At 45.1% G+C, this 46,996-nt stretch carries 44 protein-coding genes; 15 read left to right on the top strand and 29 right to left on the bottom strand.

What is annotated here, in order from left to right:
- Both GC102_RS28980 and GC102_RS28975 read left to right on the top strand, forming a co-directional pair.
- Window positions 1-1,263 (top strand): NAD-dependent malic enzyme (locus tag GC102_RS28980; RefSeq protein ID WP_281367722.1); only part of this gene is annotated, 1,263 nt, incomplete at its 5' end.
- Between the two features lie 178 nt (window positions 1,264-1,441).
- A complete protein-coding gene (locus GC102_RS28975; protein WP_171692592.1) occupies window positions 1,442-2,245 on the top strand; it encodes a DUF2935 domain-containing protein in 804 nt (267 codons plus the stop codon).
- An 81-nt stretch (window positions 2,246-2,326) separates the two neighbouring features.
- Here GC102_RS28975 and leuB read toward each other — a convergent pair whose 3' ends face one another.
- The 13 genes from leuB to ilvB all read right to left on the bottom strand — a co-directional run bounded on the left by leuB (window position 2,327) and on the right by ilvB (window position 17,666).
- The gene (gene leuB, locus GC102_RS28970) at window positions 2,327-3,406 is read right to left on the bottom strand and encodes a 3-isopropylmalate dehydrogenase (protein WP_056835930.1); all 1,080 of its coding nucleotides are present in this window, start codon (window positions 3,404-3,406) and stop codon (window positions 2,327-2,329) included.
- A 151-nt stretch (window positions 3,407-3,557) separates the two neighbouring features.
- Window positions 3,558-4,676, bottom strand: a complete 1,119-nt coding sequence (locus GC102_RS28965) for a Ger(x)C family spore germination protein (RefSeq protein WP_171692591.1) — start codon at window positions 4,674-4,676, stop codon at window positions 3,558-3,560.
- Window positions 4,673-5,773 (bottom strand): GerAB/ArcD/ProY family transporter, encoded by a 1,101-nt coding sequence (locus tag GC102_RS28960; RefSeq protein ID WP_171692590.1) that lies wholly within the window; start codon window positions 5,771-5,773, stop codon window positions 4,673-4,675. The genes GC102_RS28965 and GC102_RS28960 overlap by 4 nt, the downstream gene beginning before the upstream one ends.
- Window positions 5,770-6,888 (bottom strand): Ger(x)C family spore germination protein, encoded by a 1,119-nt coding sequence (locus tag GC102_RS28955; protein WP_171692589.1) that lies wholly within the window; start codon window positions 6,886-6,888, stop codon window positions 5,770-5,772. The genes GC102_RS28960 and GC102_RS28955 overlap by 4 nt, the downstream gene beginning before the upstream one ends.
- Window positions 6,885-7,985, bottom strand: a complete 1,101-nt coding sequence (locus GC102_RS28950; RefSeq protein ID WP_171692588.1) for a GerAB/ArcD/ProY family transporter — start codon at window positions 7,983-7,985, stop codon at window positions 6,885-6,887. The genes GC102_RS28955 and GC102_RS28950 overlap by 4 nt, the downstream gene beginning before the upstream one ends.
- On the bottom strand, window positions 7,982-9,517 hold the full coding sequence (locus GC102_RS28945; protein WP_171692587.1) for a spore germination protein: 1,536 nt from the start codon (window positions 9,515-9,517) through the stop codon (window positions 7,982-7,984). Before GC102_RS28945 ends, GC102_RS28950 begins: the two co-directional genes overlap by 4 nt.
- A gap of 150 nt (window positions 9,518-9,667) precedes the next feature.
- Window positions 9,668-10,516, bottom strand: coding sequence for a VanW family protein (locus GC102_RS28940; protein ID WP_246321173.1), 849 nt, complete (start codon window positions 10,514-10,516; stop codon window positions 9,668-9,670).
- A 99-nt stretch (window positions 10,517-10,615) separates the two neighbouring features.
- A complete protein-coding gene (locus tag GC102_RS28935) occupies window positions 10,616-11,020 on the bottom strand; it encodes a hypothetical protein (RefSeq protein ID WP_171692585.1) in 405 nt (134 codons plus the stop codon).
- Window positions 11,021-11,082: 62 nt separating this feature from the next.
- The gene (locus GC102_RS28930; protein WP_171692584.1) at window positions 11,083-12,279 is read right to left on the bottom strand and encodes an aminotransferase-like domain-containing protein; all 1,197 of its coding nucleotides are present in this window, start codon (window positions 12,277-12,279) and stop codon (window positions 11,083-11,085) included.
- A 96-nt stretch (window positions 12,280-12,375) separates the two neighbouring features.
- The gene (locus tag GC102_RS28925) at window positions 12,376-13,923 is read right to left on the bottom strand and encodes a 2-isopropylmalate synthase (RefSeq protein ID WP_171692595.1); all 1,548 of its coding nucleotides are present in this window, start codon (window positions 13,921-13,923) and stop codon (window positions 12,376-12,378) included.
- 324 nt (window positions 13,924-14,247) lie between these two features.
- Entirely contained in the window at window positions 14,248-15,240 is a 993-nt protein-coding gene (gene ilvC, locus GC102_RS28920) for a ketol-acid reductoisomerase (RefSeq protein WP_171692583.1), read from the bottom strand.
- A gap of 192 nt (window positions 15,241-15,432) precedes the next feature.
- Window positions 15,433-15,921: an acetolactate synthase small subunit gene (ilvN, locus tag GC102_RS28915; RefSeq protein WP_057305082.1), complete on the bottom strand. Its 489-nt coding sequence runs from the start codon at window positions 15,919-15,921 to the stop codon at window positions 15,433-15,435.
- A complete protein-coding gene (ilvB, locus tag GC102_RS28910) occupies window positions 15,921-17,666 on the bottom strand; it encodes a biosynthetic-type acetolactate synthase large subunit (protein WP_171692582.1) in 1,746 nt (581 codons plus the stop codon). Before ilvB ends, ilvN begins: the two co-directional genes overlap by 1 nt.
- Window positions 17,667-18,182: 516 nt before the next feature.
- On the opposite strand from ilvB, the gene GC102_RS28905 reads away from it, so the two are divergent.
- From GC102_RS28905 to GC102_RS28895, 3 genes are read left to right on the top strand one after another with little or no spacing between them, the layout of a single operon-like run.
- Window positions 18,183-19,709, top strand: a complete 1,527-nt coding sequence (locus tag GC102_RS28905; protein ID WP_171692581.1) for a spore germination protein — start codon at window positions 18,183-18,185, stop codon at window positions 19,707-19,709.
- 26 nt (window positions 19,710-19,735) lie between these two features.
- On the top strand, window positions 19,736-20,971 hold the full coding sequence (locus tag GC102_RS28900; RefSeq protein ID WP_171692580.1) for a Ger(x)C family spore germination protein: 1,236 nt from the start codon (window positions 19,736-19,738) through the stop codon (window positions 20,969-20,971).
- 23 nt (window positions 20,972-20,994) lie between these two features.
- On the top strand, window positions 20,995-22,095 hold the full coding sequence (locus tag GC102_RS28895) for a GerAB/ArcD/ProY family transporter (protein WP_171692579.1): 1,101 nt from the start codon (window positions 20,995-20,997) through the stop codon (window positions 22,093-22,095).
- Window positions 22,096-22,161: 66 nt separating this feature from the next.
- Here the strand turns inward: GC102_RS28895 and rplT are convergent, their stop codons facing one another.
- The 5 genes from rplT to GC102_RS28870 form a co-directional block, all read right to left on the bottom strand.
- Window positions 22,162-22,521 carry a 50S ribosomal protein L20 gene (gene rplT / locus GC102_RS28890; RefSeq protein WP_029199204.1) on the bottom strand — a complete coding sequence of 120 codons (360 nt, stop codon included), beginning with the start codon at window positions 22,519-22,521 and terminating at the stop codon, window positions 22,162-22,164.
- A 40-nt stretch (window positions 22,522-22,561) separates the two neighbouring features.
- Complete coding sequence (gene rpmI / locus GC102_RS28885; RefSeq protein ID WP_171692578.1) at window positions 22,562-22,765, bottom strand: 50S ribosomal protein L35; 204 nt, start codon at window positions 22,763-22,765, stop codon at window positions 22,562-22,564.
- Between the two features lie 32 nt (window positions 22,766-22,797).
- Window positions 22,798-23,298: a translation initiation factor IF-3 gene (gene infC, locus GC102_RS28880; protein ID WP_047681158.1), complete on the bottom strand. Its 501-nt coding sequence runs from the start codon at window positions 23,296-23,298 to the stop codon at window positions 22,798-22,800.
- Between the two features lie 227 nt (window positions 23,299-23,525).
- Window positions 23,526-24,761 carry a glycosyltransferase family 2 protein gene (locus GC102_RS28875; RefSeq protein WP_171692577.1) on the bottom strand — a complete coding sequence of 412 codons (1,236 nt, stop codon included), beginning with the start codon at window positions 24,759-24,761 and terminating at the stop codon, window positions 23,526-23,528.
- A 354-nt stretch (window positions 24,762-25,115) separates the two neighbouring features.
- The gene (locus GC102_RS28870; RefSeq protein ID WP_171692576.1) at window positions 25,116-26,300 is read right to left on the bottom strand and encodes a glycosyltransferase family 4 protein; all 1,185 of its coding nucleotides are present in this window, start codon (window positions 26,298-26,300) and stop codon (window positions 25,116-25,118) included.
- A 190-nt stretch (window positions 26,301-26,490) separates the two neighbouring features.
- Here GC102_RS28870 and GC102_RS28865 point away from each other — a divergent pair, with 190 nt between their 5' ends.
- Entirely contained in the window at window positions 26,491-27,018 is a 528-nt protein-coding gene (locus GC102_RS28865; protein ID WP_171649755.1) for a phosphatase PAP2 family protein, read from the top strand.
- 4 nt (window positions 27,019-27,022) lie between these two features.
- Window positions 27,023-28,153, top strand: coding sequence for an MGDG synthase family glycosyltransferase (locus tag GC102_RS28860; RefSeq protein WP_171692575.1), 1,131 nt, complete (start codon window positions 27,023-27,025; stop codon window positions 28,151-28,153).
- A gap of 75 nt (window positions 28,154-28,228) precedes the next feature.
- Here GC102_RS28860 and trmB read toward each other — a convergent pair whose 3' ends face one another.
- From trmB to GC102_RS28845, 3 genes are all read right to left on the bottom strand, one after another.
- Entirely contained in the window at window positions 28,229-28,960 is a 732-nt protein-coding gene (gene trmB, locus GC102_RS28855; RefSeq protein ID WP_171692574.1) for a tRNA (guanosine(46)-N7)-methyltransferase TrmB, read from the bottom strand.
- A gap of 75 nt (window positions 28,961-29,035) precedes the next feature.
- Window positions 29,036-29,245 (bottom strand): hypothetical protein, encoded by a 210-nt coding sequence (locus tag GC102_RS28850; RefSeq protein ID WP_171649752.1) that lies wholly within the window; start codon window positions 29,243-29,245, stop codon window positions 29,036-29,038.
- 121 nt (window positions 29,246-29,366) lie between these two features.
- Window positions 29,367-29,957 carry a WGxxGxxG-CTERM domain-containing protein gene (locus GC102_RS28845; protein WP_312883397.1) on the bottom strand — a complete coding sequence of 197 codons (591 nt, stop codon included), beginning with the start codon at window positions 29,955-29,957 and terminating at the stop codon, window positions 29,367-29,369.
- A gap of 150 nt (window positions 29,958-30,107) precedes the next feature.
- On the opposite strand from GC102_RS28845, the gene mnmL reads away from it, so the two are divergent.
- The 4 genes from mnmL (at window position 30,108) to GC102_RS28825 (ending at window position 33,435) form a co-directional block, all read left to right on the top strand.
- The gene (gene mnmL / locus GC102_RS28840; protein ID WP_171692573.1) at window positions 30,108-31,073 is read left to right on the top strand and encodes a tRNA modification radical SAM protein MnmL/YtqA; all 966 of its coding nucleotides are present in this window, start codon (window positions 30,108-30,110) and stop codon (window positions 31,071-31,073) included.
- A gap of 120 nt (window positions 31,074-31,193) precedes the next feature.
- Complete coding sequence (locus GC102_RS28835; RefSeq protein ID WP_171692572.1) at window positions 31,194-31,784, top strand: c-type cytochrome; 591 nt, start codon at window positions 31,194-31,196, stop codon at window positions 31,782-31,784.
- Between the two features lie 31 nt (window positions 31,785-31,815).
- Entirely contained in the window at window positions 31,816-32,394 is a 579-nt protein-coding gene (gene mnmM, locus GC102_RS28830; RefSeq protein WP_171692571.1) for a tRNA 5-(aminomethyl)-2-thiouridylate-methyltransferase MnmM, read from the top strand.
- Between the two features lie 75 nt (window positions 32,395-32,469).
- A complete protein-coding gene (locus GC102_RS28825) occupies window positions 32,470-33,435 on the top strand; it encodes a type I phosphomannose isomerase catalytic subunit (protein WP_171692570.1) in 966 nt (321 codons plus the stop codon).
- A 497-nt stretch (window positions 33,436-33,932) separates the two neighbouring features.
- Here the strand turns inward: GC102_RS28825 and GC102_RS28820 are convergent, their stop codons facing one another.
- The 5 genes from GC102_RS28820 to GC102_RS28800 all read right to left on the bottom strand — a co-directional run bounded on the left by GC102_RS28820 (window position 33,933) and on the right by GC102_RS28800 (window position 39,188).
- On the bottom strand, window positions 33,933-35,432 hold the full coding sequence (locus GC102_RS28820; RefSeq protein WP_171692569.1) for an IMP dehydrogenase: 1,500 nt from the start codon (window positions 35,430-35,432) through the stop codon (window positions 33,933-33,935).
- Between the two features lie 226 nt (window positions 35,433-35,658).
- A complete protein-coding gene (locus tag GC102_RS28815) occupies window positions 35,659-35,856 on the bottom strand; it encodes a twin-arginine translocase TatA/TatE family subunit (RefSeq protein ID WP_047681186.1) in 198 nt (65 codons plus the stop codon).
- Between the two features lie 36 nt (window positions 35,857-35,892).
- Window positions 35,893-36,621, bottom strand: a complete 729-nt coding sequence (tatC, locus tag GC102_RS28810; RefSeq protein ID WP_047681189.1) for a twin-arginine translocase subunit TatC — start codon at window positions 36,619-36,621, stop codon at window positions 35,893-35,895.
- 40 nt (window positions 36,622-36,661) lie between these two features.
- Window positions 36,662-38,383, bottom strand: a complete 1,722-nt coding sequence (locus GC102_RS28805) for a GMC family oxidoreductase (RefSeq protein WP_171692568.1) — start codon at window positions 38,381-38,383, stop codon at window positions 36,662-36,664.
- Between the two features lie 37 nt (window positions 38,384-38,420).
- Window positions 38,421-39,188 carry a gluconate 2-dehydrogenase subunit 3 family protein gene (locus GC102_RS28800; protein ID WP_171692567.1) on the bottom strand — a complete coding sequence of 256 codons (768 nt, stop codon included), beginning with the start codon at window positions 39,186-39,188 and terminating at the stop codon, window positions 38,421-38,423.
- A 153-nt stretch (window positions 39,189-39,341) separates the two neighbouring features.
- Here GC102_RS28800 and GC102_RS28795 point away from each other — a divergent pair, with 153 nt between their 5' ends.
- A complete protein-coding gene (locus GC102_RS28795) occupies window positions 39,342-39,722 on the top strand; it encodes a c-type cytochrome (protein ID WP_246321171.1) in 381 nt (126 codons plus the stop codon).
- Window positions 39,723-39,768: 46 nt separating this feature from the next.
- On the opposite strand, the gene GC102_RS28790 is transcribed toward GC102_RS28795, so the two are convergent.
- From GC102_RS28790 to GC102_RS28780, 3 genes are all read right to left on the bottom strand, one after another.
- The gene (locus tag GC102_RS28790) at window positions 39,769-41,532 is read right to left on the bottom strand and encodes a B12-binding domain-containing radical SAM protein (protein ID WP_171692566.1); all 1,764 of its coding nucleotides are present in this window, start codon (window positions 41,530-41,532) and stop codon (window positions 39,769-39,771) included.
- A 92-nt stretch (window positions 41,533-41,624) separates the two neighbouring features.
- A complete protein-coding gene (locus GC102_RS28785) occupies window positions 41,625-41,849 on the bottom strand; it encodes a hypothetical protein (protein ID WP_171692565.1) in 225 nt (74 codons plus the stop codon).
- 438 nt (window positions 41,850-42,287) lie between these two features.
- On the bottom strand, window positions 42,288-43,631 hold the full coding sequence (locus GC102_RS28780; protein ID WP_171692564.1) for an FAD-dependent oxidoreductase: 1,344 nt from the start codon (window positions 43,629-43,631) through the stop codon (window positions 42,288-42,290).
- 142 nt (window positions 43,632-43,773) lie between these two features.
- On the opposite strand from GC102_RS28780, the gene GC102_RS28775 reads away from it, so the two are divergent.
- From GC102_RS28775 to GC102_RS28765, 3 genes are all read left to right on the top strand, one after another.
- Entirely contained in the window at window positions 43,774-44,820 is a 1,047-nt protein-coding gene (locus GC102_RS28775; protein ID WP_171692563.1) for a LacI family DNA-binding transcriptional regulator, read from the top strand.
- A gap of 258 nt (window positions 44,821-45,078) precedes the next feature.
- Window positions 45,079-45,972: an RluA family pseudouridine synthase gene (locus GC102_RS28770; RefSeq protein WP_246321174.1), complete on the top strand. Its 894-nt coding sequence runs from the start codon at window positions 45,079-45,081 to the stop codon at window positions 45,970-45,972.
- Window positions 45,973-45,994: 22 nt separating this feature from the next.
- Window positions 45,995-46,951: a D-2-hydroxyacid dehydrogenase gene (locus GC102_RS28765; RefSeq protein ID WP_171692561.1), complete on the top strand. Its 957-nt coding sequence runs from the start codon at window positions 45,995-45,997 to the stop codon at window positions 46,949-46,951.
- The last annotated feature ends 45 nt before the right edge of the window (window positions 46,952-46,996 follow it).

Below are 46,996 nucleotides of genomic sequence, written 5' to 3'. Positions count from 1 at the left end.
CGGGATATTACTGTCGATCTTTCGGATAAGGATGAAGCGTTAATCGCAGAGGCTCTGAAACAACTCGAGGGCATTAAAGTCATCAACGTCTCTGATCGCACCTTTCTCGTGCATCTAGGTGGCAAAATTACGATTCAGCCGACACTTCCGATCAAGAATCGCGATGATTTATCCAAGGTATATACCCCAGGTGTTGCTCGAGTCTGTACGGCGATAGCTGAAAATCCGAAGAAAGCATATTCACTTACCATTAAGCGAAATACGGTGGCAGTTGTTACTGATGGTACTGCTGTTCTAGGCTTAGGCGACATTGGCCCGCATGCGGCAGCTCCGGTTATGGAAGGTAAAGCTATGCTCTTCAAGCAGCTCGCTGGCGTTGACGCGTTTCCGATCTGTTTGGATACCCAGGATACCGAAGAAATCATTCGCACGATCAAAGCGATTAGTCCGATTTTCGGCGGTATTAACTTGGAGGACATTAGCTCTCCGCGCTGCTTTGAAATTGAGAATAGGCTCGCTGAAGAGCTGGAGATTCCTGTCTTTCATGATGATCAGCATGGAACAGCTGTCGTTGTGATCGCGGGACTGCTCAATGCGCTCAAAGTCGTTGGCAAGCGGATTGAAAATATCCGCATTGTCGTTAATGGGATAGGTGCTGCAGGCGTATCCATTTGCAAAATGCTGCTCCAGGCAGGCGTTACGCGCCTCGTTCCTGTAGATCGGGAAGGCGCTATCGTGCGCGGCGGGACTTACGCCCACCCCATGTGGCAGTGGCTTGCCGAACAGCCTCAAGTGGAATCGACTGAAGGAACTCTGCAAGAAGTGATTCAAGGTGCAGACGTATTTATCGGGGTATCAAGAGGTCGCCTTTTGAAAGCAGAAGACGTGAAGAAGATGGCTCCTCAAAGCATCGTGTTCGCAATGGCTAATCCCGATCCTGAAATTACGCCGGAGGAGGCGCTTCCGCATGTTGCTGTATTTGCTACGGGACGAAGCGATTATCCGAATCAAATTAATAACGTGCTTGTATTCCCTGGATTATTCAGAGGGGCACTCGACTGCCGAGCACGACGAATTAATGAGCCGATGAAGCTTGCCGCGGCGAGAGCAATTGCTTCCGTCGTTTCAGCGGCAGAGCTCAACGAACATTACATTATCCCTAGTATTTTCAATGAGCAAGTCGTGATACAAGTACGCAAAGCTGTGATTGAAGCGGCCATTTTAACGAATGTTGCTCGGAGAACCCCGCCTGAGTTTAGGTAATGGGAATAACCCGACAAGAACAATGAGTAGTTTGCTACGGTGAACTGCTCATTGTTCTTTTTTTACTATTCAATCAATCGCAGTCACTCGTTGTCCTATTTTCACGACATCTGCATAAGCTCCTCCCACGAAGATTATACATAGAGTATCAGACTATTTCTTGAGGAGAGTGTCGGAATTGTCAAATGAGTTCGTTAGCCGTTCATTGGATGAGATACGATTTTGGTCACGTATTATGAAAGAGCATTCCTTATTTCTAAAGCTGGGATTTCGGTGTGAGGATACGCAATTAATTCAAGAAGCAGATCATTTTTATCATACTTTTGAACAAATAGAAGGCAAATCCCATGCATTCACAGAGTTAACTGATCCTGAGCAAATCATACGCTTTAACATGGAAGCTCACTTAGCCGCAACCCACATTTGGGCTTTTAAAAGAAGGGTTTTAGGTCTCATCATCCAATGTAAACTTCCAGGCGGTAACAATTTCCCTTTATTAGTTGATCATACCAGTAGAGAGGCTAATTATTTTAGAAATCGCTTAGAGGAATTGAATGCTGGTCGATTAGAACCGCTGCCCGATGCAATCATTGATGAAAATGTTTTCTTTTTGAGAATAATGGCTGACCATGCGAAGTTCATCGGACATCTCCTTGATCCGTCCGAACGACAACTAGTTGAGCAAGCTCGAAACTTTAGTCAAGATTTCGACCAACTGCTCTTTCAAGCTGTTGATTTAAGTGGAATGCGCCCTCAATCCCAAACGGAGCCCCTTCTTGACCAATTCCTTGATCAGAATAGGGTTTCTGTCGTTTCTCTGCGAGATTTCAAAAAGACTGCAAGGGATTTAATCGATGCTTGTCGTATAAAAAGCATCATTCATCCTTTACTAGCTGACCATGTGTTTCGTGAGGCTGAAAGATTCCTCTACATCATTGATATGTTCGAAGCAAGCTTAACAAGAAAACAAGCTGCCAACTAGACTCTCGCAATGTACAGAGGCCGAGCTGCAAAAAAAGCTCGCCCTCTGAAGCCTCTACGGCCTCGTCGGACAAGCTTTTTATTATTTACGCATAGCGTCTACGATCAGTTGGCCCATTGCAAGGGTACCGATTGCTGTGCTCTTATCAACCGCGATGTCGCCTGTGCGGTGACCCGCATCCAGCACTTCTTTCACTGCACGTTCGATGGAATCCGCAGCTTCGTGGTAACCGAATGTCAAACGGAACATCAATGCTACCGAAAGAATGGTTGCGATTGGGTTGGAGATGCCTTGACCAGCAATATCAGGTGCGGAGCCATGTACCGGCTCGTACAAGCCGAAGCTGCCTTCGCCAAGAGAAGCGGATGCCAACATACCGATGGAACCTGTCAGCATGGCTGCTTCATCACTCAGAATGTCGCCGAACATGTTTTCAGTCACGATGACGTCGAAGCTGGATGGGCGGCGCAGCAATTGCATCGCACAGTTATCAACGAGCACGTGCTCCAGCTCAACATCAGGATAATCAACAGCAATGCGGTTCACGGTTTCGCGCCATAGACGGGAAGTTTCAAGAACGTTCGCTTTGTCTACAGAAGCAAGTTTCTTGCGACGCGTCTGTGCGATTTCAAACGCTTGACGAGCAATACGCTCGATTTCAGTAACATTATAAGCACAAGTATCGACAGCTTCTTGACCATTTGCTGTTTCACGACGGAATTTCTCTCCGAAGTAGATCCCGCCAGTCAATTCACGAACAACGATCAAATCCGTTCCTTCCAGTACTTCAGGCTTCAACGTGGAAGCTTCTTTCAAGCAGTCAAAGATGAAAGCTGGACGAATGTTCGAGAACAATCCAAGCGCTTTACGAATACCGAGCAGGCCCGTTTCAGGACGAAGCTCTTTGGAGTTGTTATCCCATTTCGGCCCGCCAACAGCTCCTAGAAGTACAGCGTCTGCCGATTGGCAAACTTTCAACGTTTCTTCCGGAAGTGGCGTTCCTTTCTCATCAATCGCAATCCCGCCGAATAAGGCGTGCTCTGTTTCAAATTGATAACCGAATAATTCCTCGGTACGTTTCAATACTTTTTCCGCTTCTGCAACGACTTCTGGACCAATTCCGTCTCCAGCGATTACAGCGATTTTCTTCACATCTGCCATGACTGCCATTCACTCCTTAGATTAGTAAACCTGCTATTGAAAGCATTTACTATCGTTATATACTGCTAACATTGTATCATAAGTAGCCCCTCTTCTTTAGATATAAAAGCTATCGCATTTATAGGTATCACCTATCAACAATTCTCAACGTCTATTCAGAAACCCCAATACTTTTAATGATGACTTTCGGTGAAACATTTACTGTTGCTTCAGATAGCGCTTTTCCCCAGTTATCCTCTACCTTCTTCCAGTCTTTATTCTGATATGCACGTACATGGACACCAAACTGAAAAGGATCTACTTGATATTTTTGAGCTTTCTTGATTAATGCCTCGCATTCTTTTTTCAACTCTTTTTCAATGACTTGTTCTAACTGTTTTTTCTTCTCATCTAAGTTGAGGTCAAACGTGCGCTCCGTCAAATCGATCTGAACCTTCATCTTAATATCGATTGTAAGCTCGCCACCTTCGAAATTCGCTTTAATCTTTGGATTTGCCTTTTTTATATTGAAACTCACATAGGACAGCTTTTCATCCGTATGGAACATTTCAGGAGGTAAGTGAAACGTTAACGGTAAAGGGTTACTCACATTGCGCTGTAATAATAGGAGCAGAGAACTTTCTTGATGATTCAAAGAAGTCGCATAGGTGCCGTCTTTATGTAAAAGAACAGTACCTGAAATAACGAGGTCATTTTTCTCTACTTTCATTTCAGTTAAAGTAGGCGTCATTCCTTTATCCTTCATTTGTTGATGAAATTGCTGTAGTGAAGTTTGCACGGTAATCCTGCTCTTATATGTGCTTTCTAGCAGTTGTTTAATCACATTGGAGATTATGCCTTTATCACTCATGTTCGTATACATCAATTCTTTAATGGTCCCATCAACCACAATCACATTCGCATTAATCTCATTTCGGGAATCGCGGAAGAGAACATCCAAATAGGGAAATGCGTTTCTGTCCTGCAGCAGTTTTTTTCCTATAAGAACATTTTGCGATTTTCCGTAAGCTAGGGTGCCGCTCGTCTTACTATCAATTTCCCCTTTTGATTTACGCATCGTTTTAGCAGTTGTTGATGTGATTTTATATCTATCTGTGGCTTCTTTGTTGAAGACAGGAGTTGTCGTGAATACGATTAGCTTATTATTCTCATCAAAATCTATAGCCTCTGTAAGAACAAACTGTTGATTCTCTAAATAAATGGCTTTACCGCACCCAGTTACAAACAATAAAATTGCCAATGTTAAAAAAATGTAATTGAATTTCTTCATTGTCGATGTTCCTTTCTTCTGCGATGAAAAAGCCATCCGTAAATCCAAAGGAAAATGGGGAACATAAAAGCGAAGCATAAACCTATAGTCCCCTGTGATTCGCCCATTTTAGTTATTTGAGAAGAAGTTGGGATAAAAAAGAATGACATTACGATCCATAGGATCATATTTATTCGTATTGAATTTCGATGATCCTGTTTGCCAAATAAATGACTTATTCCTAGCGCAGCCATGTAGGTGTAAGGAATAATCGTCATAAATAAGATAAACAAATAAAAGGACAGGCAGATAATCTCCAGCCGTTCCAAAAAAGGCAATTGGATAACCTTCAATAAGTTGAGCACAGGATAAACGTACTCTGTCACCTCAACTGGAGAGAATTTAACAAAACAGACGATTGTAGTCGTTAAATAGATAATCATCGATAAGGAATTTGCAATAACAATTCCCTTGGATGCTGATTTCTTATCCTTTAGAAAAGGATAAAGGATGAAAGCCAGTTCAAATCCTAGGAAAGAATATACGGTTGATTTTACGGTAGAAAGAATGGGAAACAGATCTCCTTTTCCAATCGGAAGAAGGTACATCCACTCTACATCCTTTAGTGCTAATAACAACAAGAAAGGCATCCACAAAGTAATCATAAAAACAAACTCAGCAAAGTGTCCGATCACCCTTATTCCCTGTTTGGTAATCATATAGATGGGAACGATAAACAGGATCATTAAGATGAAGTTCCGTATATCCGGAACGATCCATATCTTTATGATGTGAATCGTTGCAAGCATGAGTGTAATTGCTGAATATGCCGCAAATAGTATCCATGCTACCGCTAAACCTTTACCCACCCATTTACCAAAGTATTTAGATAACAGTTCGAATAACGTATACTCGGGATTTCTCTCCATAACTCTTATGATGACCAAACTTACCAGTATAGACATAATCCAACCCAGTACAATGGATATCCATCCGTCGGTACCCGCATTTTTAGCCAAATCGCGGGGCAGGGCTAGGACACCGATCCCAACTTGGGTTTCACATATAATAAAGATGTATTGTTTCAAGGAGATTTGATTCATCGAATATTTGTTCATTCGGAAACTCCGATACTTTTGATGGCAACTTTAGGTGAAACATTTACTGTTGCTTCAGATAGAGCTTTTCCCCAGTTATCCTCTACCTTCTTCCAATTTTTATAATCGTGTGCCCGCACATAAATCCCAAAACCAAAAGGGTCTACTTGATTCTTTTGAGCTTTCTTAATTAAATCCTGGCATTCTTTTTCAAGTTCTTGTTCAATCGCTTGTTCCAACAGTTTGCTCTGTTTCTCCATGTCTAAGGTAAACATACGTTCCGTTAAATCGATCGGAACCTTCATCTGGATATCGATGGTAAGATGGTTTCCTTCGAACTTTGTCTTGAAATTAACCTTTACCTTTTTCATAATGAAACTCACATAAGACATTTCTTCATCCGTATGAAACATCTCAGGAGAAAGGTGAAACGTTAATGGTATGGGATTCTTCGTATTGCGCTGCAAAAATATCAGTAGAGAACTTTCTTGTTTATTGAAAGAAGTAGCATAGGTACCATCTTTATGTAAAAGAGTGGTCCCTGAAATAACGAGTTCATTTTTCTCTACTCTCATTTCAGTTAGACATGGCGTCATTGCATTATCCGTCATTTGTTGATGGAATTTCAGCAGTGTAGTTAGCACTGAAATTCTGCTTTTGTATGTGCTTTCTATTAATTGTTTGATCACAGCACCTATTCGGCCTTTATCACTCATCTTCGTATGCATGACCTCTTCCACAGACCCATCAAGCACAATCACATTTGCATTAATTTCATTTTTGGGATCGCGGTAGAAGACATCCAAGTAGGGTAATACATTTGTTTGCTGCAGCATTTTTTTTCCTATAAGAATACTTTGCAATTTTCCAGGTGCAATATTACCGTTTATTTTCGACTCGAGTTTTTTCTTCGATTCACGCATCGTATCCGCAGTTGTGCTTGTAATTTTATATCTATCCTTAGCTACGTTACTGAAAACGGGACTTGAAGTGTAGATGACCACCTTCTTTTCTTCATCAAAATCCATTCCCTGAGTAAGAAGAAACCGTTGATTCTCTATATAAACCGCCTTACCGCACCCGGTTAACCATAATAAAGCTGCCCCTGTTAAGAAAATGCCCTGCCATTTCTTCATTGTTTCTGTTCCTTTCTAGCGAGATGAAACAGCCATCCGTAGATCCAGAGGAAAATGGGAAACACAAAAGCGAAATAGGTACCTGCTATCCCCCACGATTTGCCCATTTGAATGATTTGGGAAGAAGAAGGGAGGAAAAAGAAAGACAATAAGATCCAAAGGCACAGGAGTATTCGTAAAACATTTCGATGATCCTGCTTGCCGCATAATTGACTTGCTCCCAGCACAGCTGTATAGAGATAGGGAATGATCGTCATAAATAGCAGAAACAAATAAAAGGAAAGAAAAGTGATCTCCAACCGTTCTAAAAACGGCAATCGGATGAGCTTCAATAAATTGAGCGTGGGATAAGCGTAGTCTTTAATTTGATCTTGAGAAAACCTAACAAAACTGATAACTGTCACCATTATAAATACAAACATGGATAAAGAGTTTGCAATTACAATTCCCTTGGTCGCGGATTTTTTGTCCTTTAGAAACGGGTATAGAATGAAAGCCAGTTCAAATCCAAGGAAAGAAAGGATCGTTGATTTTACGGTAGACAGAATGGGAAGCAATCCTTCTTTACCGATTGGAAGAAGGAAAAGCCAATGGGTATCTTTGAATGTATAAAACAACAAGAAAGGCATCCACAAAGAGACTAGAAAAACTAACTCAGCAAAGATTCCGATCACCCTTATTCCATGCTTCGTAATCATATAGATGGGAATGACAAACAGGATCATCAAGATAAAGTCACGAATATCCAGTATGATCCATACCTTTATGATATGGATCGTTGAAAACATGACCACGCATGCTGCAAATGCCGTATACAGTATCCAAAGAACAGATAAACTTTTACCCACCCACTTGCCAAAGTATTTAGATAAAAGTTCGATTAACGTATATTCGGGGTTTTTCTCCATAATTCGAATGATGATTAAGCTTAACAGCATAGACAATATCCAGCCCAATAAAATGGATATCCACCCATCCTTACCGGCCGTTTTAGCTAAATCGCGGGGAAGAGATAAGACACCGATCCCGACTTGCGTTTCAAATATGATAAAGATGTATTGTTTCAAAGAAATTTGATTAAACGAATATTTATTCATGGTTGATCTTCACCTTCTCTGTTTGCTCCCTGTCTTTGTAGTTGAGTTGGATCGGCCGAGACCGGGCGTTTTTTCATTTTCCACATAGGGACCCGAATCCATACGTCTTTCCAATCAGACAGTCGGATTGGAGCAACTGGACTTCCATAGGAAATCCCAAAAGATTCCATTGAAATAAGGTGGGCCCCAATAATCATCAGTCCTATCACAATGCCTACCATACCGAACAAAGAGGCCATAATCATCATGGGAAAACGGAGCAATCGCAGTGAAGATGACATGTCGTAATCAGGGATAATAAAAGAGGAAATAGCTGTGATAGCAACGATAATCACCATAATATTACTTACAATTCCCGCTTGAACCGCCGCCTGACCGATAACAATACCCCCTACGACTCCAATTGTTTGTCCAATAGGGCCTGGAAGACGTAAACCTGCTTCCCTTAACATCTCTAGGGCTATCTCCATTAGAAATGCCTCTACAATCGGAGGAAAAGGTACCCTTGCTCTGGATTCCCCGATCGATATCAACAAATCCAAAGGAAGTACTTCATAATGAAACGAAACAATGGCTATATATACAGAAGATAATGAGATCGTCGTAACTAAGGCTAGATAACGTAAAATACGTAGAAAAGTGGCTATGATCCAGCGATTGCTGTAATCATCGACACTTTGAAAGAACGCCGAAAAGGTTACAGGAGCAACGATTACACTGGGGGAATGGTCGACAACGACGACTATTCTTCCTTGCAAAATATGAGCCGCAGCAGAATCTGGACGTTCCGTCATGATTAACTGTGGAAATATACTGATTGGATGATCTTCTATATATTCAGCTAATTCTCCCGTATTTAGAATGGCATCCACATTAATTTGAAGTAGACGGTCCTCCATCTCTTTCACGAAATCAGGTTGTACAACATCTTCGAGATACATAATAGAGACTCTCGTATTTCCACGAGATCCGACGTTGTATTCTTTTATTTTCAATTCGCGATTAGGAAGATAGCGCCTGATCAAGGCAATATTCTGCCCCGATGTCTCGACAAATCCTTGGTGTGATCCCTTTAGCGTCGATTCGATTTGCGGCTCTTTAATCGCTCTCTGAGGCCAGCCTTGCGTACATAAAACAAGCGAACGCTCTTGCCCTTCAATAAATAGGATGCTTTGGCCTTGGAAAATCGCTTGTTCAATGTGGGACCATAAATTCACAATTTCTGTTTTTGCAATCGTAGTGGAAGAGTTCCAAACATCGTTAACCGAATTGATTTCATACATGAGCGGCTTTAAGATGTTATTATTAATCGCTGATTTATCAATGAGCCCTTCCAAATAAACAAGTACGGCATTTTCCCCTGTTCTTAATTGAAACTGACGAGTAACAAGATCCGGGGCATGACTAAATAAGGTTTGTAGGATAATTAGATTATTTTCAAGGGTCCCTGAGATCGGTAGATTAAAATGATCGGATGATTTCTTGATTGGAGCTGATTTTTTGCCATTTAACCATCTACGGATCGTCCCCATCCCTGCACCACCATTCTGATATCATGTACCCAATAGTTTCCCATATATAGGCAGAATTATTCGGAAACCAACGTCATATAAACAAAAGTAAAGAAGCCATCTGGATGTATCATCCAAACAGCTTCAAATAGCAAATTAATACAAGTTGCACTATCCTAATTTATCAACGAAATTTTCTGGATTTTCAGTTGATGACGTACCTTGCGGCAATAGGGGTTCATACATCATTATGGCATGATTCTCAGTCACCCATTCATCACCTACGATTTCACTTTCCAAGTTCAGCACTCTGCGATGTATCTCATTATGGCGAACATAGCCGCCCCAGTATTCGCGCGTAATCCAATGCTTGTTCTCATAAATTTCATAGGTATGCATTGCTGGCCTAACAGCACGCCACTCCCCAACCAAATGAGTATCAGTCACCCGGATAACGAGTTGAAACTCCTCCGTCTTCTCATTTAGAATTTGCAAGTCTAAATAATTATAGAAACAAGTTGCTCCGCTTCCAAAAGGCTGACTCCTTCCCGCATCCGGAAATACGTCATAGCTATGGCGATACCTTTCCGTTACGGTAAGCGGCGTATGCAGTGTCATCCAGTAGATTAAATTCGATAGCTGGCATAACCCACCTCCAACCCCTGCCTGCACCTGCCCATGAAAAAGCACCATGCCGTCCTGATAACCTTTACGCCGTGTCGTGCTGCCAATTAACCGCCAATAGGAGAATGTTTCTCCTGGCTTCACAATGACACCGTTTAGCTGCTTGGCTGCAATCCTTAGATTAATCACTTTATTATGTTGAAGCCACATATCTACGTCCTTTAGCTGTCTAAGGAGTGGCGTTTTATGTGAAAATAGGAGATAAGGGAGAGGCTCCGCTTGCTTCACTTTGGCATAGGTCTTACCATCCAAATACCACTGAAGATATCTTTTAAGTCGATACACTTTTTTACCAAGGAATATTCTTGCTCGGCTTCGGTTGATTGGTTTAAGCAAAGAAAAGCCTCCTTCAGCAAAAGACAATTTTATCGATCATTTTGAGCAAAAAGCCGCCATTGCCAGTAATTCACTGACTTGGCGGCTTTTTTTATACTCTTAGAGCTTTGAGATAACTATGGAAATGATAATACCAGAAACTGAAATCCAAAAGAAATAAGACTTTACGATCCTACCAACCAATGAATCTTGAAATTGGAATTGTTTCTTTTGATTGTGTTCCATATTCAAATCAGTGACTGATCCACTATTGCCGCCCAAACCAGTTACACTAGTAAATCCCTGGCTCAATGCACCTTTTGCAATAAAAGTAATGATCAATAATAATAAAGAACCCATGAACAAATAATTGGAAATCTGTATCAACATGAAGTCACCAATCCTTTCCATTGTCCTCCTTTTATCATAATTTGAAATATATCCCATGTCAATGATCCGCCAATCCCAGTTAAGATGCCTGGGGTTAGGCAGCTCTTTTGATTCTGCATTTCGAATATGGATCACAAAAAAAGCACCCTCATGCTGATGGTCTTTGACGACCAATTGGCATGAGGGTGCGCTATCTTCTATGCATTTTGTAGATATGATTCCATAGCCTTAGATAATTTCTGCATACCGAGTATCGTGTTCGCACGATCCGTATGCGTGTAATTCAGGCGCATCGTGTTGTATTGTGGATTTTCGGCGTAAAATGTGGATCCTGGAACAAACGCTACGCCTTCTTTTACCGCGATTTTCAGCAGATCTTCTGCACGAATATGCGCTGGAAGCTCCACCCAGATGAACATGCCGCCCTTCGGTTCTTCCCACTTCAGTCCAGGCCAGTTTAAATCTTTCAATAGGCCTGACATGAATTTCATCCGATCCAGATATTGCTCACGAATCAAGGAGATATGTGCGTCGAGATCAAAGTGCTCAAGCAAATGATACAGCGTTTGCTGATCAATCGTGCTGGAGTGCAGATCCGCAGATTGCTTAAAACGAGCAATTTGGCGAATAATGGTTTCGTCGCCCATTACCCATCCTGTTCGGAAGGCAGGAGCGACGGTTTTGGAGAATGTGCTGGTGTAAACAACATTCCCTCCTTCAGCTTTGCCACCCAGTGAGAAGATCGTTGGATAGGTTTCGCTTTCGTCAAACTGAATTTCCCCATACGGATCATCTTCCAGAATAAGCACTTCCGCGCCGCGGCAAATATCCAATAAGCCTTGACGGCGTTCCAAGCTCCATGCACGGCCTGCCGGGTTGGAGAAGGTCGGAATGACATAAACCATCTTCGGATTGTGCTTCGCAATTTTGGCCGACAGATCTTCAAGAATCATACCGTCTTTATCGCTATCAACCGAATAAATCTTAGCGCCTTTGGCTTGAAACACTTGAATCGCCGCCAAATACGTTGGGCTTTCAACAAGAATGACATCGCCTTCATCAATGTAAACACGCGTCATAAGATCAATCGCTTGCTGAGAACCCGTCGTCAGCAGCATCTCGTCAGGTGTTACTTGCATATTCTTAGCAGCCATCCGCTTGCATAAGGATTCACGAAGTGGCTTGTAGCCCTCAGTCAAACCATATTGCAGCGCTGACTTCCCGCCGCCAATCACTCTTTGAAACGCATCAGCAACCGCGTCCAAAGGAAAAAACTCTTCAGCAGGCAATCCGCCGGCAAAAGAAATAATCGAACTGCCTTGTGTCAGCTTGAGAATTTCTCTTACCGCCGAGGATGAGAAACCTTCCAGCGACTTAGAAAATCGATATTTCATAAATGGACGCATCCTTTCGCATTTGTAGAAAGCACCCCTCCTCGCTATGCTTGGAGGTGAGGTGCTTATCTGGGTGGTGCCGTGGACTCAAGGTTATTAAATCAACGTGACGTTGCTTCTGTTGCTTGTTGGGGTTTTGCGTTTTTCAATGAGCCTATTCACAGCGTCCAAGTACGCTTTGGCGCTTGCTTCCAGAATATCCGTTGAAATACCGCGACCTTGAACGGATACATCGTTTTGCTTAAGAACAACATGAACTTCGCCTAATGCATCTTTCCCGTGGGATACGGATTTGATGGAGTAGTCGTCAAGTTCGACGTCTTCCTTCGTTGCTTTATCAATCGCATTATAAATCGCATCAACCGAGCCGTTACCGACCGCACTTTCTGCCACTTCGGTGCCGTCCTGAAAGCGAACGTGAACCGTTGCCGTTGGCGTCATCTGGTTACCATAGGCAACCTGAAGCGTGCCTAGCGCAAAAATTTCCGGCGTCTCGATCAGTTTCTCTTCGATCAATGCGCGAATATCTTCGTCCTCAACTTGCTTCTTACGATCTGCCAAGTCTTTGAACTTGGCAAAAGCCGCGTTCACTTGCTCGTCTCCGAGGTCGTAGCCGAGATCAATTAACTTCTCACGGAACGCATGGCGTCCGGAGTGTTTACCCATCACGAGCTTACTTTCCTTGACCCCGATGGTCTCAGGGGAAATAATCTCGTAAGTCGTTTTCTCTTTGAGCATCCCATCCTGATGGATGCCGGACTCATGGGCGAACGCGTTAGCGCCGACGATCGCCTTATTGCCTGGCACCACCATGCCGGTCAGCTTGCTGACCAAACGGCTGGTGCGATAGATCTCTTTCAGCACAAGCGAAGTTTTCGCTTGGTAGAAATCCTGGCGCGTCTCGAGCGCCATCACAACTTCCTCGATCGAGGTGTTGCCCGCTCGCTCGCCGATGCCGTTGATGGTGCCTTCGATTTGATCGGCACCGTTCAACACCGCCGCTAGCGCGTTAGCCGTAGCCATTCCGAGGTCGTCATGGCAGTGCGCGCTCAGCTGAATCTTCTCAATGCCTGGCACAGTGTCCTTCAGCATTTTGAAAATATTGCCGTAGTCGTACGGTGTCATAAATCCGACTGTATCCGGAATATTCACGACGGAAGCGCCAGCACGAATAGCCATTGCTGTTACTTCTGCGATGAAATCCAGCTCAGTGCGCCCTGCATCTTCGAGTGAAAACTCGATTTTGCTGAAATACTTCTTCGCATATTTAATCGCTGCTTCGGCTGTTTCCAGCACTTGGTGTTTCTCCATCTTCAGCTTATGCTGGCGATGAATGGGGGACGTTGCTAGGAATAGATGAATACACGGATCCTGAGCGCCCTGGAGCGCTTCACGGACGGCCTCGATGTCACTCTCCTTCGAGCGGGACAAACCGATAACAGAGGCATTCCTGACGGCTCTCGCAACGGCATTCACACCAGCCAAATCACCTGGCGATGCGGCTGGGAAACCAGCCTCCATACGATCAACGCCAAGCTTCTCTAGCTGCAGCGCGATCTCGACTTTCTCCTGCGTGTTCAGGTTCACACCTGGCGATTGCTCTCCGTCTCTAAGCGTTGTATCAAAGATGTAGATTTTGCGCACCATGTCACCTCCTAAGAGATTTCTATTAAATTGATTAAAACCTAATTCTAACTGCTGACCGTTCCGTTCTTCAGCATTTGTCTCCGATCGTTTCTTGAAAACGTGTCCCCTCATCTGAATAAACAAAAGGTAGGGACACGTTTTCAAATACGAACGCTTCGCTTCTCCGACAAACACTGAGCCCTCCACTGGGCATTTCGAAGAAGGTTTTAAAGATTTAGAAATAAATCTTTACTCGTCTTTATAGTATTCACAGGGAGTGATTGGGAAATTCTCCTCAATCACTCCCTGTGGAAGGTATAGCTATAAATTTAGTACTTATGATTACTTTTTGATCCAGTGCATCATTTCACGCAGTTCTTTACCAACCACTTCGATTGGGTGCTCTGCTTCATTGCGGCGAGTTGCGTTCATGAAAGCAAAGTTGGATTGGTTTTCCAAGATGAAGTCGCGAGCGAATTTACCTTGTTGAATATCAGTAAGAACAGCTTTCATTGCTTTTTTCGTTTCAGCTGTGATAATACGAGGTCCAGTTACATAGTCACCGTATTCAGCTGTGTTGGAGATGGAGCTGCGCATGGAAGCAAGTCCGCCTTCATACATCATATCAACGATCAATTTCAGCTCGTGTAGACACTCGAAGTAAGCCATTTCAGGTGCATAACCAGCTTCAACCAATGTTTCGAAACCTGCTTTAACCAGTTCAGAAGCACCGCCACAAAGAACAGCTTGCTCACCGAACAAATCAGTTTCTGTTTCTTCACGGAAAGAAGTTTCGATAACGCCTGCACGTGTACAGCCGATACCTTTTGCATAAGCAAGACCGATTGCTTTTGCGTTGCCAGTAGCGTCTTTCTCGATTGCGATCAAGCCAGGAACGCCAAAGCCTTCAACATAAGTACGACGTACCATGTGACCTGGGGATTTAGGAGCTACTAAGAATACATCTGTACCTTCAGGAGCTACGATTTGTCCGAAATGGATGTTGAAACCATGGGAGAACATGATTGCTGCGCCTTTTTTCATGTTCGGTTGAATGGACTCACGGTATACGCGAGCTTGTGTTTCATCCGGCATCAAGATTTGGATCACGTCAGCGCGGCGTGCCGCTTCTTCAACGGATACAACTTCGAAACCATCATTTTTCGCAGCGTTCCAAGAACGGCCTTCACGAAGTCCGATAATAACGTTCAATCCGCTGTCACGCAAGTTTTGTGCTTGTGCGTGCCCTTGGGAACCATAACCAACTACTGCAATCGTTTTACCTTTAAGTACCGCTAAGTCTGCATCTTTTTCATAATAAGTAGTAACTGCCATTCGAATAAATCCTCCTTTGATATGATGAATCCGTAATTGTCTACCCCTTGAGTGGGTGTTTCAACGATTTACCCTCTGAAGCATAAGCGAGCGCTGACATCATCAACGATCATCCTTTTAAAGCGCTAAAGAGTACACCGCTGAAAGCCCCACTCAAGGAGGCTAACCTCTTTACCCAAACTGCTTTATGACTTATTTAACTGAACCGCGAATCATCGCTGTGACTCCCGTGCGGGAAAGCTCACGGATGCCATAAGGACGAAGTAATTCGACCATAGCATCTATTTTATCTGAATCTCCTACAACTTGCACGATAATTGAGGCGGGCCCAATATCTACAACCGCTGCGCGGAATGTCTCTACAATACCAAGTATTTCCGGACGCATGATCGGTTCTGCATTTACTTTAATGAGTGCAAGTTCTCTGGCAACCATTGGGTTCGAGCTTAGGTCGATGACTTTAATGACATCAATCAGCTTGTACAATTGCTTGGAAATTTGCTCAAGCGTGTTGTCGTCCCCTGTGGTGACGATAACCATTCGGGAAAGTCCGAGTTCTTCGGACTCCCCTACGGTGATGCTTTCAATATTGAAGCCTCTGCGTCCGAACAAACCGGATACACGCTGCAGGACACCAGGCTGATTGTTTACGAGTACGGAAACTGTATGTTTAGTTGTCATTATTCCGAATCCCCCATTAACATGTCACTAATTGTATCGCCTGCTTTAACCATTGGGAACACATTCTCTCCTTTTGGCACGACGAAATCAATAACGACAGGACCCGGTGTATCGAGTGCTTCCTGCCATGCTCTTCTTGCTTCTTCCTTCGTCGTAGCACGCAAGCCTTTTACGCCGTAAGCTTCTGCCAGTTTCACGAAATCAGGGCTGCCAGCCAAATCAATGTGGCTATAGCGGTTATCATAAATGATTTCCTGCCATTGACGAACCATGCCCAGCACTTGGTTGTTAATAATAACAACCTTCACCGGAATGTTGTTAATCGCACAGATCGCAAGCTCTTGCGCACACATTTGAACGCCGCCGTCGCCATTAATGGATACAACGAGTTTATCCGGGTTACCCATTTGAGCACCAATCGCTGATGGGAATCCGAAGCCCATCGTGCCAAGACCACCGGATGTAACCAAGGAACGCGGGTTTTTGAAGCGATAGAATTGAGCAGCCCACATCTGATGCTGTCCAACGTCTGTTGTAATAATCGCTTCGCCTTTCGTCGTTTCACTAATCATTTCGATAACGAATTGTGGCTTCAGTTCCGTCTCGGTATTGCCATATTTCAGAGGGAACTTCTCTTTGCTTTCCTGAAGCTCAGCAATCCAAGCTCCGCTCTTGGCAGGCTTTGCTTTGGTATTCGCATATTCTAGAACAGCTTTCACGTCGCCAACGCATGGGATATCAGTCTTCACGTTCTTGCCAATTTCCGCAGGATCAACGTCAATATGAGCGATTTTCTTCACTTTAGGAGCAAAACCGTTCAAATTCATCGTCACGCGGTCATCGAATCGGGAGCCGATAGAAATCAAGAGATCCGCATTCTGAATGGCTGTGTTCGCTGTAAATGTCCCGTGCATCCCTGGCATTCCGAGCCATAGCTCATGTGCGCTTGGGAAGCCGCTTAATCCGAGCAAGGTTGTTGCAACCGGAATCTGTGTTTTATTAACAAACTCGATTAATTCTTTGGATGCGTCTGCGTATACAACACCGCCGCCTGCAATAATGACCGGACGTTCTGCTTCTTCGATAGCTTTGATCAGCTTATCCACTTGCAGTTTATTCGGTTGCACCGTTGGGTTATAACCGCGGATGCTTACATCCTTTGCGGGTTTAAATATCGTTTTATGAGCGGAGACATCCTTAGGAATGTCAATGAGAACCGGACCTTTACGACCTGAGTTCGCAATATGGAACGCTTCATGAATGATGCGCGGTAGATCGTTTACGTCTCTAACCAAGTAGCTGTGCTTCGTAATCGGCATTGTAATACCGGTAATATCAGCCTCTTGGAAAGCATCCGTACCAATGAAGTTTGTAGCAACGTTACCTGTAATGACGACTAACGGAACGGAATCCATATATGCTGTAGCAATTCCTGTGACGAGGTTCGTTGCCCCCGGTCCGGAAGTTGCGATACATACACCAACTTTACCAGTGGAACGTGCATATCCATCAGCTGCGTGAATGGCGCCTTGCTCATGTCTAGTCAATAAGTGGTTAAAATCATCAAAACCATGCATAGCATCGTAGATGTACAAAACAGCGCCGCCCGGATATCCAAAGACGCAGTCCACACCCTCCAGCAATAAGCTTCTTAGCAGAATTTCGGAGCCTGTAATCAGGTCCGGCTTCATAAGCTTCTCAATCAATTCTTCTTTTGACCTCTTTGGTTCAGTTTGAACATTCATTGTGATCCTCCTCTCAAAAAGTAAGTTCATGTGAATCATCGAGCTTTCTTAGACAATAAGAAAAACCCCTATTCATCCCATACACGCACGTAACGTGTAAACGGGACGAAAGGGGTTCAAGCTTCCGTGGTACCACCCAAATTTGCTACGCGCCTCACAGCACATAGCCTTAGCAGGTATGTTCATGAAGAACAATACCCTCAGCACGATAACGTGTGCTCTTCCGATTTCCCCTATTGCTTGCGGCTGTGCCGCATGTTTCAGGAAAACAGCTCCGAGGTGACTTCGTACGTAAGGGATTAAGGCGATGGTTTCAGCAAGTCCAACGCTCTCTGCGCATAAGTGCCCTTATTACTTCTTCCTCTTCATAGCCGATTCGTTAGTGTAGATCACCATATAGAATATGATTAAAGATTATTATATGCATCCCCTGAAGAATAGTCAATAGTCAAACTGAATAAAACAAAATCAGGTGAGAGAAGATAATACCAATCTAGGAAAATTAGGGGGCTACTGATGAAATCGTCCCTGCCAATCCCTTTCCCGCTTTCATCAGACCTGCAAGTGAATATTGAACTGCTCCTGAAAAAGCTTGGGACAAGTTCGGATGTCATCATTCGCCGTATGGATATCGGCATCTTTCCCGATACCAATGCGATTGCTCTTGTGTACATAGAGGGTCTCGTTAAATCGGAAGCGGTCAATGATCATATTATCAAGCCCCTTCTAACTTCTCAAGAAACCGAGTTTTACTGGAACCAAGAAATTTGTTTTCATGATTTATTGAGACAAGCTTTAACCATTAGTAATTTGACCGCCACAATTGAGGGCGTAGACCTCTTGGCAGCTCTCTTGGACGGTAACACCGCCATTATGGCTGACGGCTACAATGAAGCAATAATTGCCGGTACAACAGGGTGGGATAAGCGTGCCATAGAGGAGCCTCAAACACAAACCGTCGTAAGAGGCCCGAAAGAAAGCTTTACAGAAGACTTGCGAACGAATACCTCCTTGCTGCGGAGGAAAATTAAATCCCCCGATCTTCGGTTTATTAGCCTGCGATTAGGTCGATATACGCAAACTGAAGTTGTCATCACCTATTTGGACGGAATTGCTGAAGATAAAGTCGTTCAAGAAGTCAAGGATCGCCTAGACAGGATAGACGTCGACAGCATCCTTGAGAGCGGGTACATTGAAGGATTCATCGAAGATAGAACCTACACCCCATTCCCTACCATTATGAACTCAGAGAGGCCAGATGCCGTAGCAGCTGGTCTTCTGGAAGGACAAGTTGCCATTATCGTCGATGGAACTCCTTTCGTTCTGCTTGCTCCAGTAACCTTTTTCAGATTTCTACAATCGAGTGAAGATTACTATCAACGTTTTGATATTGCTACTTTCGTCCGCTGTATTCGCTATATCTCTTTCTTTGTTTCCATGCTGCTCCCATCCTGCTATATCGCCGTCACAACCTTTCATCAAGAAATGCTGCCGACAACCTTGCTGATCAGCCTGGCCGCACAGCGGGAAGGCGTCCCTTTCCCCGCTATTGTGGAAGCTCTCTTGATGGAAATTACGTTCGAGGTTCTTCGGGAGGCTGGTATACGAATGCCCCGTGTCATCGGTTCAGCCATATCCATCGTTGGTGCACTCGTATTGGGGCAAGCTGCTGTGCAAGCTGGTCTTGTTTCGGCAGCTATGGTCATTGTCGTTTCCTTCACGGCCATCTCCAATTTCGTTACACCAGCGTTAAACATGGGGATAGCTGCCCGATTAATCCGATTCATCCTTATGCTGCTAGCTGGTACATTTGGCTTGTTCGGGATCATGGCAGGATGCATGGCCATCTTGATTCATTTAGCCTCTCTCCTTTCTTTCGGAGTCCCTTATCTAACGCCTATTGCTCCTCTAGCTTTACCCAAGTTTAGAGATATTCTCATCCGAGTTCCATGGGCGAAAATGGCTGGTCGCCCCTTAAGCAAAAACTACACCAGACAAGCACCGAACATGAAAAAGTCTCCACCAAAGAGGGATAATCCCTGATATGCCATTAAGGAGGTGCTATGTGAATGGGAAAAAACTTCCTTCACGGTTGGCTTCGCTTACTAACAAGCATCTTCTTATGCCTCCTGCTATCCGGATGCTGGGATCGGATCGAGTTAAATCAACTCGGAATTACAGCAGCAACAGCCATTGATTGGAACGGGAAAGACTGGACTGTTTCTTATCAGATCGTCATTCCACAATCGATTTCGAGTCAAAGCATGGGTGGAAATGCCGGCCAGCAAGCACCTGTCAGCGTATTCTCTACGAGCGGCGGTACCCTTCGAGGTGCGGTACAAAAATCAAGTTTGGAAATGCCCCGTGCTATGTTTTTTGCCCATAATCGAATTGTTGTCATTGGTGAACAGGCGGCAAAGCACGGCATTTCTCAGCTCATGGACATCTATTTGCGTAATTCGGATGCTCGAGAGACTGTCAGCGTATTAGTAACGAATGGGGAAGGAAGAAGAATCCTGGAGCAAGTTGCGTCCATTGAGAAGCTGCCTGGAGCTGCCGTTCGCAATATGATTCGCAATGAGGAAAAAAACGGCTCTAATTTTAATCATATGATGATTCAAAATGTCATGATGGGAATGACGAGTGACTCTTCCTATACATTGATTCCTGAAGTGATCATTTCTGGCACTGGCGTTGGCCCTAACTCTTCTATTGCTGAATTAAAGAAAACAACATCTGCAAACAAATTAAAATTGGGCAGACTTGGTATTTTCAAACAGGATAAGCTCGTTGGCTGGTTTACATCCGATGAAGGATACGGAATTAATTGGATCCGGGACACAATTAAAAAGACCGTTTTGCATTTCGGCTGTTCCAAAGACAGCAAAGATCATAAATCGGCGATTCGAATCACCAAAGCGACAAGCAAATTGAAGCCGATCCTTGCAAATGACGGGCAATGGATAATGAAAGTGGAAGTACATGCTGCTGGTGTTCTTATTGAGAATGGCTGCAATGACGACCTCTCAAAGATAAAGGGTATTAAAGCCACGGAAGACATTGCGAATGAGGAAGTTAAAAACTTAATGATCAAAGCCTTTCAATCTGCTATCGAGAAAAATACGGATGTATTTGGTTTTGCAGATGTGATTCACAGAAAATATCCTAAGGTATGGAAGAAAATAAAGAACGACTGGGAAGAACAATTTCCTACCCTCCAATTAGAGCCCAGTGTTCATATTAAAATTGACCGAATTGGAATGAGTAATAAGCCTTTTAAGCAACTACTGCATGACCACGAATAGTAAGTTATGGAAGGAGGCTTGCTATGGAGCGCATCAGCAATTACCAACTAGCCGTCACTATCATGCTTTTCGAAATAGGAAGTACACCCTTATTTGCCTTAGGCAGCGGCGCTAAGCAGGATTCTTGGCTTGCCATGCTGTTCGCCGCTGCAACGGGTTTGCTTTTATTATTCATGTTTTTGTATATACAACGAACAGCCCCAGAAGAGTGTCTGATCGGGCTCTTAAAACTGTGTTTCGGGACCAAAATAGGAACAGGGATTGGGATCCTCTTTGCCCTTTATTTTGCCTATGAATCCATGAGAAACCTTCGAGATTTTGGAGAGATAACGAATTTAACACTGCTAAGCTCGACACCCCAATATGTGACTATGCTTATTATTGTATTACTTGCTACTTACGCGGTTGCCATGGGTATCGAAACATTCTCCAGAGTGAATGAGGCCCTGTTACCGCTTATTTTCGTAAGCTACGGAGCATTGATATTATTGATTTTGATTTCTGGAATCCTCCACAGAGACAACCTGTTACCTATTCTCGATAATGGACTTGGTCCGGTTATCAAAGCCGCATTCCCTGACATTTTATCGTTTCCATTTGGACAAATGGTGCTGTTTTTTATGATATGGCACTTGTTGTCTGAGAAGCAAAAGATTAAGCGAATTAGTATAATCTCTTATCTCAGTGTTGCCGCTTTTTTAATTTTGATGAATATTTTAAACCTGATGGCGCTTGGGACAACCCTTGTTGCAAATAGTACCTTGCCTTTTTTACAGGCCGTTCAGTTAATACAGGTTGGTGATATTTTAGAGCGACTTGACGTTATGGTCACCTTGCTCTTATTTCTTGGTTTATTTGTGAAAATGACCGCTTTCTACTGGGGCGCCGTCTATGCATGTACCCGATTATCGCGCTCAACAAGTAGACGCCTGTGGATTTTCTATGTGGGTTTTATTATTTTTATCACATCTTTTATAGAACCGAACTATACCTATCACGTGTGGCTTGGCTTGAATGTTAGTGTAAAGTTTTTCCCTGTTTTTCAAGTCGTGATCCCGCTGTTGATGTTCTTCGTTGTACTGTTTCGTAAACATCGTCGATCAGAAACACCATCCAACGTTTAAAAACCTCGTCCATTTTATGCAAAAAGAAGCCTGCTCCCTAAAGGGAACAGGCTTCTAAGAACGCAATTACGCGTTTACTTTTGCTTTTGCAGCTGTTGCCAAATCGTTGAACGCTTTGGAATCATTCACAGCTAGATCAGCTAAGATTTTGCGGTTGATGTCGATACCAGCCAATTTCAGGCCGTGCATCAATTTGCTGTAGCTCAAGCCGTTTTGACGAGCGCCTGCATTGATACGTGTAATCCACAGTCTGCGGAAGTTACGTTTCGTTTGACGACGGTCACGGTAAGCATACACTAAAGATTTCATTACTTGTTCTTTAGCTGTTTTAAATAAGCGATGCTTGGAACCGAAATAACCTTTTGCTAGTTTCAAAATTTTCTTACGACGGTGAGCGCGAATAAATCCGCCCTTGACTCTTGCCATTGTTAACTACCTCCTGGGATGTATAAATAATGTTCGAATATTAACCTTTAATGTTAGAAAGTTGTTGTTTCAGACGACGTACATCGCCTGGAGCCATAACTGGGTTTGTTCCAAGAACACGTTTAGTACGTGATGATTTACCGGAAAGCAAGTGATTTTTACCTTGTTTGTATCTCATCACTTTGCCTGTGCCAGTAATTTTGAAACGGCCTTTCAAGCTGCTGTGTGTTTTCATTTTCGGCATGGTGTTTTGTTCCTCCTAATTTAGTATAACGCCTAGGTAGTGACTTTCGGCGTTAAGATCATGATCATGCTTCTTCCCTCAAGCTTAGGAGCACGCTCCTGTGAGGAAATGTCAGCTGTTTCAGTAGCTAAACGTTCAAGCACTCTACGGCCAATCTCCGAGTGCGCTATTTCACGACCACGGAACCTGACGCTGGCTTTCACTTTATCGCCTTCGCCAAGAAACTTAACGGCATTGCGAAGCTTTGTTTGGAAGTCGTGCTCATCGATTGTCGCGCTTAAGCGAATTTCTTTGATATCCACGATTTTCTGGTTCTTGCGAGCTTCTTTTTCTTTCTTCTGTGTTTCATAACGGAATTTACCGTAATCCATAATGCGGCATACTGGCGGCTTAGCCGTCGGTGCCACATTTACCAAATCCAAATTCGCGTCAAGTGCGATTTGAAGAGCTTCGCGAATCGGCGTGATGCCGAGTTGTTCTCCGTCCGCCCCAATCAGGCGTACTTCCTTCACACGAATCTCGTCATTAATCATATGGTCTTTGCTAATAGTATTCCACCTCCAAAAAGTATGTAACGCTCTCTCTAACAATATAAAAAAGATGCGGGCGCAGTGGCCCACATCTTCATCAATAACAGGTTCATGCAAACCTATTGTACATTCATGACGATTCATTCAAACCAGCCAACAGGTGTCGGTCAGGTGAGAAGCGGGCGCTTCTGCTTTTACTTGAAATATAATATCATCTCATTCAGAGAAAGTCAACTCACTTGTTTACTTTTCATTTCGTCTAGACGAATCACACGTGTATGCTCCGTATGGCTCCATTGTTTGTTGTTTTGCGTGAAGAACGCATAGAACGTAATTGGCCACCATGAAAGCATAAACACTGGATAAAGAATTAAATATTTATAAACCTTGCCTGGGGCCTTCTCTACTAACATGGATATAGGCAGCAGCACATAAATCGCTATGCTGACGGAGTTAAAGAAAACAGGATTGATATCGGCAAGCATAGGTGTATCTGACCAACCCGGAGTCACGGATTTAATCCAAAGCAGTACGGAGATAATCGCACCGAAAAAGAAGTTATATACGTTAGCAGAGTAGATAGCCGCGTCGATCTTCGTCCAGCTGCCTTCTTTGATACCTTGCCACAACAGAGGGAAGAAATATCGCTTGGCCACATCAAAGTGTCCTTGCATCCAGCGTAGACGCTGTTTGGCTGATACCTTAAACGTGAGTGGCTTCTCATCGTAAACAATCGCCTCGTAGTTGTAAGTCGGCCTGATACCGAGCTTAATGCAACGCATTGAGAACTCTAGATCCTCAACAAGGCTGGTTGCACCCCATCCAATCTGTTTAAGCAGCTTGGACTCAAAGCACATTCCTGTGCCGCCCAAGTAGTTAGCAAGCCCTAAGTTTGTGCGGGGCATTTGCCAGAAACGGTTTGCAAAGTAGTACGAGATTGCGTAGGAACCAGTAACCCAGGAATCGGTAGGGTTCTTACTGTCTAGGTAAGCTTGAATAACTCTGGAACCGGAGCAAAGATCATTGTTCATATGGATCAAGTAATCAGGGCTTGAAAGATTGTCTGCATCAAACATGACAATAGCGTCATACTGACGCTCCCGCTTCCAAAGCACCTTCAGCATCCATTCGATCGCGTAACCTTTCCCTCTCAGGTTCGGGTTATGGCGCTCCATGGCATGAACACCATGACTGCGTGCAATATCCGCTGTATTGTCTGTACAGTTATCACAAATTACGAAGATGTCATAAAGCTCTTTGGGGTAATCCAAAGCCTTCAGATTCTCGATCAATGCGCCAACGACCTGCTCTTCATTATGAGCCGCGACTAATACCGCAAACGATTTCTGTGGAGCGAATTTCTGTTTGTTTTTAGGACGGTACCATCCGAAAAAAGTTAAAAACAACTGATATGCACCGACCAAAGCCAAGCCAATTTGAAAGGTAAGCATAATATTGTCAAGCATGAAGCAAAGTCCCCCTTTTTTTGTTATGCACACAAGCTATCTTTTTATACGCGTATGCGCAGTTTTATGTACAGGTGAATTAATCGTTCTTGATTTTCCTCTCTTTCCATCCATTTGTCAAAGTCTACAATGACGAAAATAAGCCAATTCTCTGAGATTTGGGCGGAACGCGCACAGACTATGCAGCATGTGCTTGAAATCAGATCGTTAATGTCCTGTTTTCAACGTTTTTCATTTTATTGTGTACCAAAAGTTCACCATTTAGACGAACACGATCAAGCCGCCCCCATGTGATACGGGGTTTATTATAATTCACCTGAGCTGTTCCTGACAACTTTTGCGTGGCTGCACCTGTTAACGGATCATACGGTTTGCATGCATGTGGGACTGATTTGCAGATGTCCTATAGGCCACTTCTTCATAGCTGGCCAACAATTGATTAAATATGTGATCCCAAGATTGACGCAGGGCAAACTCCCTGCCTGCAATGGCAAGTCTGTGACGAGTCTCCTGTGATTCATACAATCTTACGATGGCTTGAGTGAAAGCAGCAACCTCGCCAGACGGACAGAGTAATCCCGTCACTCCATGCTCAATAGTATCTTGTACCCCGCCAGCTGCAGCTCCAATCACCGTTGTCCCAGAAGCCATTGACTCTAGAACAACATTGCCGAAAGTCTCTGTCGCCGAAGGAAAAAGAAACACATCTGCAGCCGCATAGAGCTCAGCTAGCTGTGTCCCCTGAACGAATCCGGTAAAAGTAACTCCGGAAGCCCCTCCATAACATTCGCGCAGCACTCCGGCAGACGGTCCGTCACCAGCAATAATTAGATGGCAATCATCTCTGATCGCAGCTGGCAGTGCAGTAAAACTATCTAGTGCGACCTCTACACTCTTCTCAGGGGCTAAACGTCCGACATAAAGCATAACGAACTTTGCAGGATCTACGCCATATGTCCCGAGTACTGACTTTCGGTCCACAATTGGCTGGAAACGTTCCGCGTCGACACCGCGGCTCCAAATCTCTAAATGACTTAAGCCTTTGGCTTGTAGATGCTGCAAAGTAGACTTCGAAGGCACATACACCTTCTGACAGCTTTGATGAAACCATTGCATGTATTTCCATAGCGTAGGCTCCACCCAAGGTATTTTATAATGACTCAAGTATTGGTCGAAGTGAGTATGGTAGGACGCAACTAATGGCGTTTTGTGTTTGCGAGCATGGTGCAAGCCAAAAAGTCCCAAATTGAAAGGGGTTGCACAATGAATGATTGTAGGCTGAAAGGCATGGAGGGATTTGCGAACATTGAGAGGATTTGGGATAGCTAAGCGACATTCGGGGTACAATAAAAAGGGAATACTGTAAAAACGTTCTACACGGAACGGATCGTTGTCACCTTCTGTCATACTAGTAGGAGCAAACACTTTGCAGGCCACATCTTTGGATTCCAAAAACCGCGTCCATCTGCCAAGTGTCTTGGCAACTCCATTTACATCTGGCAGGAATGTATCTGTAAATAAGGCAACTCTCAACCTCATCAGCCCCTTTTACTATTTACCTTCAATTCCCTTATTTCACATCATGCTAGCATAGGAATGTTATCGGGAGATCAGATGAACGTTAAATTAAATTTCTTAAAATTTATTACTGCGTTAATCTTCCTTTAATAAATGTTCTTTACAATAAGACTTAAGAAAGCAACCCCAGCAGCGAAGGAGGCTACTACTCATGAGCAGGGTCGTACACTGGCTTCAGCATCATGAAACACGCGTATTCCACTTTGTGAATCAACGTATTCAGCACTTCTTCCTTGATCATTTCTTTAATAAAATTACACATTTAGGCGGGGCCACAGCCTCCATTGCGATATCCTTGTGCTTTGCATTGTTCGGGCAAGGTCCACTGCGAACAGCAGGTATTCAAGCTCTCCTTGCCTTAACCATCAGTCATATTCCAGTTGCTATTATTAAAAAGAAATATCCAAGACTTAGGCCTTACCTGGTACACCCTCAAACCATTACTTATAAAAACCCGCTGACGGATCATTCCTTTCCTTCCGGGCATACAACCGCTATCTTCTCAATCATTTTTCCTTTTGTTACAGCCGTGCCTGTACTTGGACTTATTCTCATACCGCTCGCATTAATCGTTGGTCTATCACGTATCTACCTAGGGCTGCACTATCCTTCCGATTGTATCGTTGGATGTTTAATTGGAACGACAGCTTCTCTAGTGACAGTAGCTTTCTGGGGGTAAACGAATGGATGTCTTGCATGGTAAAAAACGGGTTCTCATTCTTTCCGAAGGCTTCGGAGCCGGACATACGCAAGCGGCCTATGCACTTGCTGTAAGCTTAGAGCAGCATTGTTCTACAATCGAAACACGTGTATTAGAATTAGGCTCATTCCTGCACCCGACGTTAGCACCTTGGATCATCCATGCTTACAAAAAGACACTAACCTCTCAGCCCAAGCTGTACGGCCGATTGTACCGCTCTCAATACAAAAAATCGCTCAACCGCTTGACGCAATTGGCCTTACATCGCATTTTTTATGCACAGACAGCGGCGATTATCCAGAAGTGGGCTCCTGGGGCTATTGTCTGCACACATCCTTTTCCCAGTGTTGTTGTATCTAGGTTAAAAAGAGCCGGCTTAGACATTCCGCTATGCACGGTCATTACGGACTACGATGTCCATGGAACTTGGGTCAGTAGAGAAGTAAATAAATATATGGTTTCGACAGAAGACGTCAAAAATAAACTGCTGGGCCGCGGTATCACGGCAGCTCAAGTCGAAATTACCGGAATTCCTGTTCATCCAAGCTTTCGTGTTGCCCACGATAAAGCGATGATTCGACAACAATTCCAGCTGGCATCTCTGCCTACCGTACTAGTTATGGGAGGCGGCTGGGGATTAATCGGCGGCGATTCGCTCAGTGAGCACCTGATAACATGGAGAGATCGGATCCAATTTATATTTTGCTTAGGCAATAATGAGAAAGCATTAGCAAAGCTGGCGATGGACACCAGATATCAGCATCCCAATATCCATTTGCTTGGGTTTACCCAAGAAATCGGCAAGCTGATGGAAGCTTCCGATTTGCTCGTTACGAAGCCTGGGGGTATGACCTGCTCAGAAGGGCTAGCAAAGTCGATCCCCATGCTGTTCTATGATCCGATACCGGGTCAGGAAGAAGAGAATGTTCACTATTTTACACAGCTTGGCTTTGGCGAACCGATCCGATCTGCCGATACAATTGCGAACTGGTTATCGATGTTGGCAAGTCGCTACACGGATGTAGAGGCTAAGCGCGTTTCTAATTATCATAAAAAGAAAATGTATCTTCCCTCAGCTGATTGTTCAGAGGTCATTATGCAATTGCTTGGGTGACTCGTGTAAAACAAAAAAAGCTAATCTCCTACCGCAGTTTATGCAGTGGAAGATTAGCTTAATTTGTGTATACATCTATTCCGATTTGGCTTTGTTCAACTGCTCCAGATGAGAAGCAAGCACATTTTCGCCAATAACCACTTCACAGCGATGAATGTTCATGCCTTGTCCGGCGAATTTCGTTTCGTATTCTGTCATAACATGGTCAGGATGAATCCCATCCACATGCAGGTTTAAGGAAATATTTCGCATTCTCAGTCCCATATCGGCAAAAGAATTAAGCGAGAATTCGAACAATGATTGCGAATCGGTTTTCAAATGAATCTCGCCGTTCGCATTTAATATTTGCTGATATTTTTCAACAAAGCCCGGATGCGTTAAACGTCTGCGAGCATGCTTTTTCTTCGGCCATGGATCGCTGAAATTCAAATAAACCCGCTCTAATTCACCTTCTGCAAAAGCTTCCTCAATATGTTCGATATTGAAAAGCATGAGCTTCAAATTCGGAATGCTTGGCGCAGACTCCGCCTCATCATCCGTCTTGATTTCATGAGCATTCTTTGCTTTCTCACTTGCTTTGCGAATCAACTCGTCATACATATCAACACCAATGAAATTAATGTTCGGATATTTCTTACTCATTTCACTAATGAAACGCCCTTTACCCATCCCAAGCTCGGCATGAATCGGGTTGTTGTTACCGAATAACTCGGCCCATTTGCCTTTATATTCCTTGGCATTTAAAACAACGAGTTCCTTTTGACGTTCTATATCTTCTCGAATTCCTTTTCTTCCCCGTAAACGCATCTACTTTTTGCCTCCTACACGTACAAGCTATCGAATACAAATCATAGACGATTCGAGGAAAAAAATCAAAGGGAATTACACTTCCAGTGTATGATAATCAATGGTATTCGATGTGGCTGGAAACAACTTTTGATCCAAAGACCGCAGTACTTTTCGTCTTGCGTTCTTCGATATACTCGGGTCTGCAGCGTATTTCACGCCACTGCTCAAAGCGAATGCTTCTTTAATGGTCAACTCGACGGATAATGTATCAGTATCTAGGGACATCTTAACCAACTCATTCACCTGCTTTCCTTCTGCCTTATTAATGATAGCTTTCGTTAGGATGATGTTCTTTATGAATGGCAGATCATGCTAGCGACAAAGAAAAACGCCCTCCAATTGGAAGGCGCATTAAGATAGATATTTATCTAACTTCATCTCTTCGTTTGTCTTTTCCTCTAAGACCTGTTAAGCCTAACAGACCTAATAGACCAAGCCATCCCCAATTCGTACGATTGCCAGCTGTTGGGGTAGTCGCGTAAGTTCGATAAGATGAAGTATCATAATTCCCAGTGTGTGTACCCTTAGTACTCATTCGGTCCATCATGTTGTTGCTATATTCATTGATATGAGTTCTAATACCAGTACCTGTGCCAGTCCCAGAATAGGAACCTGTACCAGTACCGTATCCCGTATAGGGGCCAGTTGTACCAGTTGTACCAGTTGTACCAGTAGTACCAGTAGTACCGTAAGTACCAGTAGTACCGTAAGTACCAGTAACACCAGTAGTACCAGTAACACCAGTAGTACCAGTAGTACCAGTAGTACCAGTACCTACCGTCGCGTCATAATTACTTCCTGTATATCCCGATGTTGTCGTAGTTCCTGTCCCCGTTGTTCCTGGTGTAGCACTTGGCGTTGTCCCCATCATTGTGTTAGCCATTGCACTAGTTGCCCCAAAGCTTAATGCTGTTGTCAGAGCTACCGCCAAAGTAATTGTACGAAACTTTTTCACTTGTTCAAATCCCCTTTCGGCATGTAATAGTTATGCAAAGTTATCATGCTCCGTATGGCTCCCTTTTAACGGGGAACTTCTTGGAAAGGCAGGGGTCGCTTTCATGCTTCAATTTCGCTACAATTAGGTTGGAAAGAAAGGAGCAACCCTATGTCTACAATTATTCAGGAGTCGCCTCAATTATGGGGGGACAAACGTTTCCATACATGGAATTATGAAATGCGTGAAGCTTTCGGCGGGAAGGTTTTTAAAGTCATGTTGGATGCAGGTTTTACTTGTCCTAATCGTGATGGCAATATCGCAACCGGCGGCTGCACGTTTTGCAGTGCGCGAGGATCAGGTGATTTTGCGGGAAGCCGCCGCGATGATCTAGTTACCCAATTTAATAAGATTCGTGATCTCCAGCATCAGAAATGGCCGGAAGCCCAATATATCGGCTACTTTCAAGCTTACACGAATACGTATGCACCAGTTGAGGAGCTGCGGGAATATTATGAAGTTATTTTAAAACAGCCCGGCGTTGTGGGTTTATCCATTGCTACCAGACCGGATTGTTTACCAGATGATGTGATCGAATACTTGGCGGAGTTGAATGAACGTACCTATTTATGGGTCGAAATGGGCCTTCAAACCGTTCACGAATCAACCTCTGAACTCATCAATCGTGCTCACGACACGCAATGCTATTTGGATGCGGTTGCCAAGCTTCGAAAGCATAATATTCGCACCTGTGCACACATTATTTATGGATTACCTGGGGAGACCCACGAAATGATGCTGGATACCGGACGAGCAGTCGCTCAAATGGATGTTCAGGGCATTAAAATCCATTTACTTCATCTAATGCGTAAAACACCTATGGTGAAACAGTACGAAGCCGGCTTGCTACAGTTCCTGGAAAAAGACGAATATGTGAAGCTTATCGTTGATACGCTCGAATTTCTGCCACCGGAAATGATTGTCCATCGCCTTACTGGAGATGCGCCCCGCGATCTACTGATTGGTCCGATGTGGAGCCTCAAAAAGTGGGAAGTGCTGAATGCTTTTGACAGCCTTTTGAAAGAAAGAAATACTTGGCAGGGTAAACTTTGGAAGGGTAAGGCTGACCAAGGATAAATGTAACGAAAACATAACACTAGAACCCATAAACATTTAAACATTTAAACACATAAAACCAAAATAGATTATTATCCGTTTCCTTTATATAGGTAGAATGACTAAAGGAGATGGATGATCATGATGATGAAACGAGCTCAAGCAGCCATTGTTGGGATGATGCTAGTTGTCGCTGGATGCGGAGGAGAGCCGGCGCCAGTTGCCGTGGAGCCAAGTTCTGTGGCGCCGGCAACGTCACCGCCGGCGGTAGTAAGTGCGTCGCCGGTTGCTGCGGCGACGGCAACACCCGCAGCCGCTACGGTACAGCCGGCGGCAAGCAGCACTCCGCAGCCGAGCGCAGCGGCGACAGCGAAGCCGACTGCTGCTGCGGCGACGCCAGCAGTGAAAGAGGCGGCTACGGCGAAGCCGGCGCCGACTGCAACGCCAGCGCCTGCAAGCGCGGCGCCATCCCCATCCGCTAAGCCTGCGGATGGCGGCACCAGCACCGCAGCCCAGGCGCAGGTGCTGTACAAGGACAACTGCATGTCCTGCCACGGGGCAGGGCTTGCAGGCGACTTTGGGCCGAACCTGACGAAGGTCGGTTCGCACAAAACCAAGGATGAGATCGTTGCGCAGATCATGGGAGGTAAAGGCGATATGCCACCTTTCAAAAGCGCACTGAAATCCGAAGAAATCGAAGTGCTAGCCGCATGGCTAGCAGACAAAAAATGATCGTATAAGCAGCATGGAGGGCTTTTATCGCATGGGTTTTGTTTCGGTACTAAGTTTTGCTCATCAACTAATTAATCAGCGGGCTCAGCCGGGTGATACCGTCATCGACGCGACCTTGGGCAACGGCGTGGATGCCTTGTTCTTAGCGAAGCTGGTAGGCACCCGCGGCAGCGTTTACGGCTTCGATATCCAGCAGCAAGCACTGGATCAAACAAAGATGCGTCTGGAGAAAGAACTTCCAGACGCATCTTCTTGTGTGCACATGAGCCTATGCAGCCATGCGCTCATGGAGGCGGCTGTGCCGCAGGACCGCCACGGCAAGGTCGCCGCGGTCACGTTCAATCTCGGCTACCTGCCCGGCGCCGATCCGGCGACCATCACGAAGCAGGAATCCACCATTCCTGCTCTCGAGGCTGCCCTCCGCCTGCTCCGCAAAGGCGGTATCGTGACCATCGTGCTCTACAGCGGACACGATGGAGGCTCGGAAGAAGCTGCGGCCGTCGAAAGCTGGGCCCAGCGCCTTCCGCTTGCAGCCTTTCAGGTGCTGCGGTACCAATTCATGAATACCAGCCCGCATGCTCCCTATCTCTTAGCTCTAGAAAAAAGATAGACGCATGATATAATGCTAGAGAGTGCATTAGCACTATTAGGTAGGAGAAATTAGAGAAGAAAGTAGGGATAGTTAGTGAAATCATACCCGCTTCAATTTCAACCTGAAATGAAAGAACGTGTCTGGGGTGGAAGAGCCCTAGAAAAGTTTGGTTTTCAGCTTCCAGAAGGCGCTATTGGCGAAGGCTGGATGATTGGCGATCACCCGAATGGAACGACAAAGGTTATTAATGGCGAATTAGCAGGCCTTGGTCTAGACGAAATTCGCGAGAAATACGGCAAAACGTTGTTCGGCACGAAAGGATTTTCCGAGAAAAACGGCCGTTTCCCACTACTCATCAAGTTATTGGATTGCGAAGACGATCTTTCCGTACAAGTTCATCCGAATGATCATTACAAGAATTTGGCTGCCGGCGAGCTCGGCAAAACAGAGATGTGGTACATCCTTGATGCCAAGCCCGGCGCCAAAATTATATACGGTATGCAAGAAGGCGTTACACGTGAAAGCTTAGCACAGGCAATTGCAGAGAACCGCATTTTGGACTGCTTACAGGAAGTGCCTGTTGAAGCCGGTGATTCCTTTTACATCCCAGCAGGAACTGTCCATGCTCTTGGCGCTGGTGTCCTAGTTGCCGAGATTCAGCAAAATTCCGATACAACCTATCGTTTATACGATTATAATCGTCCTGGACTGGACGGTAAACCTCGTGATCTTCATATTGAAGATTCGCTCAACGTTATCGCGTATGAAGGCTCCGGCTCCACTTTCATGAAAACAGATTTGAATGAAGCTAGCACATGGTTAACGCTCGCCCAGTCTCCTTTCTTCACCGTGGAAAAAGGCCTAGTAGGACCGAAATGGGAGCTAAGCACTTCTCCTGAAAGCTTCGTCATCCTCGTTATTGCAGACGGTAACGGAACCCTCCAGTGGGCAGATGGCAGCATCTCCACGAAGCCTGGCGACTGCTTCCTGCTTCCTGCCGATCTTGGCAGTTATGCGCTAGAAGGCAACATGACGGTCATTCGCAGCTACTTGCCTTAATTGATGTTCGATGAAGAACGTCCCACTCATCTTTTGATGAATAAGGGGCGTTTTTTTGTTATGCCTAATGCATGTGAGCTTGCGCGTTGGGGATTACTAACTGACGGGGATATCACTTTGGGGCTTACTTGAATTGGTACCTATCATCAGATTAGATGTAAAAAGTGCATCTAATCTAGCCAATATGCTCGATTCCATAAGAATACATGTAAAAAGTACATCTAATTCGACGAATATGCTGCGTTTTGGTGGAATATGCGGAAATTAGACGCACTAAATACATCTAATTTCCTGAAACCAGAGACAAGACCGATATTAGATGCACTATTTGCATCTAAATGAGAAGACACATAAACTATTCAAAAGTGTCTGAATGAGGTCATTTTGCTGATATATTGTTTACTTGGAGCAGAAAGCTATATTATGGATTAGTCCAAAAAGGCTCTCCACCTATCATCTCTAAGATGATTGTGGAGAGCCTTTTCTATTCCCAGCTACTATTCTTCGGATAAGCTGCTCTCTTTTAAAATAACGTCGTGCGCTCCGCCTTCAACAAGGCTGGTTGCGGAAACGAGCGCAATTCTCGCTTTGCTTTTCAGCTCGTCCAAGCTTAATGATCCACAGTTGCACATCGTGGACTTTATTTTGCCAAGCGTCTTGTCCAGGTTCTCCTGCAGGCCTCCAGCATAAGGAACATACGAATCGACGCCTTCCTCAAACAAGAGCTTGTTTTTGCCGCCCGTATCATAACGCTGCCAGTTGCGGGCACGATTGGAGCCTTCTCCCCAGTATTCTTTCACGAAGTTGTTGCCAACTTTCAGCTTTCTGGTCGGGCTCTCATCGAAACGTGCAAAATATCGGCCCAGCATAACAAAATCAGCGCCCATGGCTAAGGCTAATGTAATATGGTAGTCATGTACGATACCACCATCGGAACAGATTGGAATGTAGGTACCTGTATCTTTGAAGTATTGGTCTCTGGCTTCAACAACTTCCATAAGGGAAGAGGCTTGTCCGCGACCAATCCCTTTTTGCTCCCGAGTGATACAGATAGACCCGCCGCCGATGCCGACTTTAATGAAGTCCGCTCCTGATTCCACAAGATAAAGGAACCCTTCACGGTCTACAACGTTGCCTGCGCCGATCTTCACATTGAAATTCTCTTTCACATACTGAACCGTTTCACGCTGCCATTCGCTGTAACCATCTGAAGAATCGATGACCAGAATGTCTACTCCCGCTTCAACAAGCGCAGGCACTCTTTCTTTATAATCCTTCGTATTAATCCCCGCACCAACAATATAGCTTTTGTTACCGTCCAGCAGCTCCATCGGATTTTCTTTATGCTCATCATAATCCTTGCGGAAAACGAGGGTGTCGAGTTTCTGATGCTCATCCACAATCGGTAAACAATTCAGCTTGTGGTCCCAAATTAAATTGTTTGCTTCCGATAAAGTAATGCCTGATTTGCCGTAAATCAATTTATCAAAAGGCGTCATAAATTGATGGATTTGGCGATCCAGAGGGTCACGACTTGTCCGGTAATCACGCCCTGTTACAATACCAAGCAATTTTCCATTCGCTGTACCATCGTCGGTAATGGCAACTGTAGAATGGCCTGTTTCCTCCTTCAACGCCAGTACATCACTTAGCGTATGCTGGGGAGTTAAGTTCGAGCGGCTAACTACAAATCCTGCCTTGTACCCTTTTACTTTACGCACCATAAGTGCTTCTTCTTCAATCGATTGCGAGCCAAAGATAAACGAAATCCCGCCACTCCGCGCCAAAGCAATCGCCATTCCATGATCGGATACAGCCTGCATGACAGCAGATGAAAACGGGATATTGAGCGAGATCGCAGGCTCCTCACCTTTATTGAATTTAACTAACGGTGTCTTAAGCTTCACATTCGCCGGTGTACATTCCTTCGTTGTAAGATTAGGAATCAACAAAAACTCACTAAACGTGCGGGATGGTTCTAAGTAATACGTAGCCACTTTACGATTCCCTCCTTTGATCCATAGGTAAATTTTTTCAATCTTATCACTGAACCTCACCTGTGGTCAATGGATTTTTTTAGCAAATACCAATAAAGGCGTTACAAAACGGCGACCTATCGGCAGCTCGCTCTGTAACGCCTAAAAACCAATTTTACACCGGCTATTCGCGGGCGTATTTCACGCACCGCTAACATGTAGCCTTTTTTTCAAAAGATGGACGGACTTAAAGCGGCTTCTTGCCCTCATTCTCAATAAGTGGATCACGCTCATTATCTTCAATGATATTACGGGTAGAGTTGCGAAACTCGCGGAGCGTATCACCAAACGCTCGACCAAGCTGAGGCAGCTTAGACGGACCGAACACGATTAAAGCGATAGCTAGAATTAACACTAACCCAGATACACCAATATTGTTAAACATGAACATCATCCTCTTTTCTTTGTGCATAATTGAAAGTCAGCTGTTCGCAGGACTTTCCTGCATGGTTCGCCATTGCCAGCCCGCAACCATAACACTAATTTCAAACAACAGGATTAATGGCAGCGTGACCGATAGATGAGATATCATATCGGGCGGGGAGATGCATGAGCCTATGATCGCTAAACCAACGTAGGCGTATTTTCTCGTCATTTTCAATCGCTGCGGCGTCAGCAGACCGATTCTTGTTAGAAATAGAACAACTACGGGCAATTCAAAGGCGATTGCCATGGGGAATACAACTTCGAACAAAAACGAAAAGTAGCGGTCGATTCCATACGTTTCCACAGCGCCGACCGTGTGATTCATACGTATCATAAAACGAATCATCATCGGAAATACCACCCAATAGCTGAACGATACCCCGATAATGAACAGTGCAAATGACACCGGTATGTATGGAAGGGTGCTCTTAGCCTCCGCGTCCGTAAGACCAGGACGAACGAATGCCCACACTTGATAAAGCAGCACTGGAACTGTGAACAATAAAGCAACCAGGAAAGCGCACTTCATGTAGATTGCCAGCCCGTCCGTGAACGAGAACACGTTCCACTTTATCTCGCCCACCAAAGGTTGCGATTTCATATACCGCAGGATTCTAGGCGAAACATACAACCCAATGCTTAGTGTAACCACAAACCATGCGAACACAATCAGCAAACGTTTGCGGACTTCGGTCAAATGAAAGATCCAATCTTCCTGCTCCATCCCTTCACCCCATTAAACAAAGTCCTCTGCCTTAACTTGATTAAACAACCATTCCACCTTGTTTCAAATATTTCGCAATTCCTTCTACAGCCCGATAAGCAAGTGCCCCGACCGTACCCGTAGGGTTGTAGCCGCTGTTATGTGCGAAAGCTGACGCTCCGACAACGAAAACATTTTCAGCATCCCACATTTGCATGTAGGAATTTACGGCTGAAGTTGAAGGGTCTGCCCCCATAATGACGCCCCCGGTATTGTGCGTAGATTGATAAGGGACGATATTGTAAGGTCCTAATTGATCCGATGAGCCTATTGTCGTAGCCTTCATTTCCTTCATGATTTCAGCTGCCTTGCCAGCCATGAATTTGACCATTTGCCGGTCCTGCTCCTCAAAATCGAAAGTAACTCGAGGCAGCGGCAGGCCATAAGCATCTTTATAGGTAGGATCCAAGTCCACATAATGATGCTTCCATGGCAAACTGCTGCCCTGAGGAGATACAGCCAGTACACTGTTCGCATATTTGAGTGACTTTTGCTTGAAGTCTTTCCCCCATGTCGGTGTTCCTTTCGGAACCGAGTTGGTAGCGATGGGCCGCTGCCCCGTCTGTGAAATGCGCATTCCAGCCCCATGAAGAAAGTTAAGATTACTATGGTCGAAATTGTCTCCATTGAAATCAGGAATTTCCATACCAAGTGATCCTGCGCCGGCATACAAATTGAATTCCTTATCGTCAAAAAATCCGGCGGCTGAGCCCCCATTGGTCTGATAGCAATAATTTTTCCCGATAACTCCTTTGCCAGTAGCCGGATCGTAAGGCTTGCCCAACTTCGAAGTTAGCAAGAGCTTAATGTTATTGAACACGTAGCTCGCCATAATGACCACATCAGCCGGCTGCTCAAACTGTTCTCCCGTTATCGTGTTAATATAAACAACGCCACTAGCTTTCTTACCGTCATTGAGAATTTGTATAACATTAGAATAGGTACGCAGCTCAAAATTCCCTGATTTCTGGGCAACTGGAAGTACAGTGACCACGGCATCTGCCTTCGCTCCGTATTCGCAACCAAAGCGTTCACAGTATCCACAATATTGGCAGGCTGCCCGGGTGATCCCATCGGGATTCGTATATTGTTCCGACAGGTTGGCCGAAGGCATCATATAGGGGTGATATCCCAGCTTTTTCGTTGCTTCTTCAAACAGCTTCAAGACCGGAGTTTTCACCATCGGTTTAGTAGGAAAAGGGCTCGAGCGCTTACCAACCAAAGGGTTTTGGTCTGGATCGCCAGAAATTCCGGCCATCTTCTCGAATTTGTCAAAATACGGCTCTAATTGATCGTAGGTAATACCCCAATCCTGAATGGTCATTCCATCTGGTATTTTCTGTTTCCCATACCTCTCAACCGTTTTACTATAAATTTCAAAATCGTAAGGAAGAAACCGATAGGTTTGCCCGTTCCAGTGTATGCTTGCTCCGCCAAGTCCTTCCCCTAGCAGGAAAGAACCGTGTTCACGCATCGGAACTGCGGTCATTTTCTCCGTATTGCGAAACGTTACCGTTTCCTTCGATAGATCCTGCATGAGATCCAACCGCTGGGCATAACGCAGTTCATCATGCACCATATAGTAATCCTGTGTAGCTCGCGGCTTCCCGCGTTCCAATCCAACTACCTTAACACCTTGCTTAGCTAATTCCGCGGCAATGATGCCCCCGACCCATCCCATTCCAACAATCACAACTGGAACTTTCGGCATTTTTGTAGCCATATGCTCTTTCCTTTCTCACCTGTGTTTTGTGTTTTCACTAATGGGCGAAATGATCATGCAAACTACGCGGATCCATGACCACGAACTGATCTTTCTCCATAATACTGGCGTAGGTCATCTGATTACCTGGATATTTACGCATCTTCCATCCCAACATGTTCTTGTTACCCCCATACAACGGATCGCAGTAAACGCCCTCCATGGTCAGCCTGCAGAACAGATTGAAGAATGTTTTGCCCGTTATTCCGTTAATGACCATGATCTCGCCTTTTTCCATGGATGTCAGAATCGCGTCCTTCTCCTCCGGCGTCAAATCAACAAAGGACTTGGAATATTTGGTTTTGCAAGCCTCTTCCATACTTTGAAGCCCCATCGTGAATAACTCGTGGCGCTTGATGCTTTGATAATCCCCCTGCGTCACTTCCCCTTTTATAAAAGGTCCTGTCCGATACTCACGGGAATTCACTCCCCATGGACTGGCCAATTGATGGTCAATATAAAAAACGACGCCCAAATCTGTCGCTCCCGGTCCATTTTCATCTTTGGGAAAAATACGTTCAGCCGCCGCTTCTGTCAACTGCAGCTGCGCTTGATTGAAAAACATAGGGGCTTGATTGTAATCGGCTGCAGCTTGTGGCGCTGAAGATGGTACTGGTGCAGGAGCCGCCTGTTTTTTTCCAAATCCTCCTGAAATCGCACTGCCGACTACGCCCCCCACTACTACACCGCCAATAGCAGTCCCGGTATATTTCAAAAAACGACGCCGTGAGTGATCTGGAGAACTTACTTTGTTTTTATCCGCCAATTTCTCATCCTCCTTGGAGTTTTTAGTATAAATTGGTTGTTATGGATAGGATGAGCGACCGGTTCATTAATTATTCCGATTGCATGAAAAGTAGCGAATTCGGGAAATGTAGTGACAGAACTCGAATGAAGTAAAAGAAGGAGAATGATGCAGTTGAACAAATCATTTCTATGCCTCTTTCTATTGTTAGCCTTCTCCCTAGCAGCTTGTGGGAAGACGACACCTCCGGCAACAACGGGAACTCCAGCAGCTACAGGAACCCCAACGGCAACAGGAACCCCAGCAGCAACTAGCGGCGGGGCAACAACCAAAGTCGACGCCCAAGCTGTTTTTAAACAAAGCTGCGTGAGTTGCCATGGTGTTAACCTTGAGGGTGCAGTAGGACCTAATTTACAGAAAGAAGGCAGTAAGCGTTCCAAGGACGAGCTTGCAACGATTATAACGAATGGCAAAGGCGCGATGCCCAGCTTCAAAGGGAAGCTTACGGATGATGAAATCAGCTCTTTGGCTGTTTGGCTAGCAGACAAGAAATAATGGATGAAAAAAAGCTTCGCTCTCCGAGAAGGAAAGCGAAGCTTTTTTATGTTGCCGCCAATTGGCGCAGCGGCATGGTATAGTAGCTAGCCGGCTGCTGAGCGTCCGGCGGGAAGTGAACAACAAGCAGCTCTTTGCTGCTTTCGTCGATCTCTCCGCTCTGCAGATACGTCTGCAAAGCGAAAGGCAATACCTCAAGCATCGCGTGCTTGTGGAGGTCTTTTTCATTGATGCGGAGGCTCTGGAAGTCTCCACTCACGAGCTCAGGCTGCTCTGCCAGGAGCCTCAGGTACGCGTTCTGCTCGGACTTCTCCAAGGTGAAGTCCCACCAGATTTTGCGCGGCTTATATTTATGGCCCAGGAAATAATCCAGCTTCATCAGGCCTTCAATGACGTGCATGTTTATCGTTTCACGATGCATCAGGAAGTCGCGCAAGCGGGTAAATAAATCCTCAAGCTGATGCCCAATCTTCTGCCAACCGCGGCCTTCCCAGAAGTCGCCGAACTCTTGAAAGAAATCAAACGCCGAGGCGAATTCTTTGGCGATTAAATATTTGACCGTATGATCCATGCGATGCGCGTTCCAATATTTCTCGAGCACATCCTCCACCCGTTTGATGCGAATCAAATCGGTGAATGGCAGAATGTCATTGCCGAGAATCTCATATGGAGCATGGTCCATATAGACGTAGCCGTATTTATGAGCGTCATTACGCATACCCGTGCCACGAAGCATTTTCAGGAATCCGAGCTGCAGCTCTTCCGGACCTAGTTCAAAGACATCGTTAAACGTCTTGCGGAACGAGTTATAATCCTCTTCCGGCAAGCCGGCAATAAGATCAAGATGCTGATCGATTTTCAGACTATTTTTAACCTTAGATACCGTACGGCTCAGTTTGAAGAAGTTCTGCCTGCGCTGCACCAAATCGTTGGTCGTGTCATTCGTAGATTGAACCCCAATCTCGAAGCGGAATATACCCGGAGGGGCATTCTCTGCTAGGTAATCAAGTACTTCTGGACGCATAATGTCCGCAGTAATCTCAAACTGGAACACGGTGCCGCGATGATTCTCAATGAGGAATTCAAAGATTTCCATCGCATAATCACGCTTAATATTAAACGTCCGATCCACGAACTTGATTAGCTTCGCGCCGGAGTCAATTAAGTACAGCAGGTCTGACTTGGTACGTTCCATATCAAAATACCGCACACCGACCTCAATACTCGACAAGCAGAATTGACAGGAGAAAGGGCAGCCACGGCTCGTCTCGAAATATACAACACGATTAGCCAGACTCGGCACATCCTCTGCAAAACGATGCGGAGACGGGATATCATCCAGCTTCAGCTTAGGTCTGCCCGGCATCAGTATGACTTCTTCGCCTTTGCGATAAGCTAGTCCGTATACAAAATGATATTTGCGAGTCGTCGAAATTTCCGTCAGCAGCTGGTGGAAGGTCTCTTCCCCTTCGCCCATCACAATGAAATCGACCTCAGGAATGCGATTCATCCAGTACTCAGTATCATAGGAGACTTCGGGGCCGCCTAGCATGATCAAGAGATCTGGTCGAATCTTTTTGATCATTTTAATAATCGTTATCGTTTCTTCAATGTTCCAAATATAACAAGAAAAACCCAGTACATCCGGGGCTTTTTGATAAATGTCCGAAACGACGTTCATGACAGGGTCTTTAATCGTATATTCTGTAATTTCAACGTCAAAATCCTTCTCGCAGAACGCTTTCAGATAGCGTAAAGCCAAGGAGGTATGAATGAATTTGGCATTAAGTGTGGATACAAGTACTTTCATTATCAAAAAACCTCGTTCTGTTCTCGTTTATCGTACAATCTAATTCTACACGAAAACCGAGGAAATACAAAGGTAAGCCCTCCCAAAGAAGACTAAAGAACCATATCATCATCCAACTGAGGATTCTCATAAGGAAACTGCAAATAGGAAGCTTCCTGAATCGCATTTTTCCACCGTTCGGCATGGGAATACAGCTGATCTTCGACTTCTTGGATTCTTTGTTGCAATTCACCGGTATTTTCGGCGGGGCCACTTTGCAAAGCCTTTTGCAGGGTGGTGCGCTCTTCGAACCATTGCGTTAACTGATATAAAAGCATAAGGAATTCCCACCTTTTCTCACACTTTGTGTTGCAGCATGTAAGTAGAAGTGTTCCCTTATTTGGAGGTGGGCATACAGGTGGATACTGCTGTAAGGTTGGATTTCGGCTTCTTGGCCTACTTATTACCGCTTCGCCGACGTTTATGCTTACTTTGGGGTCTATTGACCTTCTAGGACATTCGAATCGGTATTCAGAACGACATTCATACTTCTATTGGATTTTTCCAATGAAGTCTACTCTCAGCCTTCGAATTTCGTTCTTCTATTGGAATAATCCAATGGAATTGACTTTTAGGCCGCCAAATACATACTTTCACTGGATTTAATCCAATGGAATCATAAGCTTGGTATCCGAAGTAGGGAACTCAGACCCAAAGAACCACAAACGCTAATTAAAGCGCCGTGGTTCATCTTCTGTTATAAGTGAGGATGTCCGCTACTTCAACACTGCCCCGTCTTGCACGAGAACAGATTGCAGCTCCGCAATATCAATTTGCGCAGGTTGAATACCATGCTTAACAGCAAGTCCTGCAGCTGAACCGGCTGCTTGCCCTGTTGCCATACAGCTTGGAGTGAGACGCGTTGTTGCGAGTGCTTCATGCGTCGTTGAGATACAGCGCCCGGCGGTGAGCAGGTTCTCGATTTTTTGCGGCAGCAGGCAGCGGTATGGGATATCGTAAGCTCCGTCACCTTCAACCCATGCAGCGGTTACACCTTTGCCGGATGGATCGTGAATGTCGATCGGATAACCGCTGCGTGCGATAACATCTTCAAAATGGCGTCCTTGCACGACATCGGCAACCTGCAGCGCATACTGGCCGTCAATACGGCGCGTTTCGCGGATACCGATTTGAGCGCCTACCGATGAAATCGAGGCTTTTTCGAAGCCAGGCAGGTTGTTCTTCATGAACTCTGCTACCATTAACACCTGCTTACGCCCCAGCTCTTCAGCTTCTGTCAAATCCTCAACATTAGTTCCATCGAACCCTTGTACACGCGTAGTGTTGACCAGTACTTCGTCGGCTTCAGGACCTGTGAAGAAGAGCACTTGATCTCGATTAATCGGCAGGTTCGCTTCCTTCCAGTGCTTGTAATAACCCAAAACACCGGACAAAGGCAGATCTGCAAGCTCATCAATTGGTGTCTTTTTATAAAATTCATCCGGATGGTCGATCATGTACTGTTTGACGACTACCAAATCCACACCGCGCATCCGGAACTTCATCGTCATCGGTTGTGTGAGTTTATCGCCGTCACGCCCTTGTAAACAAGGTGCTCCTGATAGATAAGCAAGATCCGCATCTCCTGTTGTATCGATAAATACTTTGCCCTTCACATCAATTCTACCCGACTTGGACGTCAATTGTACGGACTGGATACGGTTGTCCACGGTCTCTACATGATCAACAAAGCTATGGAATAGCAGCTTAACACCCGCTTCTTTCAACATATCAACAGCAAGCACTTTATAAATCTCAGGGTGGTATGGCGTAATTGTATTCACAAATCCCACCGTGTCTCGAAGATGGCCTGGGGATGCATTCATTGCCATGAGGCGGTCGATAATTTCTTGCGCTAGTCCTTTAATGACTTGCTTGCCATCTGTTGTATGAAAAGTCATCCATGGATAAACAAGCGCAGCGGTTGACATCCCGCCAATAAAGCCGTATTTCTCTATCAAAACCGTCTTGGCCCCGCTCCGTCCGGCCGCAATGGCTGCGTTCACACCTGCTGGACCTCCGCCTACAACGACGATATCTGCTTCTATTATTTTGTTCATCTGTATTCGCTCCCTTTGTTTAAGTTCTTCTGAGTTCCTTGCTTCCCACTTAGTGTAGTTTAAATTCAACCTTCTTTTTAGTTTAAAATTAGTTTAAAATTACAGTTCATTCATTAAATTAAAAAGGGGAATTACCCGACCTATGCGCAAACGAATTACGCTTCATGATTTGGCCGCTGAGCTCGGTCTTACGATACAAACGGTGTCTAAAGCGCTGCGTGGACTCCCCGGAATGTCCGAACAGACACGAAGTGAAGTGTTCCGGCTTGCACGCGAGCTTGGCTATATGACCAAAGATCAGAAACAAACGCTGCAGCTGGATCATATTTCACCCTATCCTGTTGTGAAGCGCCGGTTTGTGCTAGTCCAAAACAAACAGTCTTTAAACTTCAATCGACTATTGCTGCAAGGACTGCACGAAAGATTCATGGAATTCGGCCACACCGTGCAGCCTCTCCTCATTCCTCCACAGCTAAAGCCATCGCAATTTGAAGCATGGGCCGAGGATCAAGAACTGATGTATGCGGAAGGTGTGTTCATTGCACCGCGGATGAATTTGGATCTTCTGGAGCTGAAATTGTTGGAGCTTCCGCTCCCTCGCATTCTGTTAAACTTCCCACCGCCGGAAACCAAAGTAGATAGTGTGATATGGGATGTATACGAGGCTGTTTTTCAAGCTGTTCGAAGGCTTGTGCGAATGGGGCATCGGAAGATTATGTATGTGGGAGATGCGTTGGATCAACGTGGCTTCGTTATCCGGTGGCAGGCCTTTCGCGAGGCGATGAAAGAAGCCGGGTTTTCGGTGGATCCGCAGGAACACGCAACGGAGCGAGATGGCACAGATCAGTGGCTGCAGAATTTCGGAGTGCTCTATAGGACGCACAAGCCCACTGCCGTTATTTGCGGTATCGATGAGGAAGCTGCTCCTGTGTATCACACGCTGCGCCGCTTAGGGATTGCTGTTCCACAGCAATGCTCCTTAGTAGCACTGCTCAATGAACAAAGTGACACGCTCCCACTGTGCTCGCGCCCGCAGCTGCCGATTCGAGAAACCGGCTATCGCGCGGCGGATCGGATGCTTTGGCGGATAGCGAATCCGCATTTACCATTTGAACATGTGCGGTTACAGGGAGAATTTTTCGCGGGGAGCACGATTCAGAAGCTGGCGGGACAGGTAGCGGATAAGTAAATTCCCTTAGGACGTAACTTGAAAGTCGCGCGCTATATAGGATCTTCCCTCATAGCGTTTCTTTTGCTTTTGCGAACGTGGTATATTGTAAGGTGAATGATCTGACCGGAAGGTAAGCGATCGCAATAGGAGGTCTTTTTTATGCAAAAGAAGCAAGGTAAGTTTCAGAGTCCAAATAAAAGCCAAAACCAGAATCCCAAATTCAAGCAAAATAAGAGTCAGAGCCAGAGTCCTACTCCAACAAAAGGAAACCAAGAGATGAGCACTCGCCAGTACACCGTTAAGGAGTCCTCTGAGCTTCTGCCTTTTTTAATAGAAAAGCTTTCGAGCTTGGGTCGGAATTCGGTTAAAGCCATACTTGCCCGTGGACAAGTCGCAGTGAATGGCAAACCCGTAACAGCTTACAACTATCCCTTGCAGCCAGAGCAAACGGTCACCATTAACAAAGATAAAATCGTCGAAGATATCCCGCTCGCTGGTATGACGATTTTGCATGAAGATGAAGATGTGATTGTCATTCAAAAGGATGCCGGGCTATTATCTATCGCCACAAATACGAAAGAAAATGAGATTACAGCCTATCGTCAGCTCACGGCACATGTTCGGAACCACGATCCGAAGGCTCGGATTTTCGTTGTACATAGACTGGATCGAGATACATCTGGCGTGATGATGTTTGCCAAAAACGAGGAGGCTCAGCAGCACCTACAGAACACTTGGCAGGAAAGTGTCAAAGAGCGTACTTACGTTGCACTAGTTGAAGGTATGGTAAAGAAGCCTGAAGGGACCATTTCCTCATGGCTCAAAGAGCATACGAAGTCGCTTAAAATGTTTTCGACGCCGTATCCGAATGATGGACAACACGCAGTTACTCATTATAAAACGCTGCAAGCGAACAAGAGCTTCTCACTGTTAGAAGTTAATCTCGAAACCGGCCGCAAGAATCAAATCCGCGTTCATATGCAGGACATCGGTCACCCCGTTGTTGGCGATAAGAAATACGGTTCAAAGACGAAGGAAATCGGCCGCCTTGGACTGCATGCGCGAGTGCTTGCATTTTTGCATCCGACAACGGGTCAGCTGCTGCGATTTGAGACGCATATTCCGAAGGTGTTTTTGAATCCGTTTAAAGAGTTACCTGTGAAGAAATAAATGGCTTGGGGAGCGATAAGAGATGCAAATCGTTGTGCTTGATGGCTACACACTAAATCCTGGCAATCTGGACTGGAACGTATTAGATTCACTCGGTGAGCTTGCTGTCTACGATCGAACTGCTGAATCGCAGATCATTGAACGCGCTGCTGACGCGGAGATTGTGCTGACGAATAAGACGCCGCTTTCTGCTCAAATGATTCAACAACTGCCCAAGCTTCGCTATATTGGCGTACTTGCGACGGGATACAATATCGTTGATATTCAGGCGGCCAAGGAGAATGGCATTATTGTCACAAACGTTCCTGCTTACAGCTCGAATTCTGTTGCTCAATTGGTCTTTGCTTTGTTATTGGAGTTTTGCCATCGGGTGCAGCAGCATAGTGACAGCGTGCTTAATGGAGATTGGTCTGGGTCGATTGATTTCAGCTACAGCCGATCTCCGCTCATGGAGTTAAGCGGTCAAACCATGGGGCTAATTGGCTTAGGGCAAATCGGCAAACAAACCGCGTTGATCGCGCAAGCGATGGGGATGAAAGTTATCGCGACTGGTAGCGGAAGAAATGTCCCTCAACCTGTTGAGGGCATCGAGTGGGTGCAGCTCGACGAGCTGCTACAGCGCTCTGATGTCATTAGTCTCCACTGTCCGCTGACACCGGCTACGAATCAACTGATAGATGCTAAACGGATAGCTCTGATGAAACCGACAGCTATTTTAATTAATACAGCACGAGGCGGTCTTCTCAATGAGGAGGATGTCGCTCATGCGCTCAACGAAAGCAGATTGGCAGGAGCCGGTCTCGATGTCCTGACCGTAGAGCCTCCTCGGCCAGACAATCCCTTGCTGCATGCACGAAATGTGATCATTACCCCGCATATCGCGTGGGCAACTAAAGAAGCACGAGCTAGACTGATGGATACGGCGGTTGGTAATGTACGTGCTTATCTAGATGGGCGTCCGGTGAATGTGGTTGGGTAGTGTGTGGAGTACGGTGGAGTGAGTAGTGAATGAATGAATGAATGA

It is taken from the genome of Paenibacillus germinis, assembly GCF_013141785.1.
Taxonomy (GTDB): domain Bacteria; phylum Bacillota; class Bacilli; order Paenibacillales; family NBRC-103111; genus Paenibacillus_E; species Paenibacillus_E phytorum.
Note: the sequence above shows the minus strand (reverse complement) of the source record. Positions and strands in the feature narration are given on the sequence as shown.

Coding starts and splice junctions, on each gene's coding strand:
- rpmI (WP_171692578.1), bottom strand. CDS start 22,765: ATGCCGAAAATGAAAACACACAGCAGCTTGAAAGGCCGTTTCAAAATT.
- tatC (WP_047681189.1), bottom strand. CDS start 36,621: ATGGAGCAGGAAGATTGGATCTTTCATTTGACCGAAGTCCGCAAACGT.
- GC102_RS28875 (WP_171692577.1), bottom strand. CDS start 24,761: ATGCTTGACAATATTATGCTTACCTTTCAAATTGGCTTGGCTTTGGTC.
- ilvB (WP_171692582.1), bottom strand. CDS start 17,666: ATGAATGTTCAAACTGAACCAAAGAGGTCAAAAGAAGAATTGATTGAG.
- GC102_RS28835 (WP_171692572.1), top strand. CDS start 31,194: ATGATGATGAAACGAGCTCAAGCAGCCATTGTTGGGATGATGCTAGTT.
- mnmL (WP_171692573.1), top strand. CDS start 30,108: ATGTCTACAATTATTCAGGAGTCGCCTCAATTATGGGGGGACAAACGT.
- GC102_RS28860 (WP_171692575.1), top strand. CDS start 27,023: ATGGATGTCTTGCATGGTAAAAAACGGGTTCTCATTCTTTCCGAAGGC.
- GC102_RS28930 (WP_171692584.1), bottom strand. CDS start 12,279: ATGAAATATCGATTTTCTAAGTCGCTGGAAGGTTTCTCATCCTCGGCG.
- leuB (WP_056835930.1), bottom strand. CDS start 3,406: ATGGCAGATGTGAAGAAAATCGCTGTAATCGCTGGAGACGGAATTGGT.
- GC102_RS28900 (WP_171692580.1), top strand. CDS start 19,736: ATGGGAAAAAACTTCCTTCACGGTTGGCTTCGCTTACTAACAAGCATC.
- ilvC (WP_171692583.1), bottom strand. CDS start 15,240: ATGGCAGTTACTACTTATTATGAAAAAGATGCAGACTTAGCGGTACTT.
- GC102_RS28790 (WP_171692566.1), bottom strand. CDS start 41,532: ATGAAAGTACTTGTATCCACACTTAATGCCAAATTCATTCATACCTCC.
- mnmM (WP_171692571.1), top strand. CDS start 31,816: ATGGGTTTTGTTTCGGTACTAAGTTTTGCTCATCAACTAATTAATCAG.
- GC102_RS28765 (WP_171692561.1), top strand. CDS start 45,995: ATGCAAATCGTTGTGCTTGATGGCTACACACTAAATCCTGGCAATCTG.
- rplT (WP_029199204.1), bottom strand. CDS start 22,521: ATGGCAAGAGTCAAGGGCGGATTTATTCGCGCTCACCGTCGTAAGAAA.
- GC102_RS28870 (WP_171692576.1), bottom strand. CDS start 26,300: ATGAGGTTGAGAGTTGCCTTATTTACAGATACATTCCTGCCAGATGTA.
- GC102_RS28805 (WP_171692568.1), bottom strand. CDS start 38,383: ATGGCTACAAAAATGCCGAAAGTTCCAGTTGTGATTGTTGGAATGGGA.
- GC102_RS28960 (WP_171692590.1), bottom strand. CDS start 5,773: ATGAACAAATATTCGATGAATCAAATCTCCTTGAAACAATACATCTTT.
- GC102_RS28815 (WP_047681186.1), bottom strand. CDS start 35,856: ATGTTTAACAATATTGGTGTATCTGGGTTAGTGTTAATTCTAGCTATC.
- GC102_RS28955 (WP_171692589.1), bottom strand. CDS start 6,888: ATGAAGAAATGGCAGGGCATTTTCTTAACAGGGGCAGCTTTATTATGG.
- ilvN (WP_057305082.1), bottom strand. CDS start 15,921: ATGACAACTAAACATACAGTTTCCGTACTCGTAAACAATCAGCCTGGT.
- GC102_RS28775 (WP_171692563.1), top strand. CDS start 43,774: ATGCGCAAACGAATTACGCTTCATGATTTGGCCGCTGAGCTCGGTCTT.
- trmB (WP_171692574.1), bottom strand. CDS start 28,960: ATGCGTTTACGGGGAAGAAAAGGAATTCGAGAAGATATAGAACGTCAA.
- GC102_RS28905 (WP_171692581.1), top strand. CDS start 18,183: ATGAAATCGTCCCTGCCAATCCCTTTCCCGCTTTCATCAGACCTGCAA.
- GC102_RS28945 (WP_171692587.1), bottom strand. CDS start 9,517: ATGGGGACGATCCGTAGATGGTTAAATGGCAAAAAATCAGCTCCAATC.
- GC102_RS28865 (WP_171649755.1), top strand. CDS start 26,491: ATGAGCAGGGTCGTACACTGGCTTCAGCATCATGAAACACGCGTATTC.
- GC102_RS28895 (WP_171692579.1), top strand. CDS start 20,995: ATGGAGCGCATCAGCAATTACCAACTAGCCGTCACTATCATGCTTTTC.
- GC102_RS28780 (WP_171692564.1), bottom strand. CDS start 43,631: ATGAACAAAATAATAGAAGCAGATATCGTCGTTGTAGGCGGAGGTCCA.
- GC102_RS28965 (WP_171692591.1), bottom strand. CDS start 4,676: ATGAAGAAATTCAATTACATTTTTTTAACATTGGCAATTTTATTGTTT.
- GC102_RS28950 (WP_171692588.1), bottom strand. CDS start 7,985: ATGAATAAATATTCGTTTAATCAAATTTCTTTGAAACAATACATCTTT.
- GC102_RS28770 (WP_246321174.1), top strand. CDS start 45,079: ATGAGCACTCGCCAGTACACCGTTAAGGAGTCCTCTGAGCTTCTGCCT.
- GC102_RS28785 (WP_171692565.1), bottom strand. CDS start 41,849: ATGCTTTTATATCAGTTAACGCAATGGTTCGAAGAGCGCACCACCCTG.
- infC (WP_047681158.1), bottom strand. CDS start 23,298: ATGATTAATGACGAGATTCGTGTGAAGGAAGTACGCCTGATTGGGGCG.